At 65.2% G+C, this 57,671-nt stretch carries 47 protein-coding genes (1 of these 47 running past the window's edge); 16 read left to right on the top strand and 31 right to left on the bottom strand.

Translation table 11 applies throughout. The annotated features are described in order from the left end of the window. Window positions 1–47 precede the first annotated feature (47 nt). The 8 genes from BraRD5C2_RS09920 to BraRD5C2_RS09955 all read right to left on the bottom strand — a co-directional run bounded on the left by BraRD5C2_RS09920 (window position 48) and on the right by BraRD5C2_RS09955 (window position 12,571). The gene (locus tag BraRD5C2_RS09920) at window positions 48–716 is read right to left on the bottom strand and encodes an amino acid ABC transporter permease (protein WP_097670409.1); all 669 of its coding nucleotides are present in this window, start codon (window positions 714–716) and stop codon (window positions 48–50) included. Window positions 717–837: 121 nt separating this feature from the next. Continuing rightward, window positions 838–2,097, bottom strand: coding sequence for an NAD(P)/FAD-dependent oxidoreductase (locus BraRD5C2_RS09925; protein ID WP_223968093.1), 1,260 nt, complete (start codon window positions 2,095–2,097; stop codon window positions 838–840). 4 nt (window positions 2,098–2,101) lie between these two features. Continuing rightward, window positions 2,102–2,860 carry an SDR family NAD(P)-dependent oxidoreductase gene (locus BraRD5C2_RS09930; protein ID WP_223968094.1) on the bottom strand — a complete coding sequence of 253 codons (759 nt, stop codon included), beginning with the start codon at window positions 2,858–2,860 and terminating at the stop codon, window positions 2,102–2,104. A gap of 78 nt (window positions 2,861–2,938) precedes the next feature. Further along, window positions 2,939–4,021: a zinc-binding dehydrogenase gene (locus BraRD5C2_RS09935; RefSeq protein WP_223968095.1), complete on the bottom strand. Its 1,083-nt coding sequence runs from the start codon at window positions 4,019–4,021 to the stop codon at window positions 2,939–2,941. 119 nt (window positions 4,022–4,140) lie between these two features. Beyond that, window positions 4,141–8,646 (bottom strand): autotransporter domain-containing protein, encoded by a 4,506-nt coding sequence (locus BraRD5C2_RS09940; RefSeq protein ID WP_263009973.1) that lies wholly within the window; start codon window positions 8,644–8,646, stop codon window positions 4,141–4,143. A gap of 151 nt (window positions 8,647–8,797) precedes the next feature. Then, window positions 8,798–9,787 carry a DMT family transporter gene (locus BraRD5C2_RS09945; RefSeq protein WP_223968096.1) on the bottom strand — a complete coding sequence of 330 codons (990 nt, stop codon included), beginning with the start codon at window positions 9,785–9,787 and terminating at the stop codon, window positions 8,798–8,800. Between the two features lie 194 nt (window positions 9,788–9,981). Then, window positions 9,982–10,821: an aldo/keto reductase gene (locus BraRD5C2_RS09950; protein WP_223968097.1), complete on the bottom strand. Its 840-nt coding sequence runs from the start codon at window positions 10,819–10,821 to the stop codon at window positions 9,982–9,984. Window positions 10,822–11,089: 268 nt separating this feature from the next. Beyond that, window positions 11,090–12,571, bottom strand: coding sequence for an aldehyde dehydrogenase family protein (locus BraRD5C2_RS09955; RefSeq protein ID WP_223968098.1), 1,482 nt, complete (start codon window positions 12,569–12,571; stop codon window positions 11,090–11,092). A gap of 117 nt (window positions 12,572–12,688) precedes the next feature. Between BraRD5C2_RS09955 and BraRD5C2_RS09960 the strand changes: the two genes are divergently transcribed. Both BraRD5C2_RS09960 and BraRD5C2_RS09965 read left to right on the top strand, forming a co-directional pair. Beyond that, entirely contained in the window at window positions 12,689–13,774 is a 1,086-nt protein-coding gene (locus BraRD5C2_RS09960; RefSeq protein WP_223968251.1) for a substrate-binding domain-containing protein, read from the top strand. Window positions 13,775–13,859: 85 nt separating this feature from the next. After that, window positions 13,860–14,597 carry a glutamine amidotransferase gene (locus BraRD5C2_RS09965; protein ID WP_223968099.1) on the top strand — a complete coding sequence of 246 codons (738 nt, stop codon included), beginning with the start codon at window positions 13,860–13,862 and terminating at the stop codon, window positions 14,595–14,597. A 34-nt stretch (window positions 14,598–14,631) separates the two neighbouring features. On the opposite strand, the gene BraRD5C2_RS09970 is transcribed toward BraRD5C2_RS09965, so the two are convergent. Genes BraRD5C2_RS09970 through BraRD5C2_RS09980 form a run of 3 tightly spaced genes read right to left on the bottom strand, consistent with a single transcriptional unit; the run spans window position 14,632 to window position 17,506 of the window. Beyond that, complete coding sequence (locus BraRD5C2_RS09970) at window positions 14,632–15,087, bottom strand: DoxX family protein (RefSeq protein WP_223968100.1); 456 nt, start codon at window positions 15,085–15,087, stop codon at window positions 14,632–14,634. A 25-nt stretch (window positions 15,088–15,112) separates the two neighbouring features. After that, on the bottom strand, window positions 15,113–16,471 hold the full coding sequence (locus BraRD5C2_RS09975; RefSeq protein WP_223968101.1) for an MFS transporter: 1,359 nt from the start codon (window positions 16,469–16,471) through the stop codon (window positions 15,113–15,115). Window positions 16,472–16,531: 60 nt separating this feature from the next. Beyond that, a complete protein-coding gene (locus BraRD5C2_RS09980; protein WP_223968102.1) occupies window positions 16,532–17,506 on the bottom strand; it encodes an amidohydrolase family protein in 975 nt (324 codons plus the stop codon). A gap of 183 nt (window positions 17,507–17,689) precedes the next feature. Here BraRD5C2_RS09980 and BraRD5C2_RS09985 point away from each other — a divergent pair, with 183 nt between their 5' ends. Continuing rightward, window positions 17,690–18,253, top strand: coding sequence for a MarR family winged helix-turn-helix transcriptional regulator (locus BraRD5C2_RS09985; protein ID WP_223968103.1), 564 nt, complete (start codon window positions 17,690–17,692; stop codon window positions 18,251–18,253). 23 nt (window positions 18,254–18,276) lie between these two features. Next, a complete protein-coding gene (locus BraRD5C2_RS09990) occupies window positions 18,277–19,476 on the top strand; it encodes a 3-hydroxybenzoate 6-monooxygenase (protein ID WP_223968104.1) in 1,200 nt (399 codons plus the stop codon). On the opposite strand, the gene BraRD5C2_RS09995 is transcribed toward BraRD5C2_RS09990, so the two are convergent. The 6 genes from BraRD5C2_RS09995 to BraRD5C2_RS10020 form a co-directional block, all read right to left on the bottom strand. Beyond that, complete coding sequence (locus tag BraRD5C2_RS09995) at window positions 19,473–20,372, bottom strand: SMP-30/gluconolactonase/LRE family protein (protein WP_223968105.1); 900 nt, start codon at window positions 20,370–20,372, stop codon at window positions 19,473–19,475. The two genes, BraRD5C2_RS09990 and BraRD5C2_RS09995, sit on opposite strands and share 4 nt — an antisense overlap. A 190-nt stretch (window positions 20,373–20,562) precedes the next feature. Beyond that, entirely contained in the window at window positions 20,563–20,988 is a 426-nt protein-coding gene (locus BraRD5C2_RS10000; RefSeq protein ID WP_223968106.1) for a globin family protein, read from the bottom strand. Between the two features lie 79 nt (window positions 20,989–21,067). Beyond that, entirely contained in the window at window positions 21,068–21,862 is a 795-nt protein-coding gene (locus BraRD5C2_RS10005; RefSeq protein WP_223968107.1) for an ABC transporter ATP-binding protein, read from the bottom strand. Window positions 21,863–21,874: 12 nt separating this feature from the next. Then, window positions 21,875–22,777, bottom strand: a complete 903-nt coding sequence (ntrB, locus tag BraRD5C2_RS10010) for a nitrate ABC transporter permease (protein WP_223968108.1) — start codon at window positions 22,775–22,777, stop codon at window positions 21,875–21,877. 61 nt (window positions 22,778–22,838) lie between these two features. Next, the gene (locus tag BraRD5C2_RS10015; RefSeq protein ID WP_223968109.1) at window positions 22,839–24,155 is read right to left on the bottom strand and encodes a CmpA/NrtA family ABC transporter substrate-binding protein; all 1,317 of its coding nucleotides are present in this window, start codon (window positions 24,153–24,155) and stop codon (window positions 22,839–22,841) included. A gap of 346 nt (window positions 24,156–24,501) precedes the next feature. Next, window positions 24,502–25,416 (bottom strand): intradiol ring-cleavage dioxygenase, encoded by a 915-nt coding sequence (locus BraRD5C2_RS10020; RefSeq protein ID WP_223968110.1) that lies wholly within the window; start codon window positions 25,414–25,416, stop codon window positions 24,502–24,504. A 142-nt stretch (window positions 25,417–25,558) separates the two neighbouring features. Here BraRD5C2_RS10020 and BraRD5C2_RS10025 point away from each other — a divergent pair, with 142 nt between their 5' ends. The 3 genes from BraRD5C2_RS10025 to BraRD5C2_RS10035 all read left to right on the top strand — a co-directional run bounded on the left by BraRD5C2_RS10025 (window position 25,559) and on the right by BraRD5C2_RS10035 (window position 29,887). Continuing rightward, a complete protein-coding gene (locus BraRD5C2_RS10025; protein ID WP_223968111.1) occupies window positions 25,559–26,833 on the top strand; it encodes a serine hydrolase domain-containing protein in 1,275 nt (424 codons plus the stop codon). Between the two features lie 176 nt (window positions 26,834–27,009). Then, window positions 27,010–28,467 carry a sensor histidine kinase gene (locus BraRD5C2_RS10030; RefSeq protein WP_223968252.1) on the top strand — a complete coding sequence of 486 codons (1,458 nt, stop codon included), beginning with the start codon at window positions 27,010–27,012 and terminating at the stop codon, window positions 28,465–28,467. Window positions 28,468–28,567: 100 nt separating this feature from the next. Beyond that, entirely contained in the window at window positions 28,568–29,887 is a 1,320-nt protein-coding gene (locus tag BraRD5C2_RS10035) for a dicarboxylate/amino acid:cation symporter (RefSeq protein ID WP_223968112.1), read from the top strand. Window positions 29,888–29,937: 50 nt separating this feature from the next. Here BraRD5C2_RS10035 and BraRD5C2_RS10040 read toward each other — a convergent pair whose 3' ends face one another. Beyond that, entirely contained in the window at window positions 29,938–30,249 is a 312-nt protein-coding gene (locus tag BraRD5C2_RS10040) for a hypothetical protein (RefSeq protein WP_143046883.1), read from the bottom strand. Window positions 30,250–30,817: 568 nt separating this feature from the next. Between BraRD5C2_RS10040 and BraRD5C2_RS10045 the strand changes: the two genes are divergently transcribed. The 3 genes from BraRD5C2_RS10045 to BraRD5C2_RS10055 all read left to right on the top strand — a co-directional run bounded on the left by BraRD5C2_RS10045 (window position 30,818) and on the right by BraRD5C2_RS10055 (window position 33,546). After that, complete coding sequence (locus BraRD5C2_RS10045; protein ID WP_016844123.1) at window positions 30,818–31,213, top strand: helix-turn-helix domain-containing protein; 396 nt, start codon at window positions 30,818–30,820, stop codon at window positions 31,211–31,213. A 437-nt stretch (window positions 31,214–31,650) separates the two neighbouring features. Further along, window positions 31,651–32,982: a L,D-transpeptidase family protein gene (locus tag BraRD5C2_RS10050; RefSeq protein WP_223968113.1), complete on the top strand. Its 1,332-nt coding sequence runs from the start codon at window positions 31,651–31,653 to the stop codon at window positions 32,980–32,982. Between the two features lie 222 nt (window positions 32,983–33,204). Beyond that, the gene (locus BraRD5C2_RS10055; protein WP_223968114.1) at window positions 33,205–33,546 is read left to right on the top strand and encodes a hypothetical protein; all 342 of its coding nucleotides are present in this window, start codon (window positions 33,205–33,207) and stop codon (window positions 33,544–33,546) included. A gap of 59 nt (window positions 33,547–33,605) precedes the next feature. Here the strand turns inward: BraRD5C2_RS10055 and BraRD5C2_RS10060 are convergent, their stop codons facing one another. Continuing rightward, window positions 33,606–35,363, bottom strand: coding sequence for a carbamoyltransferase family protein (locus BraRD5C2_RS10060; RefSeq protein WP_223968115.1), 1,758 nt, complete (start codon window positions 35,361–35,363; stop codon window positions 33,606–33,608). A gap of 248 nt (window positions 35,364–35,611) precedes the next feature. Here BraRD5C2_RS10060 and BraRD5C2_RS10065 point away from each other — a divergent pair, with 248 nt between their 5' ends. The 4 genes from BraRD5C2_RS10065 to BraRD5C2_RS10080 all read left to right on the top strand — a co-directional run bounded on the left by BraRD5C2_RS10065 (window position 35,612) and on the right by BraRD5C2_RS10080 (window position 39,879). Continuing rightward, window positions 35,612–36,667, top strand: a complete 1,056-nt coding sequence (locus BraRD5C2_RS10065) for an LLM class flavin-dependent oxidoreductase (protein WP_223968116.1) — start codon at window positions 35,612–35,614, stop codon at window positions 36,665–36,667. A gap of 65 nt (window positions 36,668–36,732) precedes the next feature. Beyond that, window positions 36,733–38,307, top strand: coding sequence for an amino acid adenylation domain-containing protein (locus tag BraRD5C2_RS10070; RefSeq protein ID WP_223968117.1), 1,575 nt, complete (start codon window positions 36,733–36,735; stop codon window positions 38,305–38,307). Continuing rightward, window positions 38,304–38,621: an acyl carrier protein gene (locus BraRD5C2_RS10075; protein ID WP_223968118.1), complete on the top strand. Its 318-nt coding sequence runs from the start codon at window positions 38,304–38,306 to the stop codon at window positions 38,619–38,621. The genes BraRD5C2_RS10070 and BraRD5C2_RS10075 overlap by 4 nt, the downstream gene beginning before the upstream one ends. Window positions 38,622–38,631: 10 nt before the next feature. Next, entirely contained in the window at window positions 38,632–39,879 is a 1,248-nt protein-coding gene (locus tag BraRD5C2_RS10080; RefSeq protein WP_223968119.1) for a hypothetical protein, read from the top strand. Window positions 39,880–39,923: 44 nt separating this feature from the next. Here the strand turns inward: BraRD5C2_RS10080 and BraRD5C2_RS10085 are convergent, their stop codons facing one another. The 8 genes from BraRD5C2_RS10085 to BraRD5C2_RS10120 form a co-directional block, all read right to left on the bottom strand. Beyond that, window positions 39,924–41,006, bottom strand: a complete 1,083-nt coding sequence (locus tag BraRD5C2_RS10085) for an isocitrate/isopropylmalate dehydrogenase family protein (RefSeq protein WP_223968120.1) — start codon at window positions 41,004–41,006, stop codon at window positions 39,924–39,926. 106 nt (window positions 41,007–41,112) lie between these two features. Next, a complete protein-coding gene (locus BraRD5C2_RS10090; RefSeq protein ID WP_223968121.1) occupies window positions 41,113–42,183 on the bottom strand; it encodes an alcohol dehydrogenase in 1,071 nt (356 codons plus the stop codon). A 142-nt stretch (window positions 42,184–42,325) separates the two neighbouring features. Next, on the bottom strand, window positions 42,326–43,294 hold the full coding sequence (locus BraRD5C2_RS10095) for an ABC transporter ATP-binding protein (RefSeq protein WP_223968122.1): 969 nt from the start codon (window positions 43,292–43,294) through the stop codon (window positions 42,326–42,328). Next, on the bottom strand, window positions 43,291–44,277 hold the full coding sequence (locus BraRD5C2_RS10100; RefSeq protein ID WP_223968123.1) for an ABC transporter ATP-binding protein: 987 nt from the start codon (window positions 44,275–44,277) through the stop codon (window positions 43,291–43,293). The genes BraRD5C2_RS10095 and BraRD5C2_RS10100 overlap by 4 nt, the downstream gene beginning before the upstream one ends. Continuing rightward, a complete protein-coding gene (locus BraRD5C2_RS10105; RefSeq protein WP_223968124.1) occupies window positions 44,274–45,143 on the bottom strand; it encodes an ABC transporter permease in 870 nt (289 codons plus the stop codon). Before BraRD5C2_RS10105 ends, BraRD5C2_RS10100 begins: the two co-directional genes overlap by 4 nt. Continuing rightward, complete coding sequence (locus tag BraRD5C2_RS10110) at window positions 45,130–46,080, bottom strand: ABC transporter permease (RefSeq protein WP_223968125.1); 951 nt, start codon at window positions 46,078–46,080, stop codon at window positions 45,130–45,132. Before BraRD5C2_RS10110 ends, BraRD5C2_RS10105 begins: the two co-directional genes overlap by 14 nt. Window positions 46,081–46,086: 6 nt before the next feature. Next, the gene (locus BraRD5C2_RS10115) at window positions 46,087–47,628 is read right to left on the bottom strand and encodes an ABC transporter substrate-binding protein (RefSeq protein ID WP_223968126.1); all 1,542 of its coding nucleotides are present in this window, start codon (window positions 47,626–47,628) and stop codon (window positions 46,087–46,089) included. A 233-nt stretch (window positions 47,629–47,861) separates the two neighbouring features. Next, window positions 47,862–49,073, bottom strand: a complete 1,212-nt coding sequence (locus BraRD5C2_RS10120; RefSeq protein ID WP_223968127.1) for a CaiB/BaiF CoA transferase family protein — start codon at window positions 49,071–49,073, stop codon at window positions 47,862–47,864. A gap of 176 nt (window positions 49,074–49,249) precedes the next feature. Between BraRD5C2_RS10120 and glgA the strand changes: the two genes are divergently transcribed. Next, window positions 49,250–50,677: a glycogen synthase GlgA gene (gene glgA, locus BraRD5C2_RS10125; protein WP_223968128.1), complete on the top strand. Its 1,428-nt coding sequence runs from the start codon at window positions 49,250–49,252 to the stop codon at window positions 50,675–50,677. 191 nt (window positions 50,678–50,868) lie between these two features. After that, complete coding sequence (locus BraRD5C2_RS10130) at window positions 50,869–51,927, top strand: class I SAM-dependent methyltransferase (RefSeq protein WP_223968129.1); 1,059 nt, start codon at window positions 50,869–50,871, stop codon at window positions 51,925–51,927. A gap of 79 nt (window positions 51,928–52,006) precedes the next feature. Here BraRD5C2_RS10130 and BraRD5C2_RS10135 read toward each other — a convergent pair whose 3' ends face one another. The 4 genes from BraRD5C2_RS10135 to BraRD5C2_RS10150 form a co-directional block, all read right to left on the bottom strand. Then, a complete protein-coding gene (locus BraRD5C2_RS10135) occupies window positions 52,007–53,554 on the bottom strand; it encodes a L,D-transpeptidase (RefSeq protein WP_223968253.1) in 1,548 nt (515 codons plus the stop codon). 245 nt (window positions 53,555–53,799) lie between these two features. After that, a complete protein-coding gene (locus BraRD5C2_RS10140) occupies window positions 53,800–54,996 on the bottom strand; it encodes an MFS transporter (protein WP_223968130.1) in 1,197 nt (398 codons plus the stop codon). A 130-nt stretch (window positions 54,997–55,126) separates the two neighbouring features. Further along, window positions 55,127–55,639, bottom strand: a complete 513-nt coding sequence (locus BraRD5C2_RS10145; protein ID WP_223968131.1) for a PRC-barrel domain-containing protein — start codon at window positions 55,637–55,639, stop codon at window positions 55,127–55,129. A gap of 44 nt (window positions 55,640–55,683) precedes the next feature. After that, window positions 55,684–57,671: the 3' portion of an amylo-alpha-1,6-glucosidase gene (locus BraRD5C2_RS10150; protein ID WP_223968132.1), read on the bottom strand. 214 nt of this gene lie beyond the right edge of the window; only the last 1,988 of its 2,202 coding nucleotides appear in the window; the start codon falls outside the window, past its right edge — the gene reads right to left on this strand; it ends in the stop codon at window positions 55,684–55,686.

Raw genomic sequence — 57,671 nt, forward strand, 5'->3', positions numbered from 1 at the left:
CCCAACCCTCTCCCCGCGAAGAGCGGGGAGAGGGAGAAGAGGCAGCCTCACACCTTGTCGTACGTCAGCCCGCGCTCCAGCCGCCTTGCCACCAGTGTCGACGGAAACAGGATCGCAAAATAGATCAACGCCACGATGGTGTAGACCTCGAGCGGCCGGTAGGTGTCGGCGTTGATCAAGGTGGCGTTGTAAACGAGATCGGGCACCGCGATGATCGAGACCAGCGAGGTGTTCTTGAGCTGCGTCACCGACTGGTTGACATAGGGCGCCATCATCGGCTTCAGCGCCTGCGGCAGGATCACGAGCCGCATCAGCCGCCAGCCGCGGAAGCCGAGCGCCTTCGCCGCGTCCCACTGCCCGACCGGCACGCTCTCGATCGAGCCGCGTACGATCTCGGCATAGAACGCGCCGCCATAGAGCGATAGCACGCTGACCGCTGCGACATGCGCCGGGATGTTGACGCCGATCACGACTGGAAACGCGTAGTAGAACCAGATGATCTGCACCAGCAGCGGCGTGCAGCGGAACAGCTCGATATAGGCGATCAGCAGCCAGTCGATCACGGGAATCCGCCGCAGCCGCAGCATGCCGACGATCAGGCCGATCAAGGTGCCGAGGATGATGGTGCCGATCGTGTAGGCCATGGTCCAGCCGAGCCCGAGCCAGAACAGATGGCTGTACTTGGCGAGGATCCCGAAATCCCAGACGTAGTTCATCCTGCCCCTCGGTTGACTCTAGTTTTGACGCGTTTTCTTCACGCGAACCGGTGCCCACTTCGCTCGAAAACGCTTTGCGTGCCTGCTTGACGTCCCAGCATCGCAGGCGGCCTCGCGCGAGTCACGCGATATACCGGCCCGGCGAGAAGGCCTTCACGTCGAACGGCGGCGCCGCGCCCGCGATCATCGCCGCGACCGCGGCGCCCGTTCCGGGACCGGTGGTGAAGCCGATATGCTGGTTGCCGAAGGCGAGCCAGAGGCCGCGATGCCGCGGCGCCTCGCCGATCATCGGCAGGCTGTCGGGCAGCGTCGGCCGCGCGCCGCGCCAGCGCTCGCCGACTGCATCGCCGAATTCGACCACGCCGCGCGCCATCGGCACCACCGCCTCGAGCTGCGCATAGTTCGACGGCGCATCGCGCGCGGTCAGCTCGACGCCGCTGGTGACGCGAACGCCCTGCTCCATCGGCGTCATCAGAAATGCACCCTCCGCATCGTGGATCGGCCGCAACAATTTGCGTGCCGGGTTCGGCACGAAATGCTGGTGATAGCCGCGCTCGAACGCCAGCGGCACGCGATAGCCGAGCGGCCGCAGCAGCTCGGCCGACCACGGGCCGAGCGCGACCACGACATGGCGCGCAGCGATCTCGCCGTCGGCAAGCTGCACGCGCCACCCGTCGTCTCCTTGTGAGATCCGCCGGATCTCGGATTGCCGCACGGTGCCGCCGCTGGCGGCGAGCATCTGCGCATAGGCCTTGACCACCGCGCCGGGTGAATCGACCGATGCCGTCTGGCTGTGCAGCAGGCCAACGCTGTAGGCAGGGATGATGTTCGGCTCGAGCGCGGAGATGGCCTGCCGGTCGAGCACCTCGCTCTTGATACCGAATTCGGCGAGCGCCGCCTGCTCGGCTTTGGCGGTCGCGAGCCCGTCGCCGCGCCAGGCCTTGAGCCAGCCGGTCTCACGGATGCGATGGCCGGCGCCCGCCTGCACGATCCAGTCGCGATGCAACCTGATCGACGCCCCGATCAGGCCGTGCAGCGCGGCGGCGCGCGGTTTGGTCTGCGACGGTGTCGCCGCGGCGAGGAAGCGGATCACCCAGCCGGCATTGGCGACCGCCCACGGAAGATTCCAGCGCAGCGCCGGGTGGGTGTTGGTCAGGTATTTCGGCAGGTTCTTTAAAAGCGATGGCGTGTTGAGCGGCAGGATCGAGCCGGACGAGATGATGCCGGCATTGCCGTAGGAGGTCTCGCTGCCCGGCTCGCGACGATCGACGATGACGACGGAGAGACCACGCTGCCGTGCGGCAAGGCCGGCGGAGACGCCGACCATGCCGGCGCCGAGCACGACGACGTCAACCTGATGTGCGGACGTGTCGTCGGTCATGCCGTTACATCAAGGTCAGGCCGCCATCGACCGGCAGCGTGGCGCCGGTGATGTGGCCTGCTTCCGGCGACAGCAGGAAGGCGACGACGGCGGCGACCTCGTCGGCCTCGGCCAGCCGCTGCATCGGATTGGCCATTGCCACCCGCTCCCAGGTCGCGGTGTCCAGCGCGCCGAACAGGCCCGGATCCTTGCGCGTATAGCCGGGCATCACGGCATTTGAGGTGGCGCCTGATGCCGCGAGCTCGATTGCGAGCGACTTCACCAACACTTCGAGCGCGGCCTTCGCGGCGGCCGATCCCGGATAGGTGGCGCCGGGCACGAAGCGATGCGGCCCGAAACTGGAAACCGCGACGACGCGACTCTGCGCGCTGCGCGCGAGGTCGGGCAGCGCCGCAGCCGCGATCTCGTGGAATGCCGCCGCCATCACGGCAAAGGCACGCTCCAGCGCCGCGCGCGGCAGGCTGGCGAACTCGCGGCGGTCGGCAAAGCCCGCGGCATGCACGATGCTGTCGATCGGCCCGAATGCGGCGCGCGCAGCCTCGACCAGCGACGCGCCCGCGCCGGCCATGGCGAGATCGCCGGTGGAGACCGCGACCTTGGCGCCCTTGCTGCGGCATTCCTCCGCAACCGAATTCAGCCGCGCGAGCCCGCTAGCTTCGGCGCCCTGGCCATGCAGCATCAGCCCCTGATCGGGGCCCGCGAGCCGGCGTGCAACCGCAGCCCCGATGCCGGAGCCGCCTCCCGTGATGATTGAAACGCGCATGAGGTGCGTGCTGTCAGTGCGATAAGAGAAGACGAACTATAGGTTCGGCGTCGCGAAATGCAAACCGCCGCCGTCAGTTCAACGCCACGGCTCGACCAGTATCTTGGTGTGCGCCTCGGGATTGGCGAGATCGGCAAACGCCTGCGCAACGCCGTCGATGCCGACGCGGCCGGTGACCAGCGATGCGGCATCGACCTGGCCTTCCGCGATCAGCCGCAGCGAATAGGCGAACTCCTCCGGCGTGTAGCCGAGCACGTACTGGACGTTGAGCTCCTTGATGATGCCGAGCATCGGCTCGGACTTGTCGGTCTCCATGCAGACGCCGACCACGACGACACGGGCGCTGCGCGGCGCGCCCTCGAACACCTGCTGCAACACGCCGGGCACGCCGACGCATTCGAAGATCAGCGCCGGCTTCAGCGGCGGCAGCAACGCCTGCAGCGGCGGCCGCGCCGCCTTCTCCGCTTCGCTCATCTGGGCGTGCTCGGCCCAGCTCGCGTAAGGCTGCGTCTTGGCGGGGTCGACCACGACATCGGCGCCCATCTTCTCGGCGAGCAAGCGTCGCGCCGGCGAGTAGTCGGCGGCGACGATCGGGCCGAGCCCCTTGATCTTGAGTGCCGCGATCACCGCAAGGCCCACCGGCCCGCAACCGATCACCAGCGGCACCTCGCCGCCTTTGATGTTGGCCATCGCCACCGCGTGGACGCCGACCGCAAGCGGCTCGGTGAGCGCGGCGTGCTCGGCGGCAAGTCCGTTCGGCACTTCGAGCAGCAGGGGCTCGCTGAGCAGCATCTGCTCGGCATAGGCGCCGAGATAATCGTTGGAATAGCCGATGCCCTTCGGGCCCTCCGGCGTCAGCAGCGCCGGCAGCGAGCAGACGCGCGTGCCGGGCTTCAGCTTGCGCGTGGTGCCCGGGCCGTAATCGAGGATCTCGCAGCAGAACTCGTGGCCGAACACCACGTCGCGCGACAGATCCATCGGCGTGCGGCCGGGCAGGAACTTGCTCAGCTCTACCATGCGGTGGGCGTGCTTGCGCGCGTGCAGATCGGAACCGCAGATGCCGCAGGCGAGCGATTTGACCAGCACCTGGCCGGCGCCCGGCTTCGGCTCGGGCATCTGGTCGACGACAATCTCGCCATTTCTGAAGATCGCTGCGCGCATGTTTCCTCCCGCGTGGGTTTCTTCCCACTCATTTTGATGCGTATTTCGTCCCGCGAAATACACTGTCGCGGATCAAGTCCGGGACAGGCTTTCGCTGCGGGAGGCTATAGCACGGAGGGTCACCACGTATAGCGCATAACGCCTTTGCCGGCGTAGGACCGGGTGACGTTGGAGAACTCACCCTCGAAGGTCGCAGCCGCCGACCAGCCGTGGCGCCACTTGATCTCCGCCGAGGCCGTGGTCAGCGCGGACTCGCTGGCCTGCGCCGCACCGTTGACCACGAAGGCCGCCCCCGGCAGCGCCTGGAACACGGCCGCGGCGCCGCGGTTCGGATTGAAGTCATGCGCCCAAGCGACGCGGCCGCGCAACGTCACGATGCCGCCATCGACCGCAAACGACTTGTCGCTGCGCAGGCCGAGTTCGCTCCTGACATCGGTGACGCTCTTCGCCGCATAGTTCAGCGCGAAGGCGCCGCCGCCGGAAACCACGCTCTCCGCATAGTTCGGCAACTCGAAGCTGGTGAACTGGGCCGCCGCGTAAGGCGTCAGCCCGATCCAGGGCGTGGCAGTGCGATAGCCGCCTTCGAGCCGTCCCGACCACGCATTGGCATTGAAGTTGGCGCGCAAATGATCGACGCCCGCAGCAGTGACGATGCGGTCAGTGGTGATGTCCTGCCAGCCATAGGCGAGCGCCGCGCTTAGATACGCCGCACCGACGTTGTGACGAACGAACGCACCGGCCTGGAACAGGTCCGAGCGGCCCCAACCGAGACCATTGGTGCTGAAGCTGGTGGCACCGCCCGCGAGCACAAGACCGGCAATGGTGTTCGGCGAGAAGCGGTAGTCGGCGCCGACCGCGGTGCCGTAGACGCTGCTGCTGGTGCTGTTGGAGCCCAGCACCGCATTGCCGCTGGTGGTCTGCGCGCCGCCATAGCCTGCCGCCCATATGCTCCAGCGCTGCTCGAAGTCGGGCTGCTGCGGCGGCGCCTTGGCATAAATCGCGGCCAGCGCATCGCGCGGCTCCGTCGTGCGTGCCGCAGTGGCCAGCGAAGCGCTTTCCTCCGCGAACGGCAGCGCGCTGGCGCCACCGCCACTGACACCGCCATCGCGTCCGGCGACGAACGGATCGGTCAGCAGGTGGAGGAACTGGTTCATCGCGTTGAACGTCGCCTGCTGCGATCCAGCCGCCCCCTCGCCCGAGGCCTGCGTCAGGCCGTTCGGCGACAGTCCAGCAAACACCACGTTGATGCCGCCATTGGCGTTGAAGAAGTTCTGCAGCGTGGTGGCAACATTGCCCTGGTTGACGTTGAGCTTCGATGCTGCACCATAATCAAGCGCGAGATTGAGATAGGCATGGTTCGCGTCATAGCCGAGCGTCGCGATCAATCCCGACGGCACCCCGGTTGAATCGATGCCGGCGAACGTTCCGGCGCGACCGCCGGCCGCCGACAGGATGGTGTATTGCCTGGCGATCGTGCTGCCGGCGGCGATGCTGACGCCGACCGATCCGGCAAGCGCCGCGGTCCCGCTCACATTGGTTGACGCCGCGGCGGTCGCATTGAGCCCGACGAGATACAACGCACCGGACTGGAAGGCCAGGTTGCCCGCCACGTTGAGGAATGCGCCCGGCGTCGCATTGCCGGGCAGCAGGATGCCGCCGCTTGCAATCGTTGTGTTACCGACAGTGCCCATGCCGGAGAGCGCACCGCCGGAATTCACCGTCACCGAGGTCGACGACACGATCGAGCCGTCGACTTGCAGGATGCCGCCATTGACGACGGTTGTGCCGGTATAGGAGTTGACGCCCGACAGGGTCAGCATGCCGCTGCCGGTCTTTTCCAGATTGCCAGGCCCGGCGGGGCCGCAACCGCAGGGATTGGAATCGGCGATCACGCCGCTGACGACGGTCGAGAGATTGTTGCCGCCGACCGCTAGCGTATTGCCGCCACCGATGTAGTAGGTGCCCGAGCCCGCGATCGAGCCTGCTGTGATGCGACCGTCGCCGTTCGGCCCAAGGCTGCCGCCGAAGTCGACATAGCCGGTTCCCTGGGTGATGAACTGCGCGGTGCCGCCGGTCGTGTTGTCGACGAACTTGACGCTCGCGCCGCTCTCGGTGGTGATCGTGGCGTTTCCGGCTGTCGCATATGCGGCGAAGATCAGCGCGCTGCCGGAGCGGTTGGTGATCGTCGCGTTGCCTGCGGTCGGCGCCTCGGTCGCCCCGCCGGACGTGCCGAAATAGGTCAAGCCGCTGTTGTCGATCGTCGCGTTCGCCGCGGTGCTGCTCTGGAAGAAGCCGATATAGCCGGTGGCGGACGTCGTCATCATCGCCGACGCAGCCGACGAGAACTCGAAGAACTGCGTCGAGCCGCCGTTGTTACCATTGGTAATGGTGGCCTGCCCCGCGTTGGTGTGGCCGAGGAACACAACGCCGCCGCCGTCATGGTTGTTGAACACGGCCTTCCCGGCCGTGCTGGTGTCCGAGCCGCCGGGAGGGCCCAGCGCGTCGCCGAACACCACGGTGCCACGGTTGCTGTTGTCGAACGTAGCGTTGCCGGCCGAGCTGCCGTCGCGGAAGATCGTGAGAGCGCCGTTGCTATTGCTCACGCTCGCATTGCCCGCGGTGCTGTTGTCGCGGAACTCCGTAGTACCGAAGTTCTGGTTGATGATCGTCGCCGTCGACGCCGTCGTGGAATTGTAGAACGTCGTGGTGGCGACCCCGTTGAAGCCGTCGTTGACGATCTTGGTGATGCCCGCCGTGTTGGCATTGACGATGTCGAACTTGCCGTCGACGACGACCTCGCCGACGATCGAGGCGGTGTGGCTGGCGTCGCCGAGTTGCAGCGTTGCGCAATTGCAGATCGTGGTGCCGCCGGTATAGGTGTTAGTGCCGGTCAACACCACGCGGCCAAGGCCAGCCGATGCGTCCAGCACCGTCAGTCCACCGGCGCCGCCAATGTTGCCCGAGTAAGTGAAGGTGTATCCGTTGCCGTCGATGCTGCCCCCGGTGGCGTTGATCTGCGCGTTGTTCGCGATCGTGTAGTTGCCACCGGCTTGCAGCGTCCCGCCGTCGAAGGTCAGCAAGCCGATGCCGATCGCCGACGAAACAATCGCGCCCGGCGTACCCACCGTGTCGACGTCGACCTGCAGCACGCTGCTGCCGCCGGCAACACCACAAGCGGTGCCGCAGATCGTGGTGCCGCCCGTATATGTATTCGTGCCGGACAGCACCAGCGTGCCACCCCCGTTGAGCACGATATCGCCGGCACCGCTGATGGCCCCCGACATCGTGTTGGTGGTACCGGCCGCGACGGTGATGACGGGATCGCTGTTGATGATTATGCGGTTGGCGATGTTGAAGCCGTTGCCGTCCAGCACCAGCTTGGTGAGACCTGCAAGCGTCTCGCCCATCGTCAGCGTGCCGCTGCCGAGTGCGTTGCTGTTGCGGATGACGAGCGTCGATCCGTCGCTCACCGAGGTGCCGCCGGTGTAGGCGCTGGCACCGGTGACGATCAGCGAGCGCCCGCCATCCAGCTTGACGGCAACCGAGGCGTCGGTGGCCAGGCCGTCGAGGCCGGTGATGCTGGAGATGGTGACATCGCCCGAGGCGCCGGCCGCACTGGTTTGCAGGAACGTCAGGCTGGCGCCGACGCCATTTGCAATCGCAAGATTGCCGCTGAGCGTTCCGCCAATCGACGTCAGCGTATTGGCTCCGCCGGTGAAGCCGATCGCGTTGCCCTGCGCACCCGGGCCGCCGCCGCCGGCAATCGTTCCGCTGTTGACGATGGTCAAGCCGCCGCCGACGATCCCGGTACCGCCGGTGCCTACTGCACCGGGCCTGCCTCGCGTGCCGCCGGTGGTCGGCTCGCCTTGATTCGAGTAGATATCGGACACTTGCGCGCCGCCACCACCGCCGGTGCCACCGGAGATCGAGCCGGAATTCCTGATCGTTGCGCCTGACGCACTGACGACGATGCCGGCGCCGCCGTCACCGCCGCTGCCACCGACATCGCCGGCGCCGCCCGCGCCGCCATTGCCGCCCGTGATGCTGCCGCTGTTCGAATGTATCCCGGCGCCGGTGATGGTGAATGCAGCACCGCCCGCACCACCACCTCCGCCGCCGCCCGCAACTTGAGCTGAAGGGTTCGAGGCGTTGACGCCACCGTCGCCGCCCTTGCCGCCGTTGCCGGCCGACAATATCCCGGTGTTGTTCAGCGTCGCACTGGACGTTCCGCTGAGACCGCCGCCGCCGCCACCGCCGCCGCTGGCCGAGTCTGCGCGGGGCGTTCCAGCAGTGCCGTCCTGCCCGGCCGCGCCACCGGCGCCGCCGCTCCTGAGATTGCCGTCGGGACCGCCGGCGCCTCCGGCAGCGCCCGCGGCACCGCCACCGCCGCCACCGCCGGTGCAGATGCACGACCGGTTCGGCGCGCCGCCGTCGCCACCGACCCCGCCATTGACGCCCGGAACGCCGCCGACACCGCCATATTGTCCCGTCGACTGATAATCACCCTCGCCGCCGACGCCGCCGTTTTGCGCGAGGACCGGCCCCGCCAATAGACTCACTGAAAGGATGATCGCGGCCGCCAGCCAGCCCTGCAGGCGCATTCGCGCGTAACCCCACTCCGGCATTCCCCCAGCCTCAAATCGACAGTGCCGCGCGAGCGCGGCTTGACCCGAATGGGCTATCTTGCAATTCGCGGGGGAAGCGTCTTCTCAGGCCGTGCACGGTCATCGCGCCGCCCCGGATTCAGGGCGGCTGTTGTAAAATGGATACGCGATGTCAGGCGTTTGGCGACGGCTCGCTGGCCACCGCCACCAATTGCGAGCGGCGCATGCGCTCGCGGTGCGCGGTGTAGAGGCCCGAGGCGACGATGAAGCCGGCGCCGAGGATGGTCCAGCGGTCGGGCACTTCGCCGAAGATCAGGAAGCCGAGGATGCTGACCCAGAGCAGCTGCGTGTAGGAGAAGGGCGCCAGCACCGAGGCATCGCCGTAGCGGAACGCAAGCACCACGATCCACTGTCCGACGGTGGACGCAACGCCGATCAGGATGCCGAACATGATGTCGTGCCAGCTCGGCGTAACCCAGACGAACGGCACCAGCGCGCTGACGATGGCGACGCCGACGATCGACGAATAGGTCATCACGGTGATCGGACGTTCGCTGCCGCTCATCATGCGAGTCAGGATCAGCGTGCCGGCCCAGGCCAGCGCCGAGACGATCGGAAAGACCGCCGCGGGATGGAAGGCGCTGGTGCCCGGCCGCAGGATGATAAACACACCAGCGAGGCCGACCGCGGTTGCGATCCAGCGGCGCATGCCGACCTTCTCACCGAGGAAAGCGATCGACAGTGCGGTGACGAACAGCGGCGAGACGAAGCTGGTGGCTGAGGCCTCGGCGATCGGCAGGAAGCCGAGCCCCGTGATGAAGATCAGGGACGAGCCGAGCAGCGCGGCGCCGCGCAGTACATGCAGGCCGGGACGGCTGCTGCGCAACGCGAACAGCGGCGTGCCCGGCAGCATCGCCGGCGTCATGATCAGCGCGAACACCAGGAAGCGGATCCAGGCGATCTCGATCGAGGGCAGCGAGGACGACAGATATTTCGCGGTGACGTCGGAGGTGCCCAAAAACACCGTCGACAGCAGAATCAGCGCAATGCCCTTGAACGGCCGGTCGGTGCGGGCCGGCGCCTTGCGTGCAACGGATGTTTTCGCGGGCAATGCAAGGGGAACGCTGTCCAGCCTGGCGGCTACGGCGGGGGGCGGTGTCACGGCAATCTCGAAGGCGAAATAAGGGTAATCTGCTATTCGTACAGAACGCCAATTCCGCCGCAAGAACAATGCCCGAAAACGGGACTCCGATATGCAGCAGCGCGCGCGACCGCCCGCCGCAGCCTGTGCGCGGCCGCAACTGCAACAGTTTGTTAAGAACTGTGTGGTGCGGAGCTTCCAGTGAATCCCGCGAATTACAGCATCGGCAGCGAGCGCGGCTTCGGCCCGCGCGGGAACGCCGCGTCGAGCGCGACGATCTCGTCGCTGGTGAGCTTGAGCGCTCCCGCTGCGGCATTCTCCGCCGCGTGGTCCGCATTCGACGCCTTCGGAATCGCGAGCACCGACGGCAGCCGCGTGAGAAAGCTCAGCGCGACCCGGCGCGGCGTCGCCTGGTGCGCCTGCGCGATCGATTGCAGTACCGCGCCTGATTTGCTCGATAGCGCGGGAAAATCATTGTGGCCGAACGGCGAGTAGGCGACCACGGCCACGCCATGCTGCTCGCACCACGGGATCACGGCGTGCTCGATGGCGCGCTCGCGCAGATGGTAGAGCACCTGGTTGCAGGCGATCTTGCCCTCACCCGCGACATCGAGCAGTTCATCGAGATCGTCTGCGTCGAAATTGCTGACGCCCCAAAAGCGGATCTTGCCGGCCGCGATCAATTCGTCGAACGCCGCGACCGTCTCGGCGAGCGGATAAGTTCCGCGCCAGTGCAGCAGATAGCAATCGAGGCGATCGGTCTTCAGCCGCTTCAGCGAGCGCTCGCAGGCGATGATGGTGCCGCGACGCGAGGCGTTGCTCGGCAGCACCTTCGAGACCAGGAACAGCTCGTCGCGGCGTCCGGTGATCGCATCCGCGATCACGAGCTCGGCGTCGCCATACATCTCCGCCGTGTCGATATGCGTCATGCCGGCGTCGATGCCGCGCTTCAGCGCAGCGATCGCCGCCTTGCGGTCACCGCGATCGAGATACCAGGTGCCCTGCCCGATCACCGAGACCTGCGGGCCGTTGTTGCCGAATTTTCTTGTCTGCACGATCGCCTCGTTCTAGCTCGCCCCACGCCGAACGATAGTGCAAACGAGTGACAATGTCTCTTCATCGTCGTCCCGGCGAAGGCCGGGACCCATTACCACAAAAGTCAGTTGTGAAGGTTGCTGCGGCCCCAGCGTGGTCCAACAACGTAGATTTGGGATTATGGGTCCCGGCCTTCGCCGGGACGACGGCGAATATGTTGCGCGCTCTCACCAATCCCAACGGCGCGGATCCTCCGATCCGCGCCCTTGTTGCTCGCGTTACGCGCGGTCACACGTTGAGATTCATCCACACCGCCTTCGGCTCGGTGAAATTGTCGAGCGCGGCGGTGCCGTGCTCGCGGCCGAGGCCGGAGTCGCGTTCGCCGCCCCACGGCAACCGCACGTCGGTGTAGCCATAGGTGTTGATCCACACCGTGCCGGCGCGGGCCTTCTTGGCGAAGCGCTGCACGCGGCCCATATCGGCGCTCCAGACGCCGGCAGCGAGGCTGTAGGCGGTGCCGTTGGCGATGCGCAGCGCATCGGCCTCGTCCTTGAACTTGATCACGCTGACGACGGGACCGAAAATCTCCTCCTGCGAGATGCGCATCTCATGCGCGACATTGGCGAACACCGCGGGGCTGATGAAATAGCCACGATCGCCGACGCGTTCGCCGCCGGTGGCGAGCTGCGCGCCCTCGTTCTTGCCGATCTCGACATAATCGAGGATCGAGCGCATCTGCTTCTCGGAGATGACAGGCCCAAGCACGGTGGCGCGGTCGGCGGGATCGCCGATGCGCAAGGCTTCGGCACGAGCGACCAGCCGTTCGACCACCTCGTCATAGGCGTTCTCCTGCACCAGCACGCGCGAGCCGGCCGAGCAGACCTGTCCAGCATTGAAGAAGATGCCGGCGGCAGCAGCCTTGGCGGCGGCCTCGAGATTGGCGTCGTCGAAGATCACATTGGCGGACTTGCCGCCGAGCTCAAGCGAGACCCGTTTGAAGTTGCCGGCGGCGCCCTTCATGATGCCGCGGCCGACGCCGGGCGAGCCGGTGAACGTCACCTTGTCGACATCGGGATGATTGACCAGCGCATCGCCGACGACGCGGCCGGGGCCGGTCACGATGTTGAGCACGCCCTTCGGCAGCCCCGCTTCGAGCGCAAGCTCGCCGATCCGCAGCGCCGACAGCGAGGTCAGCTCGGCCGGCTTCATCACCACCGTGCAGCCGCAAGCCAGTGCCGGCGCGAGCTTCCACATGCCGATCATCAGCGGGAAATTCCACGGCACGATCGCGGCGACCACGCCGACCGGCTCGCGCACGGTGTAGGTCAGCGCATCGTCGCGCGTCGAGACCACATCGCCGCTGATCTTGTCGGCCCAGCCGGCGTAATAGGTCAGCGTATCAATGGCGGCGGGAAAATCCTGGCGCAGTACCCCCGCGATCGGCTTGCCGGCATCGAGGCTTTCCAGCGCTGCGATCTCATCGGCATGCTGCTTGAGCAGCTCGGCCCATTTCAAGAGGATATGGCCGCGCTCGGCGGCGCGCATGGTGCGCCACGGACCTTCGAAGGCGCGGCGTGCAGCGGCGACCGCGCGGTCGACATCCGCCTCATTGCCTTCGGCGACGACAGCGATCACCTGCTCGGTGGCGGGATTGAGGGACTTGAAGGTCTTTCCTGACAGCGAGCGGACGCGGGCGCCATCGATCAGCAGCAATTCGTCCCGAACGGTCGGAGCGTGGGCGTCGCGTTCATAGTCATATGCAACTGACATCATATTTCCTCCTGGTGTTGTGACTCAACGTAGGAGGCTTTGATCCTCAGTAAATATGATATCTTGTGCCTATTGGTATACCAGGATATGAAGTCCACTTCATAAATGGTGACCACGATGCTGCAGATCGAGATCGAGACCGTCTGGCGCTTTCGGAAAGAGAACTCACCGCAGACCGCGGTCGTGATGCTCGGCATCCTCAACGAGATCAGGAAGACCGGGAAGATCACCAGCGCCGCCAGCGATGCGCAGCTGTCCTATCGCCATGTCTGGAATCTGATCGAGCAATGGTCCGGCTTCTTCGGCGTGCCGCTGGTAGAGACCCAGCGCGGCAAGGGCTCGAAGCTGACACCGTTCGGCGAGAGGCTGGTGTGGGCCGGCGAGCGCATGCAGGCGCGGCTCGGGTTGCAGCTCGAGAACCTCGCGCAGGAACTGGTCACCGAGATCAAGCCGTTCCTCGAGCAGCGGCCGCAGGTCATCCGCGTCCATGCCAGCCACGGCTTTGCCGTGTCCAAGCTGCGCGAATTCCTCGATCGCGAAGGCGGCGTGGGCGTCGATCTCCGCTACGTCAGCAACCAGAACTCGCTGGTCTCGCTGGCGCAGGGCGCCTGCGATCTTTCCGGCGTGCATCTGCCGCACGGCGAACTCCGCGCGCGGGGCATCAAAGCCTGCCGGGAATGGCTCGACCCGCGCGAGGACCGTGTGATCAATTTCGTCACGCGCGAGATGGGCCTGATGGTCAAGCGCGGCAACCCGCTGAAGATCACGTCGCTGAAGGACCTGGTCGAGCGCAAGGCCCGCTTCGTCAACCGCGACCATGATTCCGGCACAAGGCTGCTGTTCGATCAATTGCTGACGCTGCACAAGATCCCGCAAAGCCGGATTAACGGCGCCCAGCACATGGAGTTCACTCATGCCGCGGTCGCGGCCTATGTCGCAAGCGGCATGGCGGATGCGAGTTTTGGCGTCGAGGCCGCCGCACGGCAGTTCGGCCTCGATTTCATTCGCCTGCTCACGGAAGATTACTTCTTCGTCTGCAAGCGCGCATTCCTCGAGACCGAGCCGATGCAGCGGGTGCTCGACATCATGAAGAGCAGCGAATTTCACAAGGCCGTGGGCGCACTGCCCGGCTATGTCGCCTCGAATACCGGCGCCGTCAGCGGCGTGAAGGATTTTCTCGAGAAGATGCATTCCGACCGCTGATCAGCCCTGTGCCGTGGCGGCTGGACTCGTCGCGATCCGCCGCGCTATATTTGATATTATATAGCGAAAAGACTGGACGTTGCCGATGCGACCACCCCGCTCCGCCATTGCCATCCGCCATGTGGCGTTCGAGGATCTCGGGCTGCTGGCCCCGATCATGGAGCGTGCCGGCTGGAGCGTGTCGTTCTGCGACGCGCCGGTCGACGACCTCTCCGATCGCGCGATTCGCGACGCGGACCTCCTGATCGTGCTGGGCGGGCCGATCGGGGTCTATGAGACCGACATTTATCCGTTCCTCTCGACCGAGCTTGCACTGCTGGAGCACCGGTTGCGCCGCGGACTGCCGACGCTCGGCATCTGCCTCGGCGCGCAACTGATGGCGCAGGCGCTGGGCGGCCGCGTGTTCCCGGGTAAGGTGAAGGAAATCGGCTGGGGCCAGATCGACCTGACGGCTGACGGCAAATCATCCTGCCTGCGCAACCTGCAGAGCAAAGTGCTGCATTGGCACGGCGACACCTTCGACCTGCCCAAGGATGCCGTGCGGCTGGCCTCGAACGGCAACTACGAGAACCAGGCCTTCGCCTGGGGCCGCAACACACTCGCGCTGCAATTCCATCTCGAGGCCGATCCGCGGCAGCTCGAGGAATGGTATGTCGGCCACGCCGTCGAGCTGTCGGCGGCGAAAATCTCGGTTCCAGAGCTGCGCGCGACGACGCAAGCGCTGGCAAGGCCGATTGCCGTGCAAGCCGAGCAGGTGTTCGGCGACTGGCTCCTGTCCATCGCGCCAAGCGACGGCGTGCTTCGTTCCAGCGCAGGTGCCTGAACAGGCGCAAGCTTTGCCGCTGTGGCGATCGCAATCAGGAGCTTGCCCCCGATCGCGCGCCCGCACTGACGGCATAGCTGCCGGACCCGTAGACCGCGATCATCGCGAGTGCGCCGAGCAGGCCGAGATTCTTCAGAAAGTTGATGGTCTGGGTCATGACCTGCGCCTCCGGTGCCGCCCAGAAATTGTGAAACATCAGCGTCGCGGCGATCGTGAACAGGAACAGGATGATGGCGGCGGGACGCGCGAATAGGCCGAGCACGAGCGCGACACCACAGCCAAGCTCGACCGCGGTCGCACCGGCCGCAAGAACCGCACCGATGCCGTCGGCGCCGCCGAGGCGTCCGGCGGTGACGGAAAAGGCCATCAACTTGCCGATGCCGCTGTAGAGGAACAGCGGCGCGATCGCCAGCCGGGCAAACAGCAGCACCAGGGAATCGGGAAGTCGTGCTGCGCCGGCATTCGCGGCGGTATGGGTAGAACTTGACATCAGAGGATTCCTTTCGTGTCGATCGTTACTCAGCCAGCGCCGTGTCGATGGCCGCGGGCCGGCTTGCGGCGGCCCATCCAAGCGAGCCGATCGCGAAAGCGCCGACGATCGCCGCACCGCCGATCACCCAGAACACGATGTCAGGACCACCGGTCACCTGCTGCAGCAACCCGATCACATAAGGCCCGAGGATCGCGCCGACCCGGCCAACCCCCAATTCCATGCCGACGCCGCTGGCACGCAGCAGGGTCTCGTATGAGCCCGCGGTGAAATTGTTGAGCACGTGCTGCGCGCCGATGATGCAGAAGCCGGCGATGGCGACGATCGCGAGATTGACACCGTGACCGCTGACGAACACCAGCGCCAGCACGGCAATGCCGCCGGTCAGCCACCATGTGGCGAGGTAGCGCGGCGTTAGCGACATCTTACGGTCGGCCAGCATCGCAAGCGTCAGCCCGCCGACGAACGACATCGCCTGCATCAGCGCGCCGAAGCCGAACGATGCGGCAAAGGTCTCGCCGCGCTTCTGCATCACGGTCGGGATCCAGCCGGTCAGGCCGAAGATCGCGAACAGGCTGAGGAACGCGGTGATCCAGATCGTCAGCGAGACGCGGCGGTAGCGCGGACTCAGCAGCGCTGCGATCGGGTTCGGCACGCTGCCGGCATCGCCGGAGACGAAGCTCGCACTGCGATAGACCGCGGCCCGTTCCGGGCGAAGCCGCGCCAGCAGCGCGCGCAACTCCTCGGTGCGGCGCCGCGCCGCCAGGAATTGCGGGCTTTCAGGCAGCACCGCGTGCGCGACCAAGGTCAGCGGGATCGATAGCGCGCCGAGGTAATAGAGGATCTGCCAGCCGTAATGCGGCGTCAGATAGACACCGACGAGCCCGGCACAGACGCCGCCGAGCGACCAGCCCAGCGTCACGCCCCATAATGAGAATGCGTTGCTGACACGGCGCGGCGCCAGTTCGTTGACGAAGGTCGTGCCCAGCGGCAACAGCACGCCGAGACCGAGACCGGTCGCAAAGCGCAGCGCGCAGAAACTCCAGAAATCGCTGCCGATCGTTGCAGTCAGCAGCGTGAAGACGTTGACGATCCAGAGGCCCGCCAGCAGCGTGCCGCGCCGGCCGAGCCGGTCGGCGACCGTGCCGTGACCGACCGCCCCGAACAGGAATCCGACGAGGCCCGAACTCACCAGCAGTCCCGCCTGGCTCGGCGACAGTCCCCATGGCTTTGCCACATAGTGGATGACATAGGCCGGATTGAACGTGTCATAACCGTCGAACAGCGTGATGAGCGTGATCAGGATGCCGAGAAGGATGTGCAGCCGGCCGACGGCCGCACTAGACAACTCCTCATGCACGTCGATGTCAGGCGAAGTGCTCACGGTTTCCTCCATTGCAACTGATGCTGCGCCCTGCTCTGCGGCAGGTTGAAATCACGCGTCTTAGAGCTTGAACAGGCTGCGGGCGTTGTCGCGGCCGATCTTGGTGCGGTCGCCTTCGGCGATGGTCGCGGTGTCGAACCACTCGGCGGCATGGTCGATGTTCTCGAACGGCCAGTCGGCCGAGAACAGGATGCGGTCGGCGCCGATCTCGAGCATCGCGTCGATTAGCGCCTGGGTGCGGAAATTGCCTGACGTCGTGATGTAGAAATTCTCCCGGAAGTAATCCGCGATCTTGCGTTTGGCCGGATAGACGTTCTGGGCGCGCATCCACTTGTTGTGGTTGTCGACGCGCCACATCGAATACGGCAGGCCCTCGCCCATGTGGCCGAGGATGATCTGCAGCCGCGGATAGGCATCGAACAATCCCGAACCCATCAGGCGCAGCGCGTGCACCGCGGTTTCCTGGCCGAACGCCCAGGTCGGCCCCATCAGCCATCGATGCCCCTCGTAGATCGCGGCGTCCTTCGCCAGCGGATTGCGCGGATGCAGGTAGAACGGAACGTCGAGACGCTCGACCTCGGACCAGAACGGCCAGAACTCTTTGCGGTCGTAATAGACAGCGCCGTCGTGGCCTTCGACCTCGCTGAAGCCGTTGACGAGGGCACCGCGGAATTTCAATGCGCTCACGCAGCGGTCGAGCTCGCGTGCGGCGGCTTCCGGGTCCTGCATCGGCAGCGCGGCCAGGCCCTGGAAGCGCTGCGGCCGTCGCGCGACCTGCTCGGCCAGAAAGTCATTGGCGCGGCGCGACAGTTCGAGCGCGCGGTTGCGGTCGGGAATGGCCTGGATCGCCGGCGCGTTGAGCGACAGCAACATCAGTTCGATGCCGTGCGCATCCATCTCGGCAAGACGGCGGTCCTGGATGTCGAGCAGCCGGGCCTTGAGCTCGACCCAGTCGTCGGCAGGCGAGAAGCCTGCGCTGTCGCGAACCGTCTCCTCGATGGCGAAGTGCTCCTCCAGCGCGATCTTTCCCTGCATGGCGTCGTCCTTTCCGGCTCGTGCCTCGTTTCCGTGTTGACAGGACAAAACATCCGGTCCAAATATTTGTCAATGAGAATGTTGCATATGCAAATGATTGAAATGCAACTGTTGTCGGTGCGAAGATCGGCGGCTATTCCGAGCGGACGTCTGCTGCCAGGAACTAAGCCCGGACCTAAGCCCATGTACCGATTTTCAAATTCGCTACCCTATCTGCTCGCCCGGCTCGGCGTGCGGATGGGAGACCTCTTCGTCCGCGTCATCCGTCACGAGAAGTTGACGCTGCCGATGTACCGCGTGCTCGCCGCGCTTTCCGAGCAAGGACACCCGCTGCGGCTCGGCGAGATCGCCGAGCTGACGTCGGCCGACGTCTCGACGCTGTCGCGCATCGTGGCCGAGATGAGCCGCGCCGGCCTCTTGACGCGCGACCGGCCGGAGAACGACCAGCGCAGCCTTCAGGTCGCGCTGACGCCCAAGGGCGCCGAGCTGGCCTCCCGGCTGATGCCGATCGCCCAACACTATGAGGAAGTCGCAACCGGCGCGATGTCGGCGAAGGAAGCGGACGAGCTCAAGCAGGTGCTGGTCGAGCTCTACAAGAATCTCGATCGGCTCGAGCAAGAGGTCGAGGCCGGCCTGATCGAGGTGCCTGCAGCGGCCGCGCAGAAAGAAACGCGCGAGCCCAAGGTCGACGTCAAGCGCGACGCCAAAGGCAGCGCGGGCCGCCGGCGCAAGATACCGAGGAAATAGAGCCACAAGTTCAGGGAGAGGACATGCGCAGGGATCCGATCATCATTGCAGGCGGCGGCATCGGCGGACTGGCCGCGGCGGTCGCGCTGGCCCGCAGGGGATTCCAGGTCACCGTGCTGGAGCGTGCGCCGCGCTATCAGGAGATCGGCGCCGGCATCCAGCTCGGACCGAACGCCTTCCACGCCTTCGACCATCTCGATCTCGGCGATGCCGCCCGCTCGATTGCGGTGTTCATCGATCAGTTGCGACTGATGGACGCGATCTCCGCCGAGGAGATCACCAGCATGGATCTCACCAGCTATTTCCGCCAGCGCTTCGGCAATCCCTATGCGGTGGTGCATCGCGGCGACCTGCATGGCATCTTCCTGCGCGCCTGCGAGGCACATCCAGGCATCGCCTTGCGTAGCGATTGCGATGTGGTCGGATACGACCAAGACGGCGAGACGGTTGTTGCGCGGCTCAAATCCGGCGAGCGCATCGAAGGCTGCCTGCTGATCGGCGCCGACGGGCTCAGGTCCCGCATTCGCCAGCAGATGGTCGACGACGGCCCACCGCGCATCGCCGGCCACACCACCTATCGATCGGTGATTCCGACCGAACAGATGCCGGAGGATCTGCGCTGGAATGCCGCGACCCTATGGGCCGGCGCCAAGTGCCATCTGGTGCACTACCCGTTGTCGGGCTGGAAGGTGTTCAACCTCGCAATCACCTGCCACAACGATCCAGCGGAAGCGTTTGCCGCCAGGCCCGTGACCCATGAGGAGGTGCTGGAGGGCTTTCGCGATGTCCATCCCCGCGCCAAGGCAATCATCCACCACGGCAAGGACTGGAAGGCCTGGGTGACCTGCGATCGCGAGCCCACCGAGCGCTGGGTCGACGGGCGCGCGGTGCTGCTCGGCGACGCCGCGCATCCAATGCTGCAATACTTTGCCCAGGGCGCCTGCATGGCACTGGAGGACGCGGTCTGGCTCGCCGAGCTGCTGGGCGAGATGCCGGATCGCTTCGAACATGCTGTGGAAAAGTACCGGCAGGTTCGGCTGATGCGCACGGCGCGGGTCCAGCTTCAGGCCCGCGAGCTCGGCACCCACGTCTATCATCCGGCCGGCGTACACGCGCTGCTGCGCAATCAACTCATCCGCGAGACCAGCCTCGAGAAGTTCTGCGACAAGCTGGCTTGGCTGTACGAATCGCCATTCCCGGAAAGGCCGCGTGTCGCAGCCTAGCCGAGCCCGCTGATATCGGCGACCAGCACCGTGCCCGTCACCGATTCCGTGATGTAGAGCCGGTCGCGGTTGGCGCCGCCGATTGCGACATTGGTGCAGCTTTGCCCGGCGCAGGACTTGATCCGCGCGATGCACTCGCCGTTCGACGCGAACACGAAGACGTGGCCGAGCGAGGCGTGGGCGACGAACAGCCGCCCCGCTCTGTCCATCGTCATGCCGTCGGGTCCGCTGGGGCCGAACAGCGAGCAGAAGCGGCCGACCTTGGAGATGCTGCCGTCCTTCATGAACGGCGCGCGCCACACCGCATTGTCGCGCGTCATGGCGACGAACAGCACCGCCTCGTGCGGATCGAGCACCAGCCCATTCGGGCTGATGCCGGTGTCGATCAGGCAGTCCAGCGCTCCGCTCGCGCGCAGCCGATAGACCCGGCCGGTCGGATCGTGCAGCCCGGTCTGGCCCTGATCGGTGAAATAGATGTCGCCGTTCGAGGCGATGTGCAGATCGTTGCAGCCGCGGAACGATTCCGAATTGCGCGAGCGCAGCAGCGGCGTGACCTCGCCCGATCCGGCATCGAGCTCCATCAGCCCGTGCCGGTAATCGGCGATCAGGATGCGGCCCATCGGATCGATCTTCAGACCGTTCGGCCAGCCGTCATATTCGGCGACCTGCGTCCATGACTTGTCCGGCGCGATCCTGAAGATGCGGCCGAACGGAATGTCGACGATGTAGAGATTGCCAGCGACATCGAACGACGGTCCCTCGATGAAGCAGTCGGTCACCACGCCGGGCCGGTTGGCGTCGGCCCATTCGCTCGCCACCTTGCGGCGGAAGTCGGTCGGCACGGCGGAGAAGATCTCGGTCGGGATCAGTTTCGGCGGCGTTTCCAGGAACATCATTTTTTTGGTTCACCCGTTGGCGGAACGGGTGGGACCATAGAGGAAATCAACTGAGCGGCCAAACGTCCCCATCGTCATTGCGAGGAGCGAAGCGACGAAGCAATCCATCTCGACAAATCGAGGTATGGAATGCTTCGCTTCGCTCGCAATGACGCGGATAGAGCTTGCGCTCACAGCGGAACCAGCCGCCCTACTCCGCCGCCTGCGCGTTGCCATAGGCTTCCGAAATCATGTAGCCGGACAGCGTGCCGTAGGCCGCGGTCCATGCGGCGGCGACGTCGGACGTCCAGGCTTCGCCGAGGCCTTTCTCCAGGGTCCACAGCAATGCGCCGCCGACCACCGGATAATGCTCGGGCTTGGCGCCATAGCCGACATGGCGCCTGGCGAGCGCGCTCGCGGCGGGAAGCACCGACGGCAGATTGCTCAATCCATTGACGACGACGGCAAGCGTTCCCATCAGCTTCTTGCGCTGTTCGGTCATATCTGAGGGAAACATCGCCTTGACGCCGGGTGCGACCTCGAACAGACGGTCATAGAAGATGACCGCCGCCTGCTCCGAGATCGGTGCGACCTTGGCGAAGGTCTCTTGGACGAGCTTGACCTGGTCTTCCGTCATGTGTGCCTCCGTGCACGCTGCTTCCTCGCCGCGCCATTGCGGCGAGGCAGAAAAAGCTCTCACGTGAGCGACGCGCTGCTCATGCCGCCTCGACGAAGCTGTGGCGCTCATAGAGGAATTCGAGCACGCGCTGCCGGCACTTCAGGTAGCCGGGGTTGGTCGCGAGCTCGAGCCGCTTGCGCGGACGCGCCAGCGGCACCTCGAGCACCTCACCGATCCGCGCGCTCGGGCCGTTGGTCATCATGACGATGCGGTCCGACAGCAGCACGGCCTCGTCGACGTCGTGGGTGATCATCAGGATGGTGTTGCCGAGCTTCTGGTGCAGCGCCATCACCGAATCCTGCAGATGCGCCCGGGTCAGCGCGTCGAGCGCGCCGAACGGCTCGTCGAGCAGCAGCACCTTCGGCTCCATCGCGAGCGCACGCGCGATGCCGACGCGCTGCTTCATGCCGCCCGAGATTTCGCTCGGCCGCTTGTCCTTGGCATGCGCCATCTGCACGAGACTCAGATTGTGCATCACCCAGGCGTCGCGCTCGGCCCGGCTCTTGGTCCTGGCAAACACCTTGTCGACGCCGAGCTTGACGTTCTCGTAGACGGTCAGCCACGGCAGCAGGCTATGGTTCTGGAACACCACGGCGCGATCCGGCCCCGGCGCGTTGACCTCGCGGTTCTCCAACAGCACGCCACCATTGGTGGCGCCGGTAAGGCCGGCGACGATGTTGAGCAGGGTCGACTTGCCGCAGCCGGAATGGCCGATGATCGAGACGTATTCGCCCTTCTCGATGGTCAGGTTGATGTCCTTCAACACCTCCGTTGTGGCGCTGCCGCGGGTGAAAATCTTGTCAATGTGATCGAGCTTCAGATAGGCCTGCATGACTGGTCCTCCTCAGTTCGCAGCCGTGCCGCGGGTCACGATCTTGCCGAGGCCAGCAATGAGCCGGTCGAGCACGAAGCCGATGATGCCGACATAGAACAGCGCCAGGATGATTTCGCTGATGTGCGAGGAATTCCACGCATCCCAGATGAAGAAGCCGATGCCGACACCACCGATCAGCATTTCCGCGGCGACGATCGCGAGCCACGACAGTCCGATGCCGATGCGCAGGCCGGTGAATATGTAGGGCGCGGCCGCCGGGATCATGATCTTGGTGAAGAACTCCAGCGGATTGAGCTGCACCACGGCGGCGACGTTGCGGTAATCCTGCGGAATGTTGCGGATGCCGACCGCGGTGTTGATGATGATCGGCCACACCGAGGTGATGAAGATGACGAAGATCGCCGAGGGCTGGCCGTCGCGAAATGCCGCGAGCGACAGCGGCAGCCAGGCCAACGGCGGGATGGTGCGCAGCACCTGGAACAGCGGATCGAGCCCGCGCATCGCCCAGACCGACTGGCCAACCAGCGTGCCGAGCGCGATGCCCGCGATCGCCGCCAGCGAATAGCCGTAGGCGACGCGCTGAAGGCTGGCGGAAAGATGCCAGAACAGACCCTTGTCGATGCCGCCATTGTCGAAGAACGGATCGAGGATCAGCTCCCTGGTGTCCTTGAACACTTTTGAAGGCGGCGGCAGGCTGGAGCCGGCGCGCCGGCAGATCAGCTCCCACACCACCAGCAGCAACGCGACCACGATCAGCGGCGGCACCACGCGCGCCGCGGCGTCCTTCGCCATCTTTGCGTAGGTTTCGGCGCGCGGCGCGCGCTTCGGCGTCATGGTTACGACCGGCGCCGCGGCAGCGACCGGCGGAATCGCCACCGCCGACATATCGGTCTTCATGGCAGGCATCGACATTGACAGATGATCTCCGTGGTCGAAGAACGGGCCGCGCAACGTGCGGCCCTATGGGCTCAACTCAGACGTCGACACGCTTGATGGACAGCGACTTCAAGTACGCGGCGGGATCGGCGGGATCGAACACTTTGCCGTCGAAGAAGGTCTCCTTGCCGCGCGAGGTCGAGGTGGGGATCTCCGATGCCGGCACGCCGAGCTCCTTGGCCGCCTCCTTCCAGAGATCCTCGCGGTTGACCTTGGCGATCAGCGCCTTGGTGTCGAAGCCCGCCTCGTACTTGCCCCAGCGGATGTCCTCGGTGAGGAACCAGAGGTCGTGGCTCTGATAGGGATAGGACGCGTTGTCCTTCCAGAACCGCATCTGCTGCGGGGAGTTCTCGACCACCCGGCCGGTGCCGTAATCGAACTTGCCCTTCATGCGATCGGTGATGTCCTCGACCGGGCAGTTGATCCACTGCCGCTTGGCGCAGATCGCGGCGGTCTCCTCGCGGTTCTCCGCCTTCTCGCACCATTGCTGGGCTTCCATCACCGCCATCAAAAGCGCCTTCGCGGCCTTCGGATTCTTGTCGACCCAGGCGGCGCGCAGGCCGAACGATTTCTCCGGATGCTTGTCCCAGAGCTCGCCTGTCGTGATCGCGGTGTAGCCGATCTCCTGATGGATGAGCTGCAGATTCCACGGCTCGCAGACGCAGAAGCAATCCATCGTGCCGACCTTCATGTTCGCCACCATCTGCGGCGGCGGCACCACGATGGTCTCGATATCCTTGTCGGGATCGATGCCGCCAGCGGCGAGCCAGTAACGAATCCACAGATCATGCGTGCCGCCGGGGAAGGTCATCGCGGCCTTCACCGACTTGCCGGAGGCCTTCTTCTTCTCCAGCGCCGTCTTGAACGGCGCGGTGTCGATGCCGACCTTGAGATCGGCATATTCCTTGGCGACCGAGATGCACTGACCGTTCAGATTGAGCCGCGCCATGACGTACATCGGCGTCGGCTGATTGTTCTGCGTCACCTTGCCGGCCGAGATCAGATACGGCATCGGGGTCAGGATATGCGCACCGTCGATGCCGTTGCCCTCGGAGCCGAGCACGAGATTGTCGCGCGTGGTGCCCCAGGAGGCCTGCTTCTGCACCTCGACATCGGGCATGCCGTATTTGGCGAAGATGCCCTTCTCCTTGGCGACGAACAGCGGCGAAGCATCGGTGAGCGCGATGAAGCCGAGCTTGGCTCCCTTCACTTCCGGGCCGGCGCCTTGCGCGAATGCGCCGGCGGGAAAGTTGAGCTTGGCTGCGGCGAGCAGCGCGGCGGCGCCGCTGGTGGCCTTCAGGAGCTGGCGACGGCTGATCGCGCGGCCTGGGGGCTTGTTGCTGGGCTTGGTCATCGGTCGTCCTTTGCGTCGTTGCATTACGGTGTTGCGTCTTTGCGTCGAGCACCGTCCGTCGGGTGGCGACGCGCGCAGGGCGCAAAAGGGCATGCACCCGGGGATGCCCCGGACTGGCGGCGTCAGAAATCCGATGGGGTGGCCTCGAGGGACGGCTTCAATGGCGTCGGCACATGACTATTCAAGCCTTGTGCCAAGCTACCGCAGTGCAAAAATCGATTTTATTGCAATGTTTTGCGCAACTTGTCGCATCGCGCGCGAAGTCCCCGCGCGCTGCCAAAAAATGCGATCCGCCCAATTCTTGTGCGCCGCACATGAATTGAGCAGAGCACTTGGACGACAGTGATCAGGCGTCTTCGGCGACCTTGGTGCCGAGCGGCGCAGGCGCCATTCCGCCGCCAGGCTTCACGCGAAATTCGTAGGTCATCAGGCTCCACGGGCCATCCGACCGCTGGCCATCGGGCATCACGGGATCGGTGCGCTGCTCGACCTTGGCGATCAGTTCGTCCTTCACGCCGAACACGACATCTGAATCGATGTATTTGTCGCCTTCCATAAACACGTGCGTGATCAGCGGCTCATAGCCCTTGGCGTTGACCAGGAAGTGGATATGCGCCGGCCGCATCGGATGACGGTTAGTCTGCGTGATCATCTGCCCGACCGGACCGTCGGTCGGGATCGGATAGCTGCACGGCACGATGGTGCGGAAGAAGAAGCGGCCGTCCGCATCGGTGATGAAGCGCGCCCGCGACGACGGACCTTCGGTGGCATAGCTCGGCTTCTGCGAGTCATAGAACCCGTCGTCGTCCGCGTGCCAGATATCGACCGGCACATTGGCCAGCGGCTTGCCGTCGAGATCGGTGACGCGGCTCTGCACGAACATGCGCTCGCCGGGCAGGCTTGCCGAAACGTCGGTGCCGTGCGGCGTCACCTTGTGCTCGCCGACATAGAACGGGCCGAGCACGGTGGTCTCGGTCGCGCCGTCGCGATCCCTGTGGTTGACCGCATCGACCAGCATCGACACGCCGAGCACGTCGGACAGCAGGATGAATTCCTGGCGGATGTCGGTGCACTTCTGCCCGGTGCGGGTCAGGAAGCCGATGGCGTGGTCCCATTCCTCGAAGGTGAGATCGGTCTTGCGCACATAATCGTGCAGCGACTTCACCAGTTCCTGCAGCAGGAACTTGGCCCGCGGATCGGGCGTCTGGTCGAAGCTACGGATGACGGCTGTGGTGAGCTCGGTTTCGTTGAACTGGGTCATCTCGGCGTTTCCCGTATCCCTTGAGGGCGTGATTGCAGGGCGACCGTACACTACCGGCCCGGTGCCGGTAAGCGGCGGCCGATTGCTGCAGCGGACACTTTTCGGCTATCAAGGCTGCCTCGCCAGCCGGAGAAAATGCCCGATGTTAGCTCCCACGCCTGCCTCGCCCGAATCCGCGGGAATGTCGACCACCGCCCTCAACCGCCTCGAAGCGCATTTGAAGAGCCGCTACATCGATTCCGGCCGCTTTCCCGGCACCCAGGTCCTGGTCTACCGCCGCGGCAAGATCGTGCATTCCACCGTCCAGGGCTTTGCCGATCTCGAACGCAAGGTGCCGGTGAAGGACGACACTATTTTCCGCATCTATTCGATGACCAAGCCGATCACCTCGGTCGCCTTCATGATGCTGGTCGAGGAAGGCAAGGTGGCGCTCGACGAGCCGGTCGCCAAATACATTCCGGAGTGGAAGAACCTCGGCGTGTTCGTCGCCGGCACCGCGCCCGCCTTCCTGACCCGCCCACCGACCCGGCCGATGCTGATCGTCGACCTGCTGCGCCACACCTCGGGCCTCACCTACGGCTTCCAGCAGCGCTCCAATGTCGACGCCGCCTATCGCGAGAAGAAGATCGGCGAGGTCATCAAGGCCGGAACGCTCGACAGCATGATCGAGGACCTGGCGAAGATCCCGCTGGAGTTCTCGCCGGGTGAAGCCTGGAATTACTCGGTCTCCACCGACGTGCTCGGCTATCTCGTCGGCAAGATTTCAGGGATGCCGTTCGAGCAGTTCCTGAAGGAGCGCATCTTCAAACCGCTCGGCATGAACGACACCGACTTCTTCGTGCCGGCCGACAAGGCGCACCGCTTTGCCGCCTGCTATTCCGCCGACCCGCAAGGCGGCTTCAACCCGCTCGCGGCCGAGCGCAAGGGCACGCTGACGCTGCAGGACGATCCGGCCACCAGCTCGTTCCTGTCGCCGCCCTCGCTGGTCTCGGGCGGCGGCGGGCTGTGCTCGACCGCGGCCGACTATCTGACCTTCTGCCGCGCGCTGCTGAACGGCGGCGAGCTCGGCGGCTTCCGGCTGCTCGGCCCGAAGACGCTGAAGCTGATGGCCAGCAATCATCTGCCCGGCGGCGTCGACCTGCCGGCGATGTCGCGCTCGATGTTCGCCGAGGCCGCCTATAACGGCATCGGTTTCGGCCTCGGCTTCGCCGTCACCATGCACCCGGCACAGACCCTGATCGCGGGCAGCCCGGGCGAATTCAACTGGGGCGGCGCCGCGACGACATCCTTCTTCATCGATCCGGCCGAGGAGCTGATCACGATCTTCATGACCCAGGTGCTGCCGTCGAGCGCCTATCCGCTGCGGCGCGAGCTGCGCACCATGGTCTACGCCGCGATCACCGAGAGCAATCTCTGACCAAACGTTCTTCCGCGGCATACGGTGTGCGCCGCGGAATTTTTCCGATTGCCGGTCATTTCCTTTGGCGGACTTTTCCCGCTTCCCCTAAGCTCACCGCAAACGGGCACCGACCCGGGGACCTCGTGCCGAAACTGACATTGCCAGTGCGTCTCGCGCTTCTGGTCGCGGGGACGATGTTGCCGCTGATCGTTTTCGCGGTCGGGATCGTCTTCCACAATTACCAGCGGGATCGTCAGGCGGCCACGCAGCGCGTGCTGGAGACGGCGCGCAGCATCCGCTTGCTGCTCGATGCGGAAATGCAGCGCATGACCGGCGGGCTGCAGGTGCTGGCGCTGACCAACTCGCTGCGCAACAGCGACTTCGACAACTTCCGCCGCGTCGCGGCCGGCTTTCTCGACCAGTACGGCAAGGACGGCGTGGTGCTGGTGGCCGACCGCAGGGGGCGCCAGGCGTTCTCCTCGCTGACGCCGGACACCGCGAGCCTGCCGCCGCGCAACAATCTCGAGATCGTCGAGAAGGTGTTTACGACGCGGCAGCCACAATACTCCAACCTGTTCTTCGGCGAGGTGAAGCAGCAACTGATCATCACGGTCGAGGTGCCGGTGATCCGCGACGGCGAAGTGCTCTACGACATCTCCTTCAGCCCGCCGATCGAGGTCTTCCAGGCCATGATCGAGCGGCAGCGCCTGAACCAGGACTGGACCATCTCGATCTTCGACGGCGACGGCGTCAACCTCGCCCGCGTGCCGAATCCGCAGGCAACCATCGGACAGCGCGCATCGCCAACGTTGTTTGCCGAGATGTTCCGCCGCAGCGAGGCGACACTGCCGACGGTCTCGCTCGAAGGCGTGGCGCTGATCACGGGCTTCACCCGGTCGCGCGTCACCGGCTGGACGGTCGCCGCTGGGATCGCCGAGAACTCGCTGGTGGCGCCGCTGTGGCGCTCGCTTGCGATCACCAGCGTGATCGGTGGCGTCCTGCTCCTGGTCGGCCTCGGCTTTGCGGTGCGGATGGCGACCACGATCGCGCGCGGCGAGATGCTGCACGATCTCCTGATCGAGGAGCTCAACCACCGCGTCAAGAACACGCTGGCGATCCTGCAATCGATCGCCACGCAGACCTTCCGCAGCGCGAGCCGCGCCGAGCGCGACAAGTTCGAGGGACGGCTCGGCGCACTCGCCGAGGCGCACAATTTGCTCTCCACCGACAAATGGCAGGGCTCCGACCTGCAGGACGTGGTCAGCCGCGTGCTGCGGCCCTATCTGCTGAACGCCTCCGAACGGGTCAGGATGTTCGGGCCGCGCGTGCCGCTGTCGCCCCGGCTTGCCTTGGTGCTGTCGATGCTGCTGCATGAGATGGCGACCAACGCCGCCAAATATGGCGCACTGTCCAACGACACCGGCACGATGACCCTGGATTGGGAGATCCTCGCGGACGGCCCCGGACCGATGCTCCGATTGATCTGGACGGAGGCCGGCGGCCCACCGGTCGCGGCGCCGGTGCAGCGCGGCTTCGGCTCCCGGCTGATCGAGCGCAGCGCCCGCGACCAGCTCGGCGGCGAGGCCACGGTGGATTTCCTGCCCCACGGCGTCGTCTACACGGTGACCTGCACCCTCGAAACCGGCGAATGACCGGGCAAATGGCCCCAATCCTGCGACATCTTGGCACGCAAGTTGCTAAGATGGGGCGGGATCGGCCGGCAAGAACACCGGCCAAAAACAGGGGGAGTTCATGTCGACCATCGCCGCGGACGCTACAGTTGCACGCAAGCCGCTCTACACATCGCTGTTCGTGCAGGTGCTTGTCGCGCTACTGCTCGGCATCATCATCGGCATGGCCGCACCCGATTTCGCGATCGGGCTGAAGATCTTCAGCGATGCCTTCCTGAAGCTGATCTCGATGATCGTTGCGCCGATCGTGTTCTGCGTGGTGGTGCACGGCATCGCGGGCGCCGGCGACCTCAAGAAGGTCGGACGCGTCGGCGTCAAGGCGCTGGTGTATTTCGAGGCGATGACGACGGTCGCCCTCGTGGTCGGCTTGATCCTGGCCTATTTGTTCGGACCCGGTCACGGCATGAACATCGATACCTCGACGCTGGATGCCAAGGCGCTCGGCAGCTATGCCAGCAATGCGCAGAAGCTGAAGGGCGAAGGCATCGGCAGCTTCCTGCTCAACATCATCCCGAGCACCTCGTTCGACGCGCTGTCGCGCAACGACGTGCTGCAGGTGTTGTTCTTCGCCATCATCTTCGGCGTCAGCCTGGCGCTGGTCGGCGGCGAGAAGGGCGAGAAAATCTCCTCGTTCATCGACGCGGTCTCCACCGTGCTGTTCCGCGCCATGGGCCTGATCGTGCGCTTCGCGCCGATCGGCGTGCTCGGCGCCGTCGCCTACACGGTCGGCAAATACGGCGTCGGCTCGCTGAAACAGCTGCTGTCGCTGGTGGCGCTGTTCTACGTCTCGGTCGCGATCTTCGTGCTCGGCGTGCTCGGCGGGGTGATGGCGCTTGCCGGCATCAATATCCTCAAGTTCCTCGGCTACCTGCGCGAGGAGCTGATGATCGTGGTCGCCACCGCATCCTCCGACGCGGTGCTGCCGCAGGTGATGCGCAAGCTGGAGCATTTCGGCGTCAAGGATTCGGTGGTCGGCCTCGTGATTCCGACCGGCTATTCGTTCAACCTCGACGCGTTCTCGATCTATCTGACGCTGGCGGTGGTGTTCATCGCGCAGGCGACCAACACGCCGCTGTCGTTCGGTGACCTGCTGCTGGTGCTCGGCGTGTCGCTGATCACCTCGAAGGGCGCGCATGGCGTGCCCGGCTCGGCGATCGTCATCCTGGCGGCGACGCTCAACGCCGTGCCGAGCATCCCGGCGATCGGCCTCGTGCTGGTGCTCTCGGTTGACTGGTTCATCGGCATGGCGCGCGCCGTCGGCAATCTGATCGGCAACTGCGTCGCCACCGTCGTGGTCGCAGCATGGGAAGGCGACCTGGACCGGGACAAGGCCCGTCGCGTGCTCGAAGGCGCTGATGCGGTCGACGTCACCGCGGGCTGAGCCACGCGATGCAGGGCGGCGGCGTCCCGCGCATGGCGCGGGGCGCCGGCTTACTTGATCAGCCGCAGATACGGCGGCAACTGCCTGGTTGCCGGTTCCTGTACCGGCTCGTCCGACGCGATCATGTCACACAGCGCCTTCAACTCGGAATCCGTCACCTTGTGCAGCTCCATCCGGAGCTCGAGGATGGCAAGGGACAACAGCCGCGCCGTTTCCGTGTTCGCCCGGTCAGTCAGAAATGCCTGACACTCTTCCAGGGTTGCCAGCAGCGCCAGCAACCGTTCTTCCGTATTTGCGACCGGCATATCTTCCACTCCCGAAGCCGCGAGGTAGAGTCGAGGTGTTCCCCTCTTCCGCTTCATTTGGCCTCTCCTGCCAGAGTTCGCCGGCTTTCCGTAGGCGCACAATTGTTCCCGATGATTCAGAACTTTTAGGCAATTGTCCAGCAACATTCCGAAAGCCTGACTTGGACTTACGTCAAACTTTTCGCATTAGCGGCGCATCCGTCAAGCAACCGCAGACCGTCGTCGCGACCTCAGGATGCACTAGCTGGGGTTGCATCCATACTAGGACGCTCGTACAATATTGGCTGCCCGTAGAACTACGGGCGAGTGCAATGCCGCCCAGTAAGCATGCGCGCAAAATCTGTGTCGATCAAACTCGCGCTAGTTGTGGTTTGGTCAATATTTTGCCAAATGTAGAGGGCGGGGTGTCGATAGACACCTTGGCGCGGTCGACTTCAGGTAGTCGACCGAGTCGGTACTTGGGTGCTTCCGATGCACATCTGCGTTTGGATACCATCCCGCGATCTTCTTGGATTTCGTCGTTCAGACGAACTGACGATCCACTCGAGCTTAACGCGGTACATCATGAACGTGTCCCTGACCCGACCGGGCCAGGGATTCTCGATTTGAAGGACGGGTCACAAGAATGAACAGATCAGCAGCAAAGAAGATGAAGCAGCGCAGCGCCGGCAAGCCGGACATTGAGTTGGGCAAGCGGATTCGTCTGCGCCGTGTCGAGCAGAAGATCTCGCAGGCGGAACTCGGCGACAAGCTTGGCGTCAGCTTCCAGCAGGTCCAGAAGTACGAGAAGGGCGTGAACCGCGTCGGCGCCGCCCGCCTTCAGCAGATCGCGACCGCGCTGGACGTGCCGGTGACCTTCTTCTACGACGGCGACAACAAGGCCCGCGAAGTCGAGAGCCTGCTGTTCCTCGACAGCGCGTTCAGCCTCCGGTTGCTGCGCGCCTACAGCAAGATCAAGGATCAGACCGTGCAGCGCCAGCTGGTGTCGCTGATGGAATCGATCGCCGCCAACGAAGACTGAACGGCAGCACAGGTACGATCGCGATACCGCGAACGCGATCGACCAGGGCGAGCGGATCGGCCGCGACCGGTCATTGGGATCGCCACGCGCCGGTCGAACCGGGAAGATATCGAAGCGCTGCCATCGGCGATGGCAGCGCTTTTTCTTTGACCGTTCGGCACGGCCAGGTCCCTGCCCCCGGCTTCGGCACAACGAGCGAGCGGTCTCCGCGTTGATGTGCGCCACAAGGTCGTGCGGCCGCCATGCCGACGATGGCGGCAGCCCCGGGCCTGCAGGACGGTCACGGTAATGTTCCGACCGCAACCAAAACTTAATCAAGACGCAACGGTCTCGGGATAGATCATCACCTCCGAACGAACGCGCCGCCCCCCATTCATGCGGCCGGGGCCGAGCCTTCCGATTTTTCGCGCCAGCGACGCAGTCCGGAGAATCGAGATATGCAGAAAGTGACACTCGTCGTCGTAGCCACGATGCTTGCGGCTCTACCGGCATTCGCCCAAACCACCGGCGCGCCCAACCCGACTGCGGCGGTCCCGCCTCATCATGCGCTGCCGGCTGCGGTACCGGCAGCCACCCAGCCAAGCCAGGCCAAGCCGGCCGCGTCGGCCTCGGTCGCGGAAACGCGATCGGCTGCCGCGCTCGCATTGTCGCGCGAGCCAACCTACGACCAGGGCAGCGCACAACGCATTCGCGACGTGGTGAAGGGCTATTCCGATCTCGCCGCCCGCGGCGGTTGGCCCACGATCCCCGCTGACGCGAAATTTGCGCTGGGCGTCCAGGGCGCCAATGACGATCTGCTGCGCAAGCGTCTGATCATCACCGGTGACCTTGCCGCCGACAAGGCCGCCGGTGCCTATGATGAAGTCTTGGCCTACGCGGTGAAGCATTTCCAGACACGCCACGGGCTCGCGGCGACCGGCACGGTGACGCCGCGGACGCTGGCTGCGCTCAACGTTCCCGTGCAGAAGCGGATCAAGCAGCTGGAGGCCTCGCTGGAGCGGCTTGACCAGATGGATTTCCAGTTCGGGCAGCGCTATGTCGTGGTCAACATTCCCGCCACCTTCGCCGAGGCGGTCGAGGACGACAAGGTTGTGCGGCGCTACCGCGTGATCGTCGGCAAGACCGAGAAACCCTCGCCGACGCTGACGTCCGAGATCACCGACGTCATTCTCAATCCGACCTGGACGGTGCCGTCATCGATCACCAAGACGGAGATCGCAGCGCATATGCGCAAGGATCCGGCCTACCTGTCGCGCATGCACATGGACGTGCTTGACGCCCACGACAACCCGATCGATCCGCATTCGGTCGACTGGTCGGGCGATCACGCGCCGAACATCACGGTGCGTCAGCAGAGCGGCGCATGGAATGCGCTCGGCGCGGTCAAGATCGATATGCCGAACTCCTATTCGGTCTACATGCACGACACCAATCAGCACAGCCTGTTCAACGACGACTATCGCTTCGATTCGCATGGCTGCTCGCGCGTCGACAATGTCCGCGATCTCGCGGCATGGCTGCTGAAGGACCAGCCGCAGTGGACCCGCGCTGCCATCGATGCCGCGATCGCCACCGGACAGCGTCAGGACGTCCGCATGCTGAAGAAGGTTCCGGTGGCCTGGATCTACCTCACGGCGTGGATGACGAAGGACCGGACCATCCAGTTCCGCAACGACGTCTACGATCAGGACCAGCAACTCCTCGAAGCCACCGCCGAGGAAGCTGCCTTCTTCAACAAGGCCGCCGAACATCCGCTAACCACGCAGTAGAACGCTTTTCCGCGAAGCGCGACCAAACGTCATCACGTTTTGTTTGCGCCTCACCATTCTGTCGCGCGGCCAATTGTCGCCCGCGCACCGAGCGACCTCACAACTCCCGCATTTGCTGCGTTGAACCGGCGTCGCCAGAACCGAGTGCATGTGCCTGGCTTTTTTGTCGCAGCAACGAAGCGGCCACACGGACGTTTTCAGGCTTCAACCAAGGAGATCTCAATGAATATCAAGCTTGCAATTATTGGACTGGCCGCGCTCGGAAGCGCAGCGTTGACGTCCGGTGCGGCATCGGCGATGCCGAACGGGCTTCCGCAGGCCAGCCACATCGCAGGCGAAACGTCCAATGTCGACAAGGTGCGCCAGGTCTGCGATCGCTGGGGCCGCTGCTACTGGCAACCGGGCTATGGTTACGGACCGCGCCATCACGGATGGCATCATCGTCCGCACGTCTATCCCCGCCATCATCACGGGTACCGTCACCACGGCGGACATCATGGTGCCGGCGGCCATCACGGCGGTGGCCATCACGGTGGCGGACATCACGGCGGACACCGGCGCTAATCATCCGCGAGGGGGCTTCGGCCCCCTCACCTTTTTCGCGCCAGTGCCGGCTACCTCTGTCACACGCGGCGGACGAGCACGTTCTCGAGGAAGAGATACTCGATGCCGGTGCCGAGGAACGTGTCGATGGCTTCGCGCGGGGTGTTGACGATCGGCTGCCCCTTCACGTTGAAGCTCGTGTTCAGCACCATTTCGCGGCCGGTCGCCCGGCCGACCGCCCGCAGCAACGCGTGGAATTCCGGATTGTCCCTGACGCCGACCGTCTGCACGCGAGCCGAGCCGTTGACATGCGTGATCGCCGGCAGCGCGGCGCGATGTTCGGGGCGCACGTCGGCGGTCATGATCATGTAGGGAAGCTCAAGCCCCTTCGGCACCTCGAACCAGTCATGCACCTGCTCAAGGCTGACCGCCGGCGCGAACGGGCGGAAGGCTTCGCGCATCTTGACCATCGCGTTGATGCGGTCGCGCATGTCAGGATGACCGGGATCGGCCAGGATGCTGCGGTGTCCGAGCGCGCGGGGGCCGAACTCCATGCGTCCGCGGTACCAGCCGAGCACGCGTCCGGCGGCGATCAGCCTGGCCGCCGCCGCGCAGGTCTCGTCGAGATCCGGAAAGCGCGTGATCTCGATGCGGCCGGCAGTGTCGGCCAGCGCCCTGTAAATCTCGGTTTGCGCGTGTGCGGGGCCGAGGAAGGGGACCGGCATCCGGACGTTCTTCACGCCGCTGTCGCGCGAGGCCGACCAGAGCGCGGCGCCGAGCGCGGCGCCATCGTCGCCTGCGGCCGGCTGAACGTAGATCTCGTCGAACAGGCCGGACTGCAGCAGGCGGCCGTTGGCCGTGCAGTTAAGCGCGACGCCGCCCGCCATCGCGAGCCTGCGCAGGCCGGTGCTGCAGCCGAAATGGCCGCAGATGTGGAGCATGACGTTGTCGAGGCATTCCTGCAGCGCCGCGGCGACGTCGCGATGGTCGTCGGTGACGTCGCCGTCGGGCGCGCGAGCGGGGATCAGATGCTCTCCGAGATGGCGTCGCGTCGCGCCGTAGGTTTCGCGATCATGGCGCTCGGTATTGAGGCGGAGCAGCGGAATCCTGATCAGGCCGTCGTCGCGCAGCTCTACGGTCCGCTCGAAGAAAGCACGGTGACGGGCGGGATCGCCGTAGGGAGCGAGGCCCATGATCTTGTATTCGTCGGAGTTGAAATCGAAGCCGAGATGCAGCGTCAGCGTGGAATAGAGAATGCCGATCGAATCCTGGGCGGTGATTTCTGCAAGCTTATCGATCGCGTTGTCGTGCGCGTGATAGACGGTGACGGCGTGGACCTCGCCCATGCCGTCGAGCACCACCACCAGGCATTCGTCCCAACCGGAGGTGTAGTAGGCGCTGGCGGCGTGGGACAGATGATGGTTGATGTGGTGGACCTTGCTAGCCGGAAATCCGGGCAGGTGCTGATCGACCTGCGCGAGCAGTTTTTCGCGCGAGAACACCTCCCTGTATTGTCGGGCGGAGGTCGGATCCAGCATGAAGGCGGCCTTGTAGGGCGCATAGTCGAAGCCGTGAGAGATCACGTCGATGTCGGATGGCTTCAGGCCGGCGGTCTCCAGGCAGTAGCTGATCGCGCCGATCGGAAAATCACCGCTGTGTTTCTTGCGGTTGAAGCGCTCTTCGGCAGCACCGGCGACGATCCTGCCGCCGACCACCAGCACCGCAGCGGAATCGTGGCCCTGTGAGATCCGATATTCGCGCTCCTCCAGGCCCGGCCAATGCTTCTTCTTGAAGGGAATCGAGCTCTCGAATCCACTGATGCCGATTATTTTTGCCATGTTCAACACCCCCTGGACGGATCACGCTCAAGGGAAATTCGAGCAGGTGCCGCGGCATCGTTGCAGAGAGGCCGCGGAAATCAAGGTCCGCATAAGTGCAGTGCCCGCCCCCGAATAGTTGGCCGAGCATCCGTTCCCCGCTTGACGGAGTACCACCTTTGCGTCGGGGGAGCTCACGAACGCATCTGCTACGATGGCGATTCTCCACCAGCCACGGTGTTTCGGCGCCTTTTGGACGGAGGTGGATGATGGATACGTTTTCCGACATTCGGTTCGAAGTCTTCAGCACGTGCCCGCAATCCGGCGCGGTGCAAGCGGCGGACTATGTCGAGCGGGTGAAGGCCGTCGCCCGCTGGAGCGAAGAGGCGGGCTGCAAGGGAATCCTAGTCTATACGGAAAACTCCCTGGTCGATCCCTGGCTCGTCTCGCAGGTGATCCTGCAGAACACCAAGGAACTCTGTCCTCTGGTGGCGGTGCAGCCGGTCTACATGCACCCGTACAGCGTCGCCAAGATGGTGAGTTCGTTCGCGCATATGTACGGACGCCGGCTCTATCTGAACATGGTCGCGGGCGGCTACACGACCGAGCTTGCGGCGCTCGGCGATGCGACGGCGCACGACAAGCGGTACGCGAGGCTCGTCGAATACACCGGCATCATCAAGCTGCTGCTGGAGAACGCCGGGCCGGTGACGCTCGAAGGGGAATTCCATGCCGTCCGCAATTTGAGGATGACGCCACCGCTGCCGCGGGAATTGCTGCCCGGCATATTCGTGTCGGGCTCCTCGGAAGCCGGGCTCTCGGCCGCCAAGTCGCTGGGCGCGACGCCGGTGAAGTATCCCAAGCCGGCAGCAGAGTACGGGCAGGCGGACGCCGACTGCGTCGGCTCGGGCGTGCGCGTCGGCATCATCGCCCGCGCGAGCGCCGAGGAGGCCTGGCGGGTCGCGCATGAACGCTTCCCGACCGACAAGAAGGGGCAACTGGCGCACAAGCTGGCCATGAAGGTCTCGGATTCGGCGTGGCACAAGCAGATGTCCGATCTCTCGGCCGAGACGGCCGCCACCCAGAACACGCCCTATTGGCTGGTGCCGTTCGAAAACTATAAAACTTTCTGCCCGTATCTGGTTGGCGACTACGGGGTCGTCTCCGACGAACTCGCGCGCTACGCCGGGGCCGGCTACGGGACGTTCATCCTGGACATTCCACCCAGCCGCGACGAACTGGCCCATACGGGCGAGGTCTTCGGACAGGCGCTGACGAAGGCCCGGCGACTGAAGTCATCAGCGCTTCGCGATCCCGGCGCGTAACGGCCTCGCAGGCTAGATTGGGCAATTGTTCGATGGAGTTGCGCGCGGACGGATCACGGCGGGGATTGTGGACGGGCTTCCTGCGGTCGGCGAAGCTGTTTCCCGACCGTCCTGCCGTCGTCGCACAGGACACGTCGCTGTCGTATCGACAGCTGCGCGAGGTCGCCGCTCGCATCGCAGCCTGCATCCAGGCGCATCGCGAAGGGTCGTCGACGCCGCTGACCGCCGTATTCGCGCATCGCAGCGCGACGGCGTTCGCCGGCGTGCTCGGATCGCTTCTGGCCGGGAACGGCTACGTGCCGCTGAACCGCACCTTCCCGATCGCGCGCACCAGATCGATGCTCGTCCGTTCGGAATGCCCATCGATCATCGTCGACGCGGACTCCTTGCCGCAGATGGACGCGCTCATAGCGGGTGTCAACGAACCGCTGCTCGTGATCGCGCCCGATCTCGAGGACCCCCGCCCCTATCGCGAACGATGGCCGCGGCACACCATCGTCGGAGCTGCCGATCTCGAAGGATACGCCGACTGGCGCGAGCCGGACGCGCACGAGGACGCGATCGCCTATCTGCTGTTCACCTCCGGCAGCACGGGGGTACCGAAGGGAGTGATGGTCGCGCACCGCAACGTCGCAGCCTATGTCAACCATGTCGCGGAGCGCTTCGCAATCACGGAGCTGGATGTCGTCTCGCAAACGTTCGACATGACGTTCGACCTGTCGGCTTCCGACATGTTCGTGGCGTGGGAACGCGGCGCCCGCGTGTGCTGCCCCTCGCAGAAGACGCTGATCAATCCGGGGCGGTTCATCCGCGAGCAGGGATTGACGGTCTGGTTCTCGGTGCCCTCGATGGTCGCATTGATGAAGCAGTCCGGCCTGCTAAAGCCGGGAGGGTTTCCCTCGCTCAGATTGAGCCTGTTCTGCGGCGAGCCGCTGCCCGTCGCTAGCGTCGAGGCCTGGGCGATGGCGGCGCCGAACAGCGTCGTGGAGAACCTCTACGGACCGACCGAGTTGACCATCGCGTGCACCGGCTATCGCTGGGATCCGAAGCGCACGCCGGCCGAAGCGGAGATGGGCATCGTGCCGATCGGCGCGCCGTTCCCGGGAATGGAGGTGCTCATCGTCGACGAGCACTTGAACGAGGTCGCGCCGGGCGCGGACGGCGAACTGCTGATGAGCGGTCCGCAGATGTCGCTCGGCTACTGGAAAGATCCCGAGAAGACCGCCGCAGCCTTCGTCGTCCCGCCCAGACGGCGGGAAATGTTCTACCGCACCGGCGACCGCGTGCGCCGGCCCGCCGGCGACGGTCCCTTGACCCATCTCGGCCGCATGGACTCGCAGATAAAGATCCTCGGCCACAGGGTGGAGCTCGGCGAGGTCGAAGCCGTGGTGCGCGGGGCCTCGGGCGTCGACGGCGTCGTGGCGATCGGCTGGCCCATCACGTCGAGCGGCTACGGCGGCATCGAAGTGCTCATCGAAGGCGGGCCGGTTGATCTCGACGGGCTTCGCGCGGCGGTCGCCGTCCTGCTGCCGGACTACATGGTCCCGAGACGATGGCACGTCCGCAGCCGGCTGCCGCGCAACGCCAACGGCAAATACGACCGCAAGGCCATGCCGGCGGTTTTGGGAGACAGCCAATGAGCGGTCCGACCACGGATGACGTCCGCGCATTCTTCGGAGCCTTCCTCAACCGGAAGCTCCAGGACCGCGGACAGCGTCCGCTGCGCGATCTCCCCGACGACTACGACCTGCTGCTGTCGGGCGCGCTCGATTCGCTCGCCTTCGTTGAGATGATGATGGCGGCGGGTGAGCACTTCGACAGGGAGATCGATTTCGAGAACCTCGATCCAGAACAGATGACGCTGATCGGGCCGCTGTGCCAGTTCGTGTCGGAGCAATTGACGCAGCGTCGATTGCGAAATGGGCCGACCGGGTCGTCGCCGCCATTCGGCTAGGGAGGGATTGATGGCGGGGACCCGTGCGCCGGCGCAAATTCAGACACGCTCCAAGTATCACGCCGCCGATATCCTGCTCCGACTCCTGAAAAGCCGGCGACGTCCTGCGTCCGCTCAAGCCGAAGCGGCAACGCGCTCCGGAAGCGCATTGGCGCCGGCGAAGCAGCGGGAGGTCCGGTTCGCGGATTTCGAAAGCGTCGCGAGGCTGAAGGAACGCGGGGGCCTTGCGAAAGACAGTCCGGAGAACTGGGATCGGCTCTGGCGACAAAATCCGGCGATGGCCGCCGTCAAATCGCAGCCAAGCATGGGGTGGGTGCTGGAAACCGAGCAGGGGATTGTCGGGTACCAGGGAAACATTCCCGTGCTCTACCAGCTCGAAAGCCGAACGATATTCGCCGCGACCGCCGCTGGCTTGGTGATCGACCCGGCGTACCGCACCCGCTGCATCGGCCTGCTGGCTTCGTTCTTTCGGCAGCGAGACGTCGATCTCCTTGTCATCACGAATTCGACAGCATCGGTGGTCAATCAATCAAAAGCCCTTCATGCGAAGTCGTTGCCTGACCCCGACTACGACAAGATCCTGTTCTGGATCCTGGATGTCCATCGCTTCGCGCGGGTGCTCGCAGCGAAGTTCGACGTCGGGAGCGGAATGGAGTCTGTCGGAGCTTTCCTTGCCTCGTCGGCAATGCGTTTGGATTCGCTCCGCCGCGGACCACGGGGCCGTTCGACCAGCAAGGTGACGGAAATCGATGTGAGGGATATCGGGGACGAATTCGAAGCGCTGTGGCGACGCAAATTGGGCGAGGCCCCTCGGTTGCTGGCCGACCGAAGTCCCGCCTCTCTCCGGTGGCACTTCACGCTCCCTGGGAGCTCTTCGACGGTTGCCGTGCTTTGCTGCCATCGATTCCAGCGCTTGGCGGGGTATGCCGTCGTGCTGCATGCGGTCGACCGTGAGACAGGTTTGCGACGGTCGACGCTCGCCGACATCCTGGTGGAGCAGGATGACACAGACGTGACCGAGGCGCTGCTCGAGGCGGCCTATGCCAACGCGGTCGCGTCGGGCGGTCAACTCTTCGAGCTGGTCGGCGTGCCCGGACATATCCGGGAGATCCTGATGAGATGGAATCCCTACGTCAGGACTTACCCGACCGATCCGCTCGTCTACAGGACGACGGACGAGGGCCTGGCTCGCGCCCTCGAAGACGAGAACGCCTGGTACGCCGGCCCGTTCGACGGCGACGCAACGCTGCTGCCGTGACGGCTCCGCTGAGCCGGCGCGGCGTCGGCCCCCTCACCCTTGCGTTAAAGCGCCGCCAGCACGGCCTTCGCGACATCTGCGGTGCCGTTGCTGCCGCCGAACTCGAACGGCTTGATGCCGGCGGCATAGACCTTGTCGACGGCGCGCTCGATGCTTTCGGCGGCTTCAGCGGCGCTCTCCAGACCGTGCCTGTCGGCGAGCCAGTCCAGCATCATCGCAGCCGACAGGATCATCGCAGTCGGGTTGGCCTTGCCCTGCCCCATGATGTCGGGCGCCGTGCCATGACACGGCTGAAACACCGCGTAGCGGTCACCGATATCGGCCGACGGCGCCATGCCCATGCCGCCGATCAGACCGGCGGTGAGGTCGGACAGGATGTCGCCGAACATGTTTTCGGTCACCATGACGTCGAAGTCCCAGGGGCGCTTCACCAGCGCGGCCGCAGCCGCGTCGATGTAGAGGTGATCAGCCTTGACGTCGGGATGACGCTTCGCGGTCTCGTCGAAGATGCTCCGGAAGAACGCGAACGCCTTGAACACGTTCGCCTTGTCGACGCAAGTCAGCCCGCCGCCGACGCGGCCGCGCGCCTTGCGGCGTTCGGCAAGCCGGAAAGAGAACTCGAACAGCCGCTCCGAGGTTCGGCGCGTGATCACCATGGTCTCGCGCGCCTCGCTGTCGGTGACGACGCCCTTGCCCATCGAGGCGAACAGGCCCTCGGTGGATTCCCTGATCACGACGAGGTCGATGCCCTTCTGATCGGCGCCGACGATCGTGCTCGGCACGCCCGGGATCAATCGCGCGGGCCGCACGCCAGCATATAGATCGAAGATCATGCGCAACTCGATCTGCGGCGCGATCTCGGTGTTATCAGGGTAGCGCACCGACGGCAGCCCGCAGGCGCCGAGCAGGATCGCGTCAGCCTCCTCGCACAGCCGCACCGTGCTCTCCGGCATCGACTTGCCGGTCTGCTTGTAGTGGCCAGCACCGGCCGGCGCCTCGGTGAAGCGGAATTTGAGGCCGGACGACGCCTCGATCCTGCGCAGCACTTCGAGCGCCGGCGCCATCACCTCCGGACCGATGCCATCGCCACCGAGAACTGCGATGTGGAGTGCGTCGTTGGCGGACATGGGAAGCTCCGAAAGATGACCGTCATTCCGGGGCGCGAAGCGAACCCGGAATCTCGAGATTCCGGGTTCGATGCTTCGCATCGCCCCGGAATGACAGCAGAGAAAACTAAGGCGTCAGCACCGCGCGCCCGACGAGCTGACCCTTGTGCAGACTGGTCAGCGCCTCGTTCGCCTTCGCCAGCGGCATCGGCGTGACCGGGATCGCCGGGATCTTCTTCGTCCGCACCAGGTCGAGCAGCTCCTGTGTCTCGCGCAGATTGCCGACATAGCTGCCCTGGATGGTAACCGCCTTGATCGGGATCAGCGGCAGCGCCCAGGTCGCGCCGCCGCCGAACAGGCCGACAATCACGAGCTTGCCGCCCTTGGTCAGGCAGTCGAAGCCGAGTTGCGAGGTCTGGGCGTTGCCGACCAGGTCGATCGCAGCGCGGATCGGCTGCCCCGCTTTCTTGATGAGCTGCTCCAGCGCGTGGGGCGCCTTGCCGTCGACGGTCGCGAGCGCACCGGCAGCTTCCGCTGCCTCGCGCTTCCTGGCGTCGATATCGACCACGATCGCGCCCTTGCCGCCCATCGCCTTCAACAGCGAGAGCGCCATCAGACCGAGACCACCGGCGCCGAAGATTACGATCGGCGTGTCGAGATCCTTCTCGACCTTCTTGAGTGCGCTGTAGGTCGTAACACCAGAGCAGGCGTAAGGCGCGGCCGTGACGGGATCGAGCCCCTTGAGGTCGAGCAGATATTTCGGATGCGGCACCGTCATGTGATCGGCATAGCCGCCGTCGCAATAGACGCCGAGCGCATTCGGCTTGATCGCGCACATGTTCTCGTCGCCGCCGAGGCAGGTCGGGCATTTGCCGCAGCCGAGCCACGGATAGGCGAGCGTGACATCGCCGACCTTCAGGCCGCCCTTGTCGGCGTCCTTCACATCCGGCCCGAAGGCGACGATTTCGCCGACCGTCTCATGGCCCATCGTGCGCGGCAGCGAGACGCCGCGGTCCTTCAGCGACAGCGGCTTGCGGCCATGGCCGAGATCATAACCGCCCTCCCAGATGTGCAGGTCGCTGTGGCAGACGCCGGCGGCCTTCACCTTGATCAGCACCTGCGTGCCCGACGGCTGCGGCGTCGGCTGATCGACCTCTTTCAAGGGGGCATTGAAATCGACGACCTGGAAACTCTTCATCGCTGTTCTCCCGAAGCTTGTTCTTGAGGCGGACCTTGCCACGCCTGCCCGCCCGGGACAAACGCTCAAGACCCCATTTTCGAGCAAGCCGCCATGCAGCTCGCTCGACGGCCAACGCGCCACTATTCAGAGGCGTGAGTATTCAGATCAACGGATGATGGCAAGCCGCGAACTGGCCGGGCGCAACCACGCGCAGTTCCGGCACCTCGCTGGCACAGCGCGCATCGGCCCGCGGGCAGCGGGTGCGGAAGCGGCAGCCCGACGGCGGCGCGATCGGCGAGGGCGGCTCGCCGACCGGCACGCTCGTGGTCGGCCGGACATCCGGATCCGGCACCGGGATCGCTTCGATGAGCAGCGCGGTATAAGGATGCGCCGGCCGCGCAAACAACTGCTCCGACGGACCGACCTCGCAGAGCCGGCCGAGATACATCACCGCGACGCGATCCGAGACCGCCTTCACCACGGCGAGGTCGTGGGCGATGAACAGCAGGGTCAGGCCGTAGCGCGCCTTCATCTCCTCCAGCAGATTGAGGATCTGCGCTCGGATCGAGACATCGAGCGCGGACACCGGCTCGTCGCAGATCACGAATTCCGGATTGAGCACCAGCGAACGGGCGATGCAGATGCGCTGGCATTGTCCGCCGGAGAATTCGTGCGGCAGGCGTCCGCTCACCAGCGCGGGGTCGAGCCCGACCGCCGACAGCACCTCGCTGACGCGCCGCCAGCGTTCCTCGGGATCCTTGACGCCGGCGATCACCAGCGGCTCGGCGACGATATCGCCGATCCGCCGCCGCGGATTGAGCGAGGCAATCGGGTCCTGGAAGATCAACTGCACGCGGCGGCGCATCTTGCGCAGCGCCTCGCCCTTCAGGGAGGTGAGATCGTGCCCGTCGAACAGCACCTTGCCGGAGACCGCCTGGCGCAATTGCAGCACGGCGCGGCCGAGCGTGGACTTGCCGCAGCCGGATTCGCCGACCAGCCCCAGCGTCTCGCCACGCGCGATCTCGAGGCTGACATCGGAGACGGCATGGATGGTCTTGCCCCCCACCGAATACTCGACGACGAGGTTTTCCACTTTCATCAGTGGATTGGAGGCAGCCTGCAACATCATGCGCGGCCTCCCGCCGCGATCGGATGGAAGCAGGCATAGAGATGCTCTAACGTCTCTGCCGGACTGAGCCGCGGCTTCTCCGTACTGCAGCGCCCGGCGGAATAGCGGCAACGCGGCGAGAACGAGCAGCCTTTCAGCGGCCGGGTCGGATCCGGCGGCCGTCCCGAAATCGCCGGCAGCGGCGTATGCGGCGGCACGTCGAGCTTCGGCAGCGCGGCGAGCAGCGCCTCGGTGTAGGGCATCCGCATCTGCTTGAACAACGCAGGCGTCGGCGCACGCTCGACCACGCGCCCCGCATACATCACCGCGACCTCGTCGGTGCGGCCGGCGACCACGCCGAGATCATGCGTGATGATGATCATCGCCATATGGCGGCGCTGCTGCTCGCGTGCCAAGAGATCCAGGATCTGCGCCTGGATCGTGACGTCGAGCGCGGTGGTCGGCTCGTCGGCGATCAGGAGTTTTGGTTCGCAGGACAACGCCACCGCGATCGCGACGCGCTGGCGCATGCCGCCGGACAGCTGATGCGGATATTGCGTCAGCCGCTGCTCGGGTGCGGGAATGCCGACCGCCGTCAGCAGCTCGATGCTGCGCTGCCTGGCCTGGGCCAGATCGAGCTCGAGATGTTCCTGGATGGTCTCGATCAGCTGGGTGCCGATGGTCAGCACCGGATTGAGCGAGGTCATGGGATCCTGGAACACGACCGCGAGCGAGCGGCCGCGCAGCTTGCGCAATTTCTCCGCCGGCAGCGTCGTGAGATCCTGCCCGTCGAACATCACGCGGCCGGACAGCTTAGCCTTCTTAGGCAGAAGCTGCAGGACGGCCCGCGACAGCATGGTCTTGCCGCAGCCGGATTCGCCGACAATGCCGAGCGTCTTGCCGGCGCCGACGGTGAGATCGACATGATCGACCGCCCGCAGGTTGCCGCGCGGTGTCGGCAGGTCGACCACCGCGTTCTCGACCGAAAGCAGCGCACCGCTCATAGCGCACCCTGCCTCGGGTCGGTCAGCGCACGCATCGTGTCGCCGATCAGGTTGAATGAAAGCACGGTCAGGAACATCGCAATCGCCGGAATGAAGGCCAGCCGCGGCGCCACGTCGAGGCTTTCACGCCCCTCCCCGATCATGCTGCCCCAGCTCGAGATCGGCGGCGGCACGCCGAGGCCGAGGAAGGAGAGCGAGCCCTCGACCACGATGGTGACGGCGACGCCGAGCAGGAAGAAGGCGATGAGCGGCAGCAGCACGTTGGGCAGCAGCTCGCGCAGCAGAATGCGCGCATGGGTGGCGCCGAGCGCCTGCGCCGCGATGACGAATTCGCGCCGTGCCAGCGTCAGGGTCGCGGCCCGCGCCACCCGCATGAAGGCCGGAATGCCGAGCACACCGAGGATGCAGGTCAGGTTGAAGATCGACTGGCCGAGATAGGCGGTGACCGCAAGCGCCAGGATCAGCGGCGGGAACGCCAGCAGCACATCCATGCTGCCGACCACGAAGGATTCGAACCGACCGCGGAAATAGCCGGCGAGCATGCCGAGCGCACCGCCGATGGTGACGCCGATCATCGGTGCGCAAAGGCCGACGATCAGCGAGATGCGTGCGCCATAGATCAGCCGCGACAGCTCATCCCGGCCGAGGCCGTCGGTGCCGAGCCAATGCTCGGCCGAGAACGGCGCCCGCCGCTCCAGCATGTCCATGTCGGTCGGGCTCGGCAGCGGCAGCAGGTCAGCAAAGATCGCGACCGCGAACACCAGCACCATCCAGCCGATCGCGCACCAGAACAGCATGCCGAGCCGGCGGCGGCGCCGCGCCGGCGTCGCTTCGGTCTCGTCGAGGCTGAGCTCAAGCGTGGCCATGGCGGATCCTCGGGTCGAGCACGGCGTAAAGCAGGTCGACGATGAAGTTCATGATCACGAAGCCCGCGGCAACCAGCAGCACCACGCCCTGCAGAATGATGAGGTCACGGGTATAGATCGCGCCGACCAGAAGGCGCCCGATCCCCGGCAATGCGAAGATCGATTCGACGATCACGGCGCCGCCGATCAGGCGGCCGATATTGATGCCGGTGATGGTGACGAGCGTCAGCGAGGACGGCTTCAGCGCGTGCACGAACAGGATGCGGGACGGCTTCAGGCCCTTCGCCTTGGCGAGCGCGATATAATCCTCCTGCAACGCTGCGATCATGTCGGAGCGCAGCACGCGCATGATGCCCGGCCATTCCGCAAGCCCGAGCGTCAGCGCCGGCAGCACCATGAAGCGCAGGTTGGCGACCGGGTCCTCGGTGAACGGCACGTAGCCCGTCGCCGGCAACATGCGCAGCTCGACCGCAAACAAATAGATCAGGAGGATCGCGGAAAGGAAGGTCGGCACCGACAGCATGCCGAAGGCCGAGCCGGTCATGAAGCGGTCGAACGCCGAGCCCGCCTTGGCGGCGCATGCGATCGCGAGCGGCACGCCGATCGCAAGCCCGATCAGCTCGGCGAGGATCATCAGCTCGAACGAGACCGGGACGCGCTCGCTGACCGCCTGCCACACGGTCTGCCCGGTGCGGAACGAGCGTCCGAAATCGCCTTGCAGGATGTGCCACAGCCAGCTGAGATAGCGCAGCCAGATCGGCTGATCGAGCCCCAAGTCGTGACGCAGGGCCGCGACATTCTCAGGCGTCGCCTGGTCGCCGAGGATCACGTAGGCCAGATCGCCGGGCAACAGCGAGGCGATCACGAAGGTGAGAACCGAAACCGCGATCAGCACCGGTACCAGGTACAGGAGCCTGCGCGCGACGAAGAACAGCATGAAACGCTATTCCTTCCAGGCGTAGGAGACGTCGAGCACCCCGTTGAACATTTTCGGCACGCCCTTCACCTTTACGCTTGAGATCGCGTAGTAGGTGTTCTGGAAGGTCCAGAACCAGATCGCCTCCTTGTTGATCAGGCGGCTGATCGCGCAATAGTCCTCGGTACGCTGGGCGACGTCGGCGGTGGTTCGCGCATGCTCAAGCAGCCGGTCGAGCTCCGGATTGGAGTAGTTCGCCAGCGCGACCGGGCTGCCGGTGTGGAAATTGGCGTACATCTGCGGATCGGGATCGGCGAGATCAACGATGCGCCACGGCGTCAGCTGGAACTGGCGCATGAAGGCACGCGGGGGAATGGTCGCCTGATCGACCTGCTCGATCTCCATATTGGCGCCGATCCGCTTCCAGAATTGCTGCAACACCTGACCGCCGGTGCGGCCGCGCGGCGTTGCCGTGACCAGCATCTTGAACTCGACCGGCTTGCCGTAGTCCTTGAGCAGCGCCTTGGCCTTTTCGACATCGAAGGGCAACGCGCCGTCATCCTTGCACTTCACCCAGGACCCGTCGCCGTAGGGATTGCTGGCCGGCCGCGCCAGGCCATTGGTAATCGCTTGCGACATCTTGTTGCGGTCGAGCGCCATCACCAGCGCCTGGCGCACGCGCACGTCGTCGAACGGCGGGACCTTGGTGTTGAAGGCAGCGACTGCAGCCCCCGAGCCTTCATAGGTATGCACGGTTAGACTGGTATCCTTGCGCGCCTTGATGATGTTGTCGGCGTCGGTCTCGTCGTCCCAGACGATGTCGGCCTCGCCCGATTGCAGCGAGGCAAAGCGCGACTGCGCGTCCGGCAGCGGCTTCAGGATGATGCGGTCGAGATAGGGCTTGCCCTTGTCCCAGTAGTCCGGGTTCTTCTCCAGCACCATGCGGTCGCCGGCGGCCCAGGATTTCAGAATGTAGGGACCGGTGCCGACCGGGTTGCGATTGTAATCATCGCCCTTGGTCTTCCACGCGGTCGGCGACTGCATCACGTTGTTGGAGCTCTGGATCGACTGCGTCGCCGGAAAGTTCACCGCCGGGTCGCTAAAATTGTAGCGCACCGTGAGGTCATCAATGACATCCACGCTCTTGATGCTGGTGATGTAGAAGGCGCAGCGGCACTTGTTGGCCGGATCCTTCTGGCGGTCGAAATTCTCCTTCACCGCCTGCGCATTGAACGGCGTGCCGTCGTGGAATTTGACGCCGGGCCGCAGCTTGATGGTCCAGGTCTTGAAGTCCTCGGAATGGTCCCACGACAGCGCGAGCTTCGGCTTCGGCTCGCCCTTGTCGTCGAGCGTCATCAGCGTGTCGAAGATTGCGGCTGCCGCGGTGTTGGCCGACGTATCGTAAACGCCGACCTTGAGCGGGTCGAAGCCCGCGATGTCCAGCTCCTGGCCGACGGTGAGCGTACCGCCCTGCTTCTGCGCATGGGCCGGTGCAGCGAACGCCGCGGCACCTAATCCCGCCACAAGAAATATGCGCGCAACTGCGTGCGCGCGCCCGGCCAGCTTCATCGATGGTCCCTCCCAGGTGGGCGACGTCCGGTGTTCCGGATCGTCGTACGTTGGGCGGCAGCTTGTCCGGAATCGCCGCGCACGACAAGACCGTAAAACGGATGAAAAGCCGCAGGCAGATCACGATGCGATCATGCGGACCCGCATCGTGATCTGGCCGACCGGTTTGAGTCCGATCCTTCGGGCCGATATCCTCTTTGCGCCAATGCGGCCCTTCAGGCCCGGATCATGCTCTAGCTGCGCGCCGTCTTTGCCGGTTGCGCTGCGAAGCCTGCGATCTGATCGTCGGAGAGCCCGATCTCCTTCAGATAGGACAGTGTGTGCTCGCCGAGCGTCGACATCCGCTTGCGCGCGCCAACCGCCGCGCCGGACATCCGGAACGGCAGATTGAGCACCTTGAAGCTGCCGCCGCCGTCCTCGACCTCGGCCAGTGCACCGCGATGGGCGATTTGCGGATCGGCGAGCGCCTCGCGCACGGTGCGATAGGCCGACGACGGCACGCCATATTCATTGAGCGCGGCAAGACAGGCCTGCGTGCTGACCGCGCGCGACCACGCCTCCACACCCTCCATCAGGCCCGCCCAGTTGTCCCGCCGATCGGAATATTTGGCGAAGCGCGGATCGGACACCCATTCAGGCCGGCCGATCACCTGCATCAGGTTCTGGAACGTCTTCTCGCTGGCGATCGCCACCATCACGTAGCCGTCGCTGGTTTCGATCGGGCCGAACATCGGCCGCTGGGTTTGCTTCACCTCGAATTGCGACCACTGCAACTCGTTCAGGGTCAGGCTCAGCATCGATTCCAGCATCGACACGTCGATATGCTGGCCCTTGCCGCTGGCACCGCGCTGATAGAGCGCGGCCGAGATTGCGCCGAAAGCGTAGACCCCGGTCAGCACATCGGCGTGATAGATGCCGCAATAATCCGGCCGGGTGCGGCCCGGCTGGTAGGCGAGATGCGCCATCTCGTAGCCTGAGGCGGCATGGATCACCGGCGCATAGGCCGGCAATTCCGCCGACGGGCCGGTCTGGCCGTAGCCGGAGATCGAGCAGAAGATCAGCTTCGGATTGATGTCGCGGATCGAGGCATAGTCGAGCTTCAGCCGCCGCATCACGCCGGGGCGGAAATTCTCCACCAGCACGTCGGCGGTCGCGATCAGCCGGCGCACGGCTTCGACGCCGGCCGGTGACTTCAGGTCGAGCACGAGGCTGTTCTTGCCGATATTGAGCTGGCCGAACGCCGTCGAGCAATGGTTGCGCACCGGCGGCCGCGTCCGCATCGTCTCGCCTTCGGCGGGCTCGATCTTGATCACCTCCGCGCCCATGTCGGCGAGCATCCGCGTGCAATGAGGTCCGGCGATCGTGGTCGAAAAATCGAGCACGCGAAGGCCGTCAAAGCTCCGTGTCAAATTCCCCTCATCGTCGGCGGCTATTGTCGTGGCCAAGGCTTCCTCCAGCTTCGTCGTTTCCGTTGTTCGGCGTCGCGCGACCCTAAAGTGAGCCGCCCTGGCAGGAAAGCGTCTCGTCCAGACCGGGACCGCGGGCCGTCTTGCATTTTACTCAAAGGCAGATTGGACCCGATCTTGCATAGCTCTGTCACGGGCTGGAACGAGGGCGCTTGTTGAAGGTCTTATTCGTTACGACCGAGATGGACGATTTCGTCCGCGTGGGCGGGCTCGGCGCCGTTTCCGCTGCGCTTCCCCGGGCGCTCCGCCCCTGGAGCGACGTCAGGATCATGCTTCCCGGCTACCGGGACGTCGTCGAACAGTTCACGCATATTGAAATCGTTGGACAATGCGAGGCGCTCGCCGAGATGCCTGCCTGCACGCTCGGACGTGCATCGACCAAGGACGGGCTGCCGGTCTACGTGCTGCTGTGTCCGCAGCTCTACGACCGGCCGGGCAATCCCTATGGCGACGAGTCCGGCCGCGACTGGCCCGACAACGACATCCGATTCGGCCGCTTTGCCTCCGCCGCTGCCGAACTTGCAGCCGGAACGTTGGACGAGAATTGGGCAGCGGATCTCGTTCACGCCAACGACTGGCAGGCCGCGCTCACACCCGCCTACCTCGCATGGCGCGAGGCGCGGATTCCATCGATCCTGACCATCCACAATCTCGCCTATCAGGGCTTGTTTCCGAAGGCCTCGCTGCGGCGGATCGGCGCACCGGAAAGCTCCTTCCACATCGACGGGCTTGAGTTCTACGACAAGCTGTCCTTCCTCAAGGGCGGCCTCGTCTACGCCTCGCATCTGACCACGGTCAGCGCGACCTATGCGAGGGAGATCACCACCGCCGAGCTCGGCTGCGGCCTGGAGGGGCTGCTGCGCGTGCGCTCCGACGCCGACCAGCTGACCGGCATCCTCAACGGCATCGACGAGAGCTGGGACCCGCGCCACTGCGCGCAGCTCGCCCAGCCGTTCGGCGCCGGCGACTGGAAGGGCAAGCAGGCCAACGCCGACTATGTCCGCCGGCAATTCGGCCTTGCGGTCTCGCGCGGGCCGATCTTCGGCCTGGTCGCGCGGCTCGTGCATCAGAAGGGCGTCGACCTCGTGCTGTCGGCCGCCGACGAGATCATCAGGGACGGCGGACAGATCGTCGTCACCGGCAGCGGCGAGCCCGCGATCGAGGATGCGCTGGTGGCCGCGCACCGGCGCCGCCCCGACGCGATCGGCGTCATCATCGGCTTCAACGACGCGCAGGCGCGCCGGATCTTCGCCGGCAGCGATTTCACCCTGATGCCGTCGCGCTTCGAGCCCTGCGGCCTCAGCCAGATGTATGCGCAGCGCTTCGGCTCGTTGCCGATCGGCCACCAGACCGGCGGGCTGGCGGAGACCATCGCCGACGGCGAGACCGGCTTCCTGTTCGCGCAGCCGTCGGCGGAATCCTTCCTCGGCGGCGTCAGGCGCGCGTTCGACGCCTATCGCGCCAAGGATCGCCTCAACGCCATGCGCGCCAGCGCGATGGCCAAGTCCTACAGCTGGGACCTGTCGGCCGCCTGCTACGGCGCGCTGTACCGGAGGCTCATCATGCCGCGGGCAGAAGCGTAAGGCGTCCGCCTCGCAGGCTTGTGAAGTCGCCAAGCTGGCATCCCAGCCGCTTTGTGACATTCAGCCTGCGCCGCCGACCCCATTCGTGCGATCATGTCCGCGCCCAAGGCCTTCTGCCTGGACGATCACGCAAGCATGAAATTGGCAATGACGGACTTATTGCAAAAACCCAATTGCGATGGAGGAACATCATGGACGTCAACGAGGAGCGTCTTAATTCATTCATGGGAAAGATGATCGGCGATGTCGGCGCGGCTATGAACGCCTCGCTGATGCTGCTGGGCGACAAGCTCGGACTCTACAAGGCTCTCGCGCAGCAAGGACCGATGAACGCGGCGGCCCTGGCCAAGGCAACAGGAACGGCCGGACGTTACGTTCAGGAATGGCTCTCGGCACAGGCCGCTTCCGGCTACGTCGAGTACGACAGCGCGACCGGAAAATTCTCGATGCTGCCCGAGCAGGCGCTCGCGCTCGCCGACGAGGAGAGCCCGGTCTTCCTGGGCGCCGTGGGAAGCCTGGTCGGCGCGACGTTTCTCGACGAGCCGAAAATTACCGATGCGTTCAAGACGGGCAAGGGCGTCGGCTGGAACAAGCGCAGCGAATGCCTGTTCTGCGGCACCGCCCGGTTCTTCCGCACCAGCTACAAGCACTATCTGGTGCAGGAATGGCTGCCGGCGCTCGAGGGCGTCGTCGACAAGCTGAAGAAGGGCGCTGTCGTCGCTGACGTCGGCTGCGGCCACGGCGTCTCGACCCGGTTGATGGCGGAAGCGTTTCCGAAGTCAACCTTCTACGGCTTCGACTATCATGATGGCTCGATCCAGACGGCACGGATGTCCGCGAAGGAGGCGGGATTGTCGGACCGCGTCCATTTCCAGACGCACTCCGCCAAGGACTTCCCAGCCAACAAGTATGACCTGGTGTGCTTCTTCGATTGCCTGCACGACATGGGCGACCCGGTCGGCGCGCTCAAGCACACCCGCTCCACCCTCGCCGACGACGGCACCTGCCTGTTGATCGAGCCGTTCGCCAATGATCGGCTGGAGGACAACCTCAATCCGATCGGGCGGGTCTACTATGCGGCGTCGACGATGATCTGCACGCCGGCGTCGCTGGACCAGGAGGTCGGACTCGCGCTCGGCGCGCAGGCCGGCGAGACCCGGCTGCGCGAGGTGGCGCGTCAGGGTGGCTTCTCGCGTTTCCGCCGCGCGGCGGAAACACCGTTCAACCTGATCCTGGAAGCCCGGCCCTAACGGCGATACGCGATTGGACGGCGGTGTCGCACCGCCGTCCAACGCTCAGAGTGTTGACTGATCCCGCGGCAGCGCCCCGCTACCAGTCCTGTTGCGATTGCCAGTAGTACTGGCCGCCGCGCCGGCGCGGATTGGCGGGTTGAGGATTGCCGTAATACGGGGAGCCGTACTGGGTCGGCGCCTGAGGATTGCCGTATTGGGGATAGCCGTATTGGGTGCCGGACTGGGGATTCCAGCTGCGCTGAGAGAAGAAGCCGAAACCGTCCCCGTCCCCGCTTGCAACCATGTCGTCGGTTTCCATCGGCCGGGTCGGCTTGCGTGTGATGAAACCACCCTGGGGCTGGTTGCTCAGCACGGCGACGAACTCGGTGCGGTAATTGGTCTCGGCGCTCAGCGGCTCATCCGAGATGATGATCGACGAGCGCGGCACGGCGGTCGGCGCAATCCGATCCAGCACATCCTGCGGGATGGTGACGCGGTCGAGCGCGTCCTTGGCGTTGCCGCCGTCGTCGATCGTCACCTCGGTCCAGCGCAGGCTGCCGTCGTTATTGCGGGCCATCGCGGTGAAGATATGCGTGCCGATCGGCTGGTCCGGATCGCGGATCGTCACGGGAACCTCGATGCTCGAATCGAACACCTCGCCCCCGTCAGCCCATGGCTTGTGGGTGTTGCGCCGGACATAGAGCTTCTGCGTCGAGCGGCTGATGTAGACAGAGACCGGCTCGAGCGCGAGCTTCGCCTCGGTCGCCGCCTTCTGGGTGTCGACCTTCTTGGTCTCGGCCGCCTTGGCGGCGTCCTTTGCGGCCGCTGCGGCGTCGAGCTTCGGCTTGGCGTCGCCCTGGGCCGCCTCGAACTGCGTCGTCGCTTCCGCGGCCTTGGCGGCGGCCTTCTGCTTCAAATCCTCGGCGCGCGCCTTGGCCTGGTCGGTCTTGGCATTGGCGAGCGTCTTGTCGGCGAACGCGAGCTCGGCGTCGGCACGGGTCTTTGCCTTTTCCAGCTTGCGCAGTGACGCCGGCGTGAACAGTGCAGCTTCCTTGGTCGCGGCCACGGAGGCCTTCTTTGCCTCGTCGGCCACCTTGGCGGCATCCGCGGCTTCGCGGGACAGCGTCTCGGCACGCGCCGGAGCAGCCGCGATGGCCTGGGCGTTCGGCACGAACAGCGCGGGGTGGGTGAAATTCTCCGGGGCCGGATCGTTCGGCGCGATGATCACCCGCATCCCGATTCGCGTCCTGTCGAACAGCTTCTCGGCGAAGTCGTAGGGCATCCGCACGCAGCCGTGCGAGGCCGCATAGCCGGGCAGCGGGCCACCATGCAGCGCGATGCCGTTCCAGGTGATGCGCTGCATGTTCGGCATCCAGGCATCGTCATAAAGCGTCGAGTGGTGGTCCTTGTCCTTCTCGATCAGCGCAAAGACGCCGGCTGGCGTTTCGCGTCCCTTGACCCCGCTCGACACCGGCGCGCGGTAGATCCAGCCGTCGGCGTCGTAGAAGGTCACCTTCTGGGCCTTGATCGACACGATCGCCATGATCGGCTCGCCCGCGGCGCGCGGCGCGGTCGCCTCGACCGTTGCCGCAGGACGCTGCTGCTTTGCCGCGGCGCCGCCGGTCAATGACGCAAGTGTGACCATCGCCGCGAAGGTCACAAAGGCGGGAGGCCCCCAACGCCGCATCGCTCCGGTGATCTGCGCCGTCGTCGTTCGAATTACCATGCGATTCCTCGGTCGAAATGCCTGCCCGCGCTGCGTCGATCCCTACCAGATCACGATTTTGGATTGATTAATCCCGGGGACCATCGGCTCGTTCCAGCAGCAAATCACTCATATATGACGGCGCATGCATGAGGAAGGGTGCGGCGGGGCGAAACCTGCCCGCGTCATGCCGTCCGCCGCGTCTCCGGCATCACCAGCCAGATCATGAACAGCCCAAGCGCGGCAACGCCGGCCAGGCCCATGAAGGCGGTGCTGCTGCCGAGCTTGTCGCTGACATAGCCGGCCAGCACCGTGCTGAGCGACGCGCCGATACCGACCGCGGTTCCAACAATGCCCTGCGCCAGGTTGAAATGGCCGCTGCCGAACGCCACGTCGGCCACGATCAGCGGCACCATGACGCTGAAGATCGCCGCGGTGATTCCGTCGAAGATCTGCACCATGACCAGCAGATAGGGATCCCGCACCGTTGCGAACAACAGGCCCCGGATCACCAGCGAGGCGAAGGCAATTAGCAGCAGCGGCCGCCGGCCCCAGGCCTGGGCCTTGCGGCCGACCGACGGCGAGCACAGCGCGACGATCGCTTGCGGCACGATGATGCAGGCGGCGATCAGGACCGGCGCCCATTGGCTCGACCGTGTCGTGACGACGCCCGCCATCAGCGGCAGCATCGCGGCATTGGCGAGTTGGAACAGCATCATCGCGCCGGCAAAGATCAGGAGCGACCGCTGCCGCACCAGACCGACGATACTGGTCGCCCGTTTGTCGGGAACCTCCCGCTTCACCTCGCCATGGGCCTGCGCGATGTCGATCTCGCGCTCGCGGATCCGCGCCAGCGACAGCAAGGTCGGGATCGCCAGGATGAAGGTCACGAGGAACACCGATCGGCTCGACAGGAAATAGCCGCAGGCCCCCATCAGCGCCGCGGCCGAGCCGCTGCCGAGCGACGCGAAGCGCGCATTGCGGCCGAGCCGCTCGCCGATCGCCAGCGGACCGACCAGGCCGAGGCTGATCGCGGCGATCGCCGGACCCAGCACGCAGCTTGCGAGCGCGTGCAGCGTTGCGGCGAGCGTCACCACCGGGAAGATCGGCCAGAGCGCGTAGGCCAGCGCGGCAGCGCCGATGGCGGCCACCGCCCAGCCCGCAACGACCCGCTCCGAGCGCGCCGCATCGACGATCGCGCCGCCGGGCACCTGGCCCAAGAGGCCGATGATGCCGCCGATCGAGAGCACGAAGCCGATCTCGACCTGGGTCCATTTCTGCGTCGTCAGGTAGACCGCGATGAACGGGCCAAAGCCGGTTTGCACGTCGGCCAGGAAGAAGATGAACCAGTCGAGCCCGCGCTGGCTTTCGCGCGACGGCAAGCGCGGTTCCTCGGGACCGGGTTGATCGGAGACGACCGGCACAATTTTGGTGCCGCCGGCTGATCGCTCGCCACGACCGTCGCCAACCGTCTCGACGGAAGAGTTCGGACGCGCGACCAGCTCTAGCCCCCTAATGTTCGTAATCCCATGGATGAAGATTGCCGGCCGCGCCAAGCACGATCAGCGGCGTATCTTCCTTGTATTCAGGCGCAGCGCTCACCTGCTGCTTGTTGAGGTCCAGCGTGATGCTGTCGCTCTTGCTGGAAACGCCGGCGAAACGCAGTGCGTTCCAGTCGACCACGATCTTCCGGCTGCCGACGCCGAGGAAGCCCCCGAAATCGATCACCGCGGCGCGAACCTTGCCGTCGCGGTCGACGATGACGTCGACGATGCGGCCCATGTCCTCATTGGCGGAACTGCGCACGTCGCGCCCGAGAATGCCGTGCGCATCGCGCGCGCCGATCACGGTCACCGAAGGCGGCGGCGACTGTTCCTTTGACGGTTCCTTGGCCTGCTCCTTCGGTGCAGCAGCTGCTGGCGGCGCAGGAGTTGCTGGCGTCTTGCCTTCGTCGTCGGCGGCACGGACACCCGCGCATGTCAGCAGCGCCGCTCCAACCAGCATCACCATGATCCTCGGACGCATATACCTCTCCCCACGATTTCGCCGCGCGCACCGTGCGACGACGCTCAATGCGTCAGCACGATCGACACCTGGATCTGGCCGCGCGTGCGCAACACTTCGAGTGACACCTCGCCGCCGTGACGGCGCAGCCGCAAATCGACGCTGGACGCGCCGAGCCGGAGATCGCGCAGCACCACGTCGTTGAGAAATTCCGGCAGCCGCGGGTCGCGCAGGCGGATCTCGCCACGCGCGGTGTCGAACTCAAGCCCGAGCGCGGCCTCCAGCAGCGTGAACGGCGTCGCGCTCGCCCAGGCCTGCGGCGCGCAGGCCACCGGATAAAGCACCGGGCCGCGCCGGCGCTCGCGGCGGAAGCCGCAGAACAACTCCGGCAGCCGCCGCAGCTCCATATAGCTCGCGGCATCGAACAGGCCCTTGAACAGATGCGCGACCGAATGCTTGAGGCCGTAGCGGGCGAAGCCGAGTGCGATCAGCGCATTGTCATGCGGCCAGATCGAGCCGTCGTGATAGGACATCGGATTGTAGCGCGCCTCGCCTGCGGCGACGGTGCGGATACCCCAGCCCGAGAAGAATTTCTGGCTCATCAGGTCGGCGGCAACCCGTCGCGCGCGGTCCTCGCGCACCATGCCGGAAAACAAGATCTGTCCGGCATTCGACGTGCGCACCTTGCACGGCTGCTTGGCGCCGTCGAGCGCGAGCGCATAGGTGCCGAGCTCCTCGCACCAGAATGCCGCCTCGAACCGCTCACGCAGCTGCTCGGCCTCCGCATCGAGCCTCAAAGCCTTGTCGGCGAAGCCGAGCCGCCGCGCCGCTTGCGCGGCAAGCTGCTTGCCGGCGAACACATAGCCCTGCACTTCCGCCAGCGCGATATTGCCCTCGGCAAGCGTGCCGTCGGCGTGGAAGATGGCGTCGAAGGAGTCCTTCCAGCCTTGATTGCGAAGACCTTCATCGGTCGCGCGTTGGTACTCGATAAAACCGTCGCGATCGGGATCACCAGGGCCGTCGATCCACTGCAAGCCGGCCTCGACCGCCGGCCACAGCTCGCGCAACGTCTCGACGTCGCCGGTGCGCTCCAGATAGAGCCCGGCGAGCAGCACGAACAGTGGGGTCGAATCGACGCTGCCGTAGTAATGCGCGAACGGCACCTCGCGAAGCGCCGCCATCTCGCCGCCACGCATCTCGTGCAGGATCTTGCCCGGCGCTGCATCGGACAAGGGATCGACCGCCTTGGCCTGGAACAGCGCGAGCCGCTTCAACACGCCCTTCGCGATCCGCGGATCGACCCACAGCATTTGCAGCGCGGTGATCAGCCCGTCGCGGCCGAATGTCGTCGAATACCAGGGAATGCCGGCATAGGGATAACGGCCCTGCGGCGTCTCCGTCATCAGCATATTGAGGTCGGCCATCGCCTGGCACAGCACCTCGTTGAAGATGTTGTTCGAGGTCTCGATGCTGGCCGCGCCGGCCGTCGAATTTCGCATCTCGCGGCGATGCGCCAAGAGCCCGCGGAAGAACGGCACCGGCTTCTGCATGATCGGCTTGTTGCAGGACACCGCGACGAACAGCGAGGTGACCTGCCCCGGCTCGAGGTCGAAATGGTAGGTCGCGGTGTTGACCGACAGCCGCGTCGGCCGCGGATCGAAATGCAGCGCGGTGATCCGCGTCTGCTCGTCGAGGCCGCAATATTCCAGCACCACGTCGGTCGGGCCGAGCAGCTTGCTCGAGCCGATGCCCCGTCGCGGCCGCCGCTCGCCGCGTACCTCGAACAGGTCGGCGAAATCATTGTCGAACAGCAATGTGAGATCGAAGCTCGCGGCAAGATCGCCGTGGTTCTGCAAGCCGATGCGCTGATAGGCGGTGCCGCGCCACAGGAAGATCGAGCGCACGATGTGCAGCGTGTCCTTCTGCAAGGTCAGACGGCCGTCGCGATAGACGTCGGAATTGGTGAGATCGACCGTCAGCGCCGAATTGTCGTCGCGCATGTTGGAGCCGAGCAGCAGCGGTTGCACGTCCTCCAGCACCATTTCCAGCCGCG

Source organism: Bradyrhizobium sp. RD5-C2, from assembly GCF_019972155.1.
GTDB lineage: Bacteria > Pseudomonadota > Alphaproteobacteria > Rhizobiales > Xanthobacteraceae > Bradyrhizobium.

Bases quoted from the DNA above. Each gene is read 5' to 3' on its own strand.
- BraRD5C2_RS09935 (WP_223968095.1), bottom strand. From the start codon at position 4,021: ATGCGCGCAGCGATCTTCAGAAATGGCGAGATTGTCGTCGACCAGATG.
- BraRD5C2_RS10110 (WP_223968125.1), bottom strand. From the start codon at position 46,080: ATGCTGTTCTTCGTCGCGCGCAGGCTCCTGTACCTGGTACCGGTGCTG.
- BraRD5C2_RS10100 (WP_223968123.1), bottom strand. From the start codon at position 44,277: ATGAGCGGTGCGCTGCTTTCGGTCGAGAACGCGGTGGTCGACCTGCCG.
- BraRD5C2_RS10025 (WP_223968111.1), top strand. From the start codon at position 25,559: ATGTTAGCTCCCACGCCTGCCTCGCCCGAATCCGCGGGAATGTCGACC.
- BraRD5C2_RS10030 (WP_223968252.1), top strand. From the start codon at position 27,010: ATGTTGCCGCTGATCGTTTTCGCGGTCGGGATCGTCTTCCACAATTAC.
- BraRD5C2_RS10055 (WP_223968114.1), top strand. From the start codon at position 33,205: ATGAATATCAAGCTTGCAATTATTGGACTGGCCGCGCTCGGAAGCGCA.
- BraRD5C2_RS09985 (WP_223968103.1), top strand. From the start codon at position 17,690: ATGTACCGATTTTCAAATTCGCTACCCTATCTGCTCGCCCGGCTCGGC.
- BraRD5C2_RS10090 (WP_223968121.1), bottom strand. From the start codon at position 42,183: ATGAAGAGTTTCCAGGTCGTCGATTTCAATGCCCCCTTGAAAGAGGTC.
- BraRD5C2_RS09930 (WP_223968094.1), bottom strand. From the start codon at position 2,860: ATGCGCGTTTCAATCATCACGGGAGGCGGCTCCGGCATCGGGGCTGCG.
- BraRD5C2_RS10060 (WP_223968115.1), bottom strand. From the start codon at position 35,363: ATGGCAAAAATAATCGGCATCAGTGGATTCGAGAGCTCGATTCCCTTC.
- BraRD5C2_RS09990 (WP_223968104.1), top strand. From the start codon at position 18,277: ATGCGCAGGGATCCGATCATCATTGCAGGCGGCGGCATCGGCGGACTG.
- BraRD5C2_RS10050 (WP_223968113.1), top strand. From the start codon at position 31,651: ATGCAGAAAGTGACACTCGTCGTCGTAGCCACGATGCTTGCGGCTCTA.
- ntrB (WP_223968108.1), bottom strand. From the start codon at position 22,777: ATGTCGATGCCTGCCATGAAGACCGATATGTCGGCGGTGGCGATTCCG.
- BraRD5C2_RS09940 (WP_263009973.1), bottom strand. From the start codon at position 8,646: ATGCCGGAGTGGGGTTACGCGCGAATGCGCCTGCAGGGCTGGCTGGCG.
- BraRD5C2_RS09960 (WP_223968251.1), top strand. From the start codon at position 12,689: ATGCTGCAGATCGAGATCGAGACCGTCTGGCGCTTTCGGAAAGAGAAC.
- BraRD5C2_RS09980 (WP_223968102.1), bottom strand. From the start codon at position 17,506: ATGCAGGGAAAGATCGCGCTGGAGGAGCACTTCGCCATCGAGGAGACG.
- BraRD5C2_RS10105 (WP_223968124.1), bottom strand. From the start codon at position 45,143: ATGGCCACGCTTGAGCTCAGCCTCGACGAGACCGAAGCGACGCCGGCG.
- BraRD5C2_RS10015 (WP_223968109.1), bottom strand. From the start codon at position 24,155: ATGACCAAGCCCAGCAACAAGCCCCCAGGCCGCGCGATCAGCCGTCGC.
- BraRD5C2_RS10095 (WP_223968122.1), bottom strand. From the start codon at position 43,294: ATGATGTTGCAGGCTGCCTCCAATCCACTGATGAAAGTGGAAAACCTC.
- BraRD5C2_RS10065 (WP_223968116.1), top strand. From the start codon at position 35,612: ATGGATACGTTTTCCGACATTCGGTTCGAAGTCTTCAGCACGTGCCCG.
- BraRD5C2_RS10045 (WP_016844123.1), top strand. From the start codon at position 30,818: ATGAACAGATCAGCAGCAAAGAAGATGAAGCAGCGCAGCGCCGGCAAG.
- BraRD5C2_RS10085 (WP_223968120.1), bottom strand. From the start codon at position 41,006: ATGTCCGCCAACGACGCACTCCACATCGCAGTTCTCGGTGGCGATGGC.
- BraRD5C2_RS09965 (WP_223968099.1), top strand. From the start codon at position 13,860: ATGCGACCACCCCGCTCCGCCATTGCCATCCGCCATGTGGCGTTCGAG.
- BraRD5C2_RS10135 (WP_223968253.1), bottom strand. From the start codon at position 53,554: ATGGTCACACTTGCGTCATTGACCGGCGGCGCCGCGGCAAAGCAGCAG.
- BraRD5C2_RS10145 (WP_223968131.1), bottom strand. From the start codon at position 55,639: ATGCGTCCGAGGATCATGGTGATGCTGGTTGGAGCGGCGCTGCTGACA.
- BraRD5C2_RS09970 (WP_223968100.1), bottom strand. From the start codon at position 15,087: ATGTCAAGTTCTACCCATACCGCCGCGAATGCCGGCGCAGCACGACTT.
- BraRD5C2_RS09995 (WP_223968105.1), bottom strand. From the start codon at position 20,372: ATGATGTTCCTGGAAACGCCGCCGAAACTGATCCCGACCGAGATCTTC.
- BraRD5C2_RS09955 (WP_223968098.1), bottom strand. From the start codon at position 12,571: ATGTCAGTTGCATATGACTATGAACGCGACGCCCACGCTCCGACCGTT.
- BraRD5C2_RS10035 (WP_223968112.1), top strand. From the start codon at position 28,568: ATGTCGACCATCGCCGCGGACGCTACAGTTGCACGCAAGCCGCTCTAC.
- BraRD5C2_RS10080 (WP_223968119.1), top strand. From the start codon at position 38,632: ATGGCGGGGACCCGTGCGCCGGCGCAAATTCAGACACGCTCCAAGTAT.
- BraRD5C2_RS10000 (WP_223968106.1), bottom strand. From the start codon at position 20,988: ATGACGGAAGACCAGGTCAAGCTCGTCCAAGAGACCTTCGCCAAGGTC.
- BraRD5C2_RS10115 (WP_223968126.1), bottom strand. From the start codon at position 47,628: ATGAAGCTGGCCGGGCGCGCGCACGCAGTTGCGCGCATATTTCTTGTG.
- BraRD5C2_RS10020 (WP_223968110.1), bottom strand. From the start codon at position 25,416: ATGACCCAGTTCAACGAAACCGAGCTCACCACAGCCGTCATCCGTAGC.
- BraRD5C2_RS10005 (WP_223968107.1), bottom strand. From the start codon at position 21,862: ATGCAGGCCTATCTGAAGCTCGATCACATTGACAAGATTTTCACCCGC.
- BraRD5C2_RS10130 (WP_223968129.1), top strand. From the start codon at position 50,869: ATGGACGTCAACGAGGAGCGTCTTAATTCATTCATGGGAAAGATGATC.
- BraRD5C2_RS09925 (WP_223968093.1), bottom strand. From the start codon at position 2,097: ATGACCGACGACACGTCCGCACATCAGGTTGACGTCGTCGTGCTCGGC.
- BraRD5C2_RS10075 (WP_223968118.1), top strand. From the start codon at position 38,304: ATGAGCGGTCCGACCACGGATGACGTCCGCGCATTCTTCGGAGCCTTC.
- BraRD5C2_RS10040 (WP_143046883.1), bottom strand. From the start codon at position 30,249: ATGAAGCGGAAGAGGGGAACACCTCGACTCTACCTCGCGGCTTCGGGA.
- BraRD5C2_RS09920 (WP_097670409.1), bottom strand. From the start codon at position 716: ATGAACTACGTCTGGGATTTCGGGATCCTCGCCAAGTACAGCCATCTG.